Here is a 55,440-nt window from a genome sequence, read left to right as displayed (position 1 = left end):
CGCGATCGAGAAATAGCGCGTGCCGTCGGACAACTCGATCACCTGCTTGAGCAGCCGATCCGGCGTGTCGAAGGTCGAGTGCACGTTCCACAAGGGACATGTGCCGCCGAATTTCGAGAACGGAAACGTGCCGGAGGAGAAGCGCTTGGAGACGTTGCCGGCATTGTCGACGCGCAAGAGGAAGAACGGAATGCCGCGCGCGTTCGGCCGCTGCAGCGTGGTGAGGCGATGGCAGACCTGCTCGAAGCCGGAGTTGAAGCGCTGCGCCAGCACATGGATGTCATAGTTCAGCGCTTCGGCCGCAGCGAGGAAGGCGGGATAGGGCATCATCACGGCTGCCGCAAAGTAATTGCCGAGCGTGATCCGGAATAGCCGCCGCGGCGCATCGTCGAGCGGCCCGGCGCGGCCGATGATGGTCTCCAGGGCTTGTGCGCATTCGCCAAGCCCGAGCTGGAAGGCGAGCTGGAAGGCGCGGCCGGGCGGATCGACCAGCTCGGAGATCAGGAGCTGGCGGCGGTGACGGTCGAAGCGCCTCAGCGTCTCGCGCATCACGTCGACAGGCATGATGCGGGTCTGGACCGAATGCTTCTCGCGCAACCGCGCAACGAGGGCCGCATAGAGCCCTTCAGCCGGCACGTTCAGTTCGTCGCGCAGGGCTTCCGCGGCCTGTTCGAGTTCCGGAAAATAGTTCCTGTTGGCCTCGATCAGCTCGCGCACCCGCTCGACCGGATTGGCCTCATAGCGCGTGCCGACGTCTCGGTCGGCCATCTGGGCGGCGGCCAGCGTCTCGCCCTGCCGCGCCTCGGTATAGGCCGCGTAGAGCCGCTGCAGCGCATGGGTGACGCCGGGGCAGAGCTCGGCGAGGTCGCGCAGCTCCTGCTTGGGGACGTCGATCTGGCGGAACAAGGGATCGGAGAAGATCTCGTTGAGCTCGGCGAAGAACCGGTCCTCGTCGGCCGTGGCAAGATCGCGCAGATCGAGATCGTAGGTCTCGGCCAGCCGCAGCAGGATCTGCGCGGTCACCGGGCGCTGGTTCCGCTCGATCAGGTTGACATAGCTCGGCGAGATCCCGAGCCCCTCGGCGATCTGGGTTTGCGACAGCCCCAATTGCTGCCGGATCCGCCGGAAGCGCGGGCCGACGAACAGCTTTTTCCCGGTCTCGGCGGGCATTTTCAGGCCTCCAGATGCATCAAGGTCAGTCCTTCTGACCTATAATTTACAAAATTTACAAAATAACATCTATTACATGTTCTTATGTTACATGACATCACCATTCAAATACAAGGCCTCTATACGAACTTCCCTTTCTCGCGTTTATCTCGTGACACGCATTTCGCAATGCACTGTCAAAAATGTCGATGACACGGCCTCGCTTTGTCATCCGTCGAAAGGGATCAGGCACATGAACTACCAGCCCCGTGGCATCAACACCCTCCAGGGCCCGGCCTCGTATCAGAGCGAGATCGATGCGGCCCAGGCGCTCCTCAAGACCCAGCCGACCTGGAACGGGGTGACGGCCGAGGCGGTCGCGCGCATGCGCCTGCAGAACCGTTTCAAGACGGGGCTCGACATCGCCCGCTACACCGCGGCGCTGATGCGCGCCGACATGGCCGCCTATGACAACGATCCGACCAAGTACACCCAGTCGCTGGGGTGCTGGCACGGCTTCATCGCGCAGCAGAAGCTGATCTCGGTCAAGAAGCACTTCGGCGGCAAGACCGATCGCACTTATCTGTACCTCTCGGGCTGGATGATCGCGGCGCTGCGCTCCGAGTTCGGTCCGCTGCCCGACCAGTCGATGCACGAGAAGACCGCGGTGCCGGCGCTGATCGAGGAGCTTTACACCTTCCTGCGTCAGGCGGACTCCCGCGAGCTGAACGACATCTTCCGTCTCCTCGACAAGGCGCGCAAGGAAGGCGACAAGGCCCGCGAGAAGGAGCTGATCGCGAAGATCGACAACTTCCAGACTCACGTGGTGCCGGTCATCGCCGACATCGACGCCGGCTTCGGCAATGCCGAGGCGACCTATCTGCTCGCCAAGAAGATGATCGAAGCGGGCGCCTGCGCGCTCCAGATCGAGAACCAGGTCTCGGACGAGAAGCAGTGCGGTCACCAGGACGGCAAGGTCACCGTGCCGCACGAGGTGTTCATTGCCAAGATCCGCGCCTGCCGCCACGCCTTCCTCGAGCTCGGCGTCGAAGACGGCGTCATCGTCACCCGTACCGACTCGCTCGGCGCCGGCCTGACGCAGCAGATCGCTGTCAGCCACAAGCCGGGCGACATCGGCGACCAGTACAACAGCTTCCTCGACTGCGAGGAAGTGACGGCGGAGAACGCCCGCAACGGCGACGTCATCATCAACCGTAACGGCAAGATGATGCGTCCGAAGCGGCTGCCTTCGAACCTCTACCAGTTCCGTCCCGGTACGGGCGAAGACCGCTGCGTGCTCGACAGCATCACCTCGCTCCAGAACGGTGCCGACCTGCTCTGGATCGAGACCGAGAAGCCGCATATCGAGCAGATCGCCGGGATGGTCGACCGCATCCGCAAGGTCGTTCCGAACGCGAAGCTCGCCTACAACAACTCGCCGTCGTTCAACTGGACCATCAACTTCCGTCAGCAGGTCTATGATGCGTGGAAGGAGGCCGGCAAGGATGTCTCGAAGTACAGCCGTGCCGAGCTGATGAAGCCGGAATATGACGAGACTCCGCTGGCGCAGGAAGCCGACGAGCGCATCCGGACCTTCCAGGCGGATTCGGCCAAGCGTGCCGGCATCTTCCACCACCTGATCACGCTGCCGACCTATCACACGGCCGCGCTGTCCACCGACAATCTTGCACGCGAGTATTTCGGCGAGCAGGGCATGCTCGGCTACGTCAAGAACGTGCAGCGCCAGGAGATCCGTCAGGGCATCGCCTGCGCCAAGCACCAGAACATGGCCGGCTCCGACATCGGCGACGACCACAAGGAGTACTTCGCAGGCGAAGCGGCCCTGAAGGCGGGCGGCGCTCACAACACCATGAACCAGTTCGGCTAACGAATCCCGACTTCGAGAGGAGACTGACAATGACCAAAGGCAGCAATTTCTGGGTGATCGGCGGCGAGTTCGGCTCGATGAACTTCCACAAGCTCGTCGAAGGCTCGGCCCAGGTCAAAGGTCCGTTCAAGACCCGCAAGGAAGCCGAGGACTGCTGGCGCGAGGTGTCGGAAGAGAGCCGCCACAAGGCCGGCGTCCGCTTCTCCATCGTGGAAGAGCCGTCGCGCGTTTCGGCCTGACGGTCCCGCTGCCGACCTCAAATCAAGAAGACGTCCAAGGACGGATGGTCCCATCCAGGCTCTGCCTGGGTGGGATCGTCTGTTTTTGGCACAGGTCAGTCCCCTGTGGGCGCCGTAAGTCTCTGGAATGATGGGCCCTTTGCGGGGGTGATGGTTGCTGATAGGTTAACGGGAGAGTTGAGGACAGGGACGGCAATGTCAGAGCCCGAGACCAGCGGTACCAATCCCAGCCAGCCGCGCCCGGTGCGGCTGCGCGATGCGCTGTTGCGCGCTCGGATCGAGGCGGCCGACCGGACCGGCGTGGTCGTCGATCTCAGGGATGCCGAGGTGGCGCGGCTCGAGATCCTCAACGACGCGCTCGATCCGCTGTTCGCCCAGGTGCCCGACAGGATCGACCTGTTCGACCGCGGCATCAGCCAGGGTGACACGCCCAGGCTCTGGATCGACGTCGTCGCCCACATCATGATGGGGCGCGACAAGCGGCAGTACCGCTTCGTCCAGGATACCCGCTTCGGCCGCATCGTGCTCGCCGAATCGCACGACACCGCTGTCATCGTCGACGCCGTGACCGACTACGTCGCCCGCCGCATCATCGAGCGCGAGCACGCGATGGTGGTGCCATCGGAGCCGAAGCAGGAGGCCGCCGCGCCGCCGCGCCGTTCGCGCCTCTGGCCGTTCGTGTTCGGCTTCATCCTCGGGGCCGCCGCGCTGTTCGGTGTTGCGGTGCTCGCGGCGTTGCGCAGCTGGTGAGGCCGCTTTCGTCGGTGCGCGAACTACACCACCCGCGTGCGCTTGATCTCCCGGATCTGCAAGCCATGATCGATGCTCCGGACGATCTGCTCGCAGCGCCAGCCTTCATTGGCTTTCTCGATTTCGAACAGATTGTAGGCCGCCGCCGGGTAGCGTCCGTGCGCGAGCGCGGAGGCCGATGGCACGCCGATCGCGGGAATGTCGCCATTGGGGCCTTCCAGCCACATCGTCGAATGGATGTGGTCGTGTCCGTGCAGGATCAGCTCGACACCCCTGCGTTTCAGCAGCGCCAGCAGCGCCGCCGAATCCGTCAGCCGCTTCAGGCGCGCGTCGGATTTCAGCGGATGATGCACCAGCAGCACGCGAAAGACGTCTTCGCTCGCGAGCTGGTCGAGTACTTGTTCGAGCGCGTTGAGCTGGTGACGCCCGAGGGTGCCCGTTGCCATCAACGGCGCCGTCGGTACCGCGCTGGACAGGCTGATCAGCGCGGCCGGTCCGCGCCGCCGAACGGCTGGAAAGCCGATGCGGCCGTCGTCATCAGCGATATAGGGCGCAAAGGTCTCGCCGAAGCGCTGAAACGTCGCGCGCACATAGGCGTCGTGATTGCCGGGAATCGTGGTGACGCGGTCGGGCGGACCGACGCCGTCGAGCCAGGTGCGCGCCGGTGCGAACTCCGCCTCCATCGCCAGATTGACCAGATCGCCCGTCACCGCGATGTGGTCGGGCGCCTGCTCATGCAGGTCGGCGACCAGCGCGTCGAGCACCTCGCGGCGCTGGTATTTGTGGCGGTTGCGCGTCCAGTTGATGTAGCCGAGGGCGCGCTTGCCGGCGAGCTCGATCAGCCGTGGCTTCGGCAGCGGCGGCAGATGCGGGTCAGACAGATGGGCGAGCGTGAAGGGTGCCAGGAAAGATGTCATCGCGCGCGATTGCCTCGCTATTCCCTCGCTGTAATGGCAAGGTCGCGCCCGTCGCGCAAGGGAAGCCTGGGCTGATGGGAGAGCGTCTGAACCGGATCCGACGGAGATTCGAGCCGTTCTTGCGGCGCGTCTTCCACGCCTATTTCCTGGTGGTTCGCGGCATGACGCTCGGCGTCCGCGCCGTGGTGCTCGATGCCGACAACAAGGTGTTCCTGGTCAAGCACAGCTACGTCACCGGCTGGTATCTGCCCGGCGGCGGTGTCGACCACGGCGAGACCATGGAACAGGCGATGCGCCGCGAGCTCAAGGAGGAGGGCGACATCGACCTGATCGGAGAGGCCATGCTGCACGGCATCTTCCTGAACAGCCATGTCTCCCGCCGCGACCATGTCGCGGTCTATGTCGTCAGGCATTTCCGGCAGGATCGCCTGCCCGCGCCCAATCGCGAGATCGTCGAATGCGGGTTCTTCGATACCGCCGCGCTGCCGGAGGGAGTGACGCCCGGCACGCGGCTGCGGATTGCGGAAGTGCTCGACGGCAAGCCCCTGATGGCGACATGGCGCTGAGGGCCGGCTATGCTAGTACGGGTCCGCACGGGCGCCACGGAAACCTGATGAAAGCTGTAAAACTCGTCTTTGGCCTGATCTGCCTCGCGATCCTCGCCAGCAACATTTGGGCAATGTCGCGCTGGAGCGAGGCGCGCGGGGTCTATGACGACATCTGCTATCTGAGGCAGGCACATCTGTTTCAGCGCTTCGGCGCCGGCGGGCTCGACACCAATGCGCTCAGGGACGACGATCGCTATTTCGAAGGCAAGATGAAGGAGATCGCGTTTTCCGAGTGGAAGGATCCGGCCCAGTGGCCCTGCCATAATCCGATGCAGGGCGGCAAGCTCGTGCTGCAATATCCGCCGGGTACCGGTTTCCTGCTGGCGCTGTTTCCGGAAGGCCACCAGGTTGTGCCGCTCTACATTGCCGCGAGCCTGATCGTGTGCGGGCTTGCGCTATCGGGCATTGTTCTGGCGCGGACGCCGTGGTCGGTCGTTGGCGCTGGCGTGTTCGGCGCGCTTGCCGTCTATCTCATGGTCAACCCGGCCAAGGCGAGCTATTCGGTCGCGCCGACCATGGCCGTGTGCGCCGTTGCCGGCTTCCTGACCGCGGTGTGGCTGAGCAGAGACAAACGCAGCGTTCTGATGATCGCGCTGATCGGCCTCCTGCTCGGCGCGTCCGTGAATTTCAGATTGCCGAACGCGCTGCTCGCGGCCGGCTACTTCCTGTTCCTCGGCATTCCGTTCCTGTGGACGCGATCGCTCGCGACATTCGTGCAGGGCCTTGCCTTCGGTGCCGGTGTGCTCGTCGGCATGGTGCCCACCCTGGCCGCGCAGGCCATCAACGCCGGCAGCGCGCTGGCGACCACCTATGGCAGCGCCGATGTGGTAGGGCCGACCTTCGATCTCGCGGTCTTCGGTCAGTATCTGCGCGACATGCAGTTCGTGCTGATCCTGCTGGCGGTTGGTGCGACGGCTTGGCTGCTAGGGGCCCGCGAGAGGCATAAGCGGCTGGCCGCGCTCGTCGTTGCCGGCAACCTCGCCTTCAATCTCGGCTTCTTCATGACTCATCCGATCTTCACGCCGTACTATGTCGTGCCCATCACGATGCTATCGCTGTGGACGCTGTCGTTCGCCGGTCTGCTTCAGCCGGCCGCGACGCGCGAGGCTGCATCGGTTGGCTGTGAGCCGGCCAGCCTGGAGGCGCTGCCGCGATGACATCGGCTCAACCCCGCATCGCCGTGCTGGTGCCGTGCTACAACGAGGAGGCGGCGGTCGCGACCGTCGTGGCCAATTTCCGCGCCGCGCTGCCCAGGGCGGAGATCTATGTCTATGACAACAATTCGCGCGACCGCACCGCGAGCGTCGCGCGCGAGGCGGGCGCGATCGTGCGCAGCGAGCGGCGGCAGGGCAAGGGCCACGTCGTGCGCCGCATGTTCGCCGACGTCGAGGCCGACATCTATGTGCTGGTTGATGGCGATGCCACCTACGACGCGCCAAGCGCCCCAGGCATGATCGACAAGCTGCTCGACGAGCATCTCGACATGGTGGTCGGGCTTCGCATCGACCAGTCCGAGGCCGCCTATCGCCTCGGCCATCGCACCGGCAACCGCATGCTGACCGGCTTCCTGGCCTCGACGTTCGGCCATGCCTTCAAGGATATCCTGTCCGGCTACCGCGTGTTCTCGCGCCGCTTCGTCAAGTCCTTCCCGGTGCTGTCGGACGGCTTCGAGATCGAGACTGAGCTCGCGGTCTACGCGCTGGAGCTGTCGCTGCCTGTGGCTGAGGTCGAGACGCCTTATTACGCGCGGCCGGAAGGCTCGTTCTCGAAGCTCAACACCTGGCGCGACGGCTTTCGCATTCTCGGCACCATGCTGAAGCTGTACCGCTCCGAGCGGCCGCTTCGTTTCTTCACCGTGATCGGGATCCTGCTGGCTTTGGCCGCGATCATCCTTGCGATCCCGATCGTGATCACCTTCATCGAGACCGGGCTGGTGCCGCGCCTGCCGACCGCCGTGCTGTCGATGGGCCTGGTGATCATGGCGCTGCTGTCGGTCTCCTCGGGTCTCGTGCTCGATACCGTGACGCGAGGGCGGCGGGAGATGAAGATGCTGGCCTATCTGTCCCAGCCGGCGCTGAAAAGGGACTGAACTCGACGGCTCCGGTAGACGACCGAACGTCCAGATGCTACTCGGCTTCTTCTTTTGACGCGTTTTCTTAACGCGAACCGGGATCCACTTCGCTCGAAAACGCTTTGGCAACATGAACGATCTCTCCATTACCATCCGCCCCGAAGCTCCAGGCGATGCCCAGGCGATCGAGCGGCTGCACGAGCGCACGTTCGGCCCCGGCCGTTTCGTGCTCAGCGCCTATCGCATCCGCGAGCATGTCGATCACCTGCTCGACGTCTCCTTTACCGCCCGCATCGGCACGCTGTTGGTCGGCTCCGTCAGGCAATTGCCGATCATGATCGGGGAGACGCCGGCGTTGCTGCTCGGGCCGCTCACGGTCGAGCCGCCATTCCGCAGCCGCGGCATCGGCCGCATGCTGATGGAGCGGGCCTTGAAGGATGCCAAGGACAAGGGCCATCGTCTCGTGCTGCTGGTCGGCGACGAGCCCTATTACAGCCGGGTCGGCTTCAAGCCGGTCGCGAAGGGCCGTGTCACCATGCCGGGCCCGGTCGATGCCGCGCGCGTCCTGGTGTTCGAACTCGTCGATGGCGCCTTTGAGGGCGTCGCGGGCGCCGTGGCTCCGGACTGGAGCAAGGCGCGGGGGTAAGGACGAGAGTCGATCCTCAATCGGGAATATTCCAAGCCGATGGACGATCGCCACTGGCGGGACTTTGCCCGTCGTGGCCGGGCAAGTCGGAAGCCCGCTTCAACTCGTCCACCATACGAAGGCATTCAAATGCCCTTCAGCCGCCGCCAACTTCTCGCGATCACCTCTCTTGCTGCCGTGACCGGAATTGCAGCCTCCTCCCGCGGAGCAGGTGCACCGATCAAGGCGGTCGCGTTCGACGGCTTTCCGATTTTCGATCCGCGTCCGATCTTCGCTCTGGCCGAGAACCTGTTTCCCGGACGCGGCGCCGAGCTGTCAAATGTCTGGCGAAGGACGCAGTTCGAGTACACATGGCTCCGCACCATGACAGGACACTATCGTGACTTTCCCGGCGTGATCGACGATGCCCTGGTGTTCGCCTGCAAGTCGCTCGATCTCGAACTCACCGGGGTCAAGCGAAGCGCGCTCGTCGACAGCTATCTCAAGATGCCGCTCTGGCCCGACGTCTTGCCCGCTTTGTCCATGCTGAAGGAGAGCGGTTTGCGGTTGGCGCTGCTGAGCAATTTCTCGCCCGCCATGTTCGATGGCAATATCGGGGGGACAGAGCTTGAGGGCACGTTCGAATTTCAGCTCAGCACGGATGCGGTTCGCGCCTACAAGCCTGATCCGCGAGCCTATCAGATGGGCGTCGACGCCTTCGGCCTGAAACGCGAGGAGATTCTGTTCGCCGCCTTCGCCGGCTGGGACGCCGCCGGCGCAAAACTGTTCGGATATCCCACGTTCTGGGTCAATCGGCAGACGCTGCCGCGCGAGCAACTGGACGCCGTTCCTGATGGTGAGGGGCAGGGCATGGCGGACCTGCTACGCTTTCTCGCGAACTAGCTCGTCGTCGCCAGCGCCTCACGATATCTGGTCGCTTTGCCGGTCGCGTGAGGCCGCGTCAGACGCAGCGGGAGGTGCGACGATGCAGGTAAGGAGGCGGCGAAGGGATGGCCGGTCGGGGCCCGCAGGCCCCGACGCACGCACGCCGCGCCACTAGAACCGTTGCGACATGCCGACATAAAACCCGCGGCGCGGCCCGAATTGCGGGGCGAACACGCCGATGCCGGAGCCGTCGCGGATCTGGTAGATCGTGTCGAACACGTTGACGACGTCGAACCGCACCGTCGTCGGCTTGTTCGGCGCGACGATGTTGAAGTCGTGCGACAGGCCGAGATTGACTTGCGTATAGCCGGGCAGGTGATCGGTATTGGCAAAGCCCGAGCGCAGGCCGCTGCCATAGACCATCGACACGCTGTAGCGCGTGCCCTCCCAGAGATAGGACGCGCCGGCCGATCCCGACAGCATCTGTGCGTGGTCGGTGTAGATGTAATGGCCGTCGATATAAGCGAGCTCGTCCGCACCGAACAGATACTGGTTCGAGACCACGTTGGTTGCGATCTGCTTGGCCCAGGCGAGGTTGGCATAGGCGCTGAAATTGCCGCTTTTGTAGGTCGCCTTCAGCTCGACGCCGACATTCTCGCCGCGATCGTAGTTGAAGCCGCTCAGCACATAGGCCGCGCCGAACTGGCCGTCGTCGAGCAAATCGCGCGCTTTCTTGTAATAGGCGTCGGCGCCGACCTCGAGACCGGGGATCGCGTAGATCTTCTGCGTCACGCCGACGTCGAACACGTGCGAGCGCTCCGGCAGCACCGGACTGTTTTGCCCGACCTCCGGCGTCTGCGTGTTGGCAGGCGCGCCGGGCGGCGTCACCAGCGCGAGATTGACGGGCGACGCGATCACCTGCGAGGGCGGGGTGAAGTTGCGCGCATAGCCGGCATGGAAGGTGGTGCCGTCGAATGGCTTCCAGGTCAGGCTGACGCGGGGGCTGAGCTGGTTGGCATCGACAAATTGAACCATCTGGTCGAAGCGCAAGCCGGCATTCAGGGTCAGATTGTTGGTGATCTTCCATTCGTCCTGGACGTAGGTCCCGATCAGCCAGCCCGTCTTGGCGTTGGAATCGAACACCGAGAACGGCGCGTCGATCGTGCCCGCGGTCGGGTCCGTGGGATCGGCCAGCGGCAGCACCGTGGTCCCGCTGTTGACCAGCGTGCGCTCCGCGCTGACCGACAGGCCGAAGCGCAGCGTGTGTGCATAGCCGATACGCCAGGATGTGTCCTGCTGGATGCCGTTGACCACGCTCTGGCGATAGACGTCGGAGGACACGCCGTTGAAGACGAGATCGCCGATCGGATCGGGGTAGAAATGCAGCAGGCTGGTGCGGTTGAAAAACGACGTCTGCGTGTCGAATTCGCCATTGGAGGTCTGATAGGAGACGACATTGAACTGGTTGAACTCGTTCTGGTGCTCGTTCAGCCGCGACGAGTCGAAATTGGAGACGCCGAACGCGGTGTTCGCAGGCGTCTGACCGGGATTGTTCGGAATCTGGAACGTCGCATTCGACACGCCGCTCATGAAGGTGAGGCGGCTCTGGGGATCGATCATCGTCGACAAGTAAAGAAATCCCTTCTCCTGGTTGGTGCGGTCGTGGATCGCATTGACCGAGGGGGTCGGGTTCTCGATGCCGAGATTGTTCTGCAGGAAGCGGCCCGACAGGAAATACTGCGTCTGGCCGACGGTGCCGCCATATTCCACATTGGTCGAGATGGTGCCGTTACTGCCGCCATAGACGCCGACCACGCCTGTGTTGTTGAAGGCATCGGCCTTGGTCGTGATGTCGAGCACGCCGGCGGTGCGCTGGCCGTATTGCGCGGGCAGCGCACCGGTGAGCAGGCTAAGGCTGCCGATGATGCCGGTGTCGAGAATCTGCCCGAACGCACCGACGCCGTCGGGAAGCATCACGCCGTTGATGCGATATTGCAGATTGGCGTGCTCGTTGCGGACATGCAGGTCGCCGCTCGCCGCCGAATCCTGGGTGACGCCGGGGAATTGCAGCAGCACCTTGTCGAGCGAGGCGTTGCTGCCCTGCGGCAGCGCCTCGATCGCCTGGTGCGTGAGCGTGTGGGTGGTTGCCCCGCCGGGCGGAAGGATGCTTTGCCGCGCGCTATCCAGCCGTTGGCTCTGGCCCTCGACGGCGGCCGGCGCCTCGCTCTGCGGCCGCGCCTGTGACGTTGAACGCCGCCTGTCGATTGCGACGCGAACTTTTGGCCGGCGCGGCGCCTGCGTCTGCTTGGGGGCATCGACCTCGACGCTGGGTAGCGTCGTCACGGGGGCCGTCGTCTGCGCCAAGGCGCCGCCGGAATGGAACAGCGTGAGTGCGGCGAGGCTCGAGCCCGCCAATATTGCTCTTGAAGACACCATTGTCCTGATTTTCCGATCACGCGCCGGCGCGCTCATTCGGAGCACTTGCGGGCGGCACGCGCCGTCGACACGCGACGGATCAACTTCGATAGCCCAGCGGGATCGGCTCACATGCGCGGCCGAAGCGCGAAGGCAGCTCAATTGATGGAATCAGGAGACGGGAGGGGCGCGCGGTTGGAACGCGGTGCCGGCCGATTCCAGATGAAGGAATTCGACGTCGGTGGTGCGTTGGAGCAGTTCGACCACCTGCGGCAGCAGGAGCAGGGGCGGCGTCGCGAACACGACCGTGCCGGCCATCGCGACCAACGCGCAGATCGCGCAGACGTCGTCGCCCGGCTGCTCGCGGTCGGGGCTGGTCGGGGACTGCTTCTGGACCGCCGCGCGGTCAGTCGAAGGGATGCTCTTGGCAGTCCCCTTGGCGCTGTCGGAAAGCTGCGACTGCGCCAGCGGCGCGGCCTGCGCGAACCAGTGGCTGTGGCCGAAGGTCAGCGCTAACTGCACCAGCATCGCGAATAGTGCGAGCCGGGCGCCGTGCCTGATATTCGACCGGAACCACTTCATCTGAGAACGCCACCCCACATCGCGAAGCACCAAGCTGATGTCGCGACGTTATATTGTAACATCGCCTGATCGATTGGCGGATGTCAACGGTTGGAGGGGTTCACGGCAGCAGGCAGTCGATCCGATGTGTCGTTCAGGCAACTAGGTCTGTCGGATCGAGTTCAGCTAGCGCGACGATGGAGGTGCGTTCCCCACAAGGGGGGAGGGAACGGAGAGAGCAATGCTGCTCGTCGAACAAGGACGCGGCTTCAAATCACTCCGCTCTACCGCCCCTCGCGCACCCAGGTCGCGGCGAACGCGCCAAGCAGCAAGAGCAGCCCGATCAGGCCGGCGAAGATCGGCAGCACGCCGACGCCCTTGACGACGCTGGCGTCGCGCATCCGCACGCCCATCCAGCCGTCACCGGCAAACACGCCGGTCGAGCGCACCGGGACGATGCGCGGCAGCTCGACGCTGCCGCCATCGGCGATCCGCACCGAACTGCCGCCGGTCGCCTGCGTCAGCGGCTTCAAGGTCTCGGTGGTGGAGGTAACTTCCGAAAACTCCTTCGGATTGGTCGGGCCGACATTGATCAGCGCCTTCAGCGTGCCGTCGGTCGCCTGCCACAGGCCGAGCTCGTTTGCGGGCAGGCTGGCGCGCCACTCGCCGGGATCGCCGGGAGAAAGCGTCAGGTCATGGGAGATGCCGGAGGGCGAGGTCACGCTCACCGGCTGCACGTTGTCGGCCATGGTCTGGCGCACCACGACGAGGTCCTTGCCCTGCACCTGCAGGCGCAGCGCTTCTTCATCGAGGTCCGGCTGCTTCATCAGCCAGTGCGACATCCGCCTGAGCAGATCGAGATGCGGCCCGCCGCCCTCATAGCCGCGCGCCCACAGCCAGATGTGGTCGGACAGCAAAAGCGCGACGCGACCCTCGCCGAAGCGTGACAGGAACAACAGCGGCTTGCCGTCCGCGCCCGTCATCACGGGCGGGTTGACCGAGTTGCGGGTGTCGACCGTGCGGAAGAAGCGGCTCCAGTGCGGCGGCTCGAACGCGGCGCCCTCCAGCCCGCGCGTCACGGGGTGGCGTTTGCCGATGTCGGAGAGATGCGCATAGAATGGTTTCTCGGTGACGCCGACCGGCTCGGCCGGCAGCACCGTGTCGAGCGGCGTCCGCCAGATGCTGGTGGTCGAGGCATAATCGGGACCGGCCGACACCAGCACCGCGCCGCCCGCGCGCACATAGCGCGCGATGTTGTCGAAATAGGCGATCGGCAGCACGCCCTGGCGGGCGTAGCGATCGAAGATGATCAGCTGGAATTCGTTGATGTGCTGCTGGAACAGCTCGCGGGTCGGAAACGCGATCAGCGACAGTTCGTTGATCGGCGTGCCGTCCTGCTTCTCCGGCGGACGCAGAATGGTGAAATGCACGAGGTCGACGCTGGCGTCGGACTTCAAGAGGTTGCGCCAGGTGCGCTCGCCGGAATGCGGCTCGCCCGAGACCAGCAGCACGCGCAGCTTGTCGCGCACGCCGTCGATGGCGACGACGGCGCGGTTGTTCACCGGCGTCAATTCTCGCTCGAGCGGCGAGGCCTCGATCTCGACGATGTTCGGGCCGGCATGCTTGATCTCGACATCGACGCTCGCGCTCTGGCCGCTCGCGAGCGTGCGCTCGTTGATGACGTCGCCGTCGCGGCGGACCGTGACCTTGGCGCGCTCGCCGGATACGCCCTGGTCGTCGAGCTTGTAAGAGATGGTCTGGTTCTGGCCGACGATGCCGAAGCGTGGCGCCGCCGTGATCGCGATGCGGCGATCGCGCTCGTCCTTCTGGCCGGTGATCAGCGCCTGCACCGGCGCCTGGAAGCCGAGCGCGGCGGCGTTCGCCGGGATGTCGTGAACGCGGCCGTCGGTGATCAGGAACGCGCCGGCGACGCGGTCGACCGGAACGTCTGACAATGCGGAGGCCAGCGCGCCGAACAGCTTGGTGCCGTCGGTCTCGCCGTCGGCCTGTCCGGCATCGACGACGCGCACCTCGAGCCCTTTGATCTTCTTCAGGCTGTCGACCAGCGCCTCCTGCGCCTTCGCGGCCTCCTGGTTGCGCTTGCCGAAATTCTGGCTCGGGCTCTTGTCGACGACGATTGCGGCAACCGAGGTGAGGGGATCGCGGTCCTCGCGCGTGAACGATGGGTTTGAGAGGGCCAGCAGGAACAGCGCCAGCGCCGCCACGCGCACGGCCGCGCCGCGCGCCCGGGCGACGAACAGGACGAGCGCGATGACGACAATCGCCGCCAGCGCGATCCAGAGGACGATCGTTGGGACCAGCGGTGTGAACGCGATGCCGTAGTTCATATCAATCCTATTGGCCGAGACGTTCGATCAGGGCCGGTGCGTGCACCTGGTCGGCCTTGTAGTTGCCGGTCAGCGTATACATCACGATGTTGACGCCGGCGCGGTAGGCGAATTCGCGCTGGCGCGGCTCGCCGGGCGTGAGCGGCAGCATCGGCTGGCCGTCGGGACGAAGCGCCCAGGCGCCGGCGAGGTCGTTGGAGGTGATGATGATCGGCGAGACGCCGTCGCCGCCGCGCGCGGGACGCTGCGCGCTCTCGTCGTCGTCCTCGCGCGGCAGCGCCTCGACCCAGGTCTGGCCCGAATTGAAGCGGCCGGGGAAGTCGCGCAGCAGATAGAATGTCTTGGTCAGCACGTGCTCGCGCGGCACCGGCTCCAGTTCGGGCACATCGAGCGAGGACAGCAGCTCGCGCAGCGACTGCATGCCCGGCGTCTGCGAGGCGCCGTTGTCGCCGGGCGGCGCTTCGACCGCATCGCGCGTGTCGAAGATCACGGTGCCGCCCTGCTTCATATAGGCGTCGATCTTGTTGATGGCGTCCTGCGGCGGTTTTGGCTGGCCCGGCACGATCGGCCAGTAGATCAGCGGGAAGAAGGCGAGCTCGTCATGCGCGGGATCGACGCCGACGGGGTCGCCGGCCTCGAGCGCGGTGCGCTGTGCCAGGAACAGCGTCAGGCCGGACATACCGGCCTTGACGATGGAATCGACGTCGGCATTGCCGGTCACGACATAGGCGAGGCGGGTCTGCGAGGTCGACTTCATCGCGAACTCGTCCGATGCGCTGTCGGCGCGCAAAGGCGTCGGCGCAAGCACGGCAGCGCCCGCAAGTATGAACCCAAGCAGGATCACGGCCGGCGCGGCGCGTCGGCGCAGCAGCGCGGCGATCCCGCCGCCGAGCAGCGCCACGATGATGGCATCGACCAGGAACAGCGCCAGCGCGGTCGACAGCAGCCAGCCGCGCAGGTCGCGCGGTTCGGCATTGGTGTAGGTGGCGTGCCGGGCGCGCAGGCTTGCGGTGTTGAGGGCGGCGATGCGGTCGGCGTTGGCGAGCGTGTTCACGGCGAGCGGTCCTTCTGCCGGACCGTAGAAGCCGGGCGGATGGTCCGGCGTAGCGCGGTCGCGATAATCAGCCGCCAATGGCTTGGCGGTGGCGGGCGGCGGGGCGAAGGCGCCGAAGCCGTCGAGCATGTGCAGCGGCGCCAGCGTCTCGGCACTCGCCTCGGTGGCGACGCCGGGACCAGGCTTGGACGTGTAGCCGGACATGTCGACGACGCGCCTCAGCATTTCGACGAAGGTGCCGGACATGGGCAGGTCAGACCAGCGTATGTCGGCGCTGACATGGAACAGGCTGACGATGCCCTTGCCGCGATGCTCGCCGGTCACGAGCGGCGTGCCGTCTTCGAGCGAGGCCCAGCTCTTGGTGGCGAGCACCGCATCGGGCTCGGCCAGCACCTGTCGGCTCACGGTGACGTCCTTGGGAACGGCGACGCCGGCAAACGGACCGTCGGCGGCAAAGCTGGCGAGATGCTGCGGCTTCTCCCAGGTCAGGCTGCCGCCGAGGGTGCGACCGCCCTTGCGCAGCTTGACCGGCACGAGATCATCTTCGGCTTGAGCGAGACGGGGCCCTGCAAATCGCACCAGCACGCCGCCCTGGTCGATCCAGGCGTTGAGGCGCTCGCGCAATTCGGGCGCGACGGTGCCGACATCGGCGAGGATGATCATCGGCAGCTTCTGGTCCAGGAACTGCGTGATGCCCTGCTGCGGCGAGCCCTTGTCGGCGAGCCGGACGTCGGCGAACGGCGCCAGCGCGCGCGTCAAATAGAAGGTCGGCGCCAGCAACGGCTGCGCGGTCTCGCTGCTCGCGCCCGAGACGATGCCAATGGCACGTCGCCGCCAGCGCTTGTCGAGCAGCTGCACCGCGCCGGCCGACCGCTCGCCCGATATCTCGAGCCTGGAAATGTCGTTGCGCAGCTCGACCGGCAGGTCGAACGCGGCTTCGACCTCCTTGTCCTGCGGTCCGAAGGTGAAGCGCGCCTCGCCGATCGGCGAGGCCTTCTGGTCCAGCGCCCGCACGGTGCCGGCGAGAATGCCGCTGTCGGTGCGCAGCACCTTCACCGTCATCTTCGCCGCCGCATTCTCTGCCGCGACCAGGGCCAGCGGGGAGGAGGTGCCGCCTTCATACAGCGTCAGGCTGCGATCCCCTAGGGTCTTGCCGAGCCCGGCCACGAATTCTTCGCCGCGGCCGGTGTCGACGCCGTCGGACAGCCAGGCGATCTCGCAGTCGCCGGTCGCTTTGAGGAAACGGTCGATCGCGGTGAGGGTTTCGACGCGGTCGATCGAATAGGGCTTTGGCACGATCTGCCGCAGCGCCACGCGCGCGGCGCCGGCCGGCATCAGCGTGATGTCGCGGTTCGGCTCGGACAGCGGCACCAGCGCAATGGCGCGGCGGTCGTTGTCGGCGTTCGCGATCAACTCGTCGGCGGCCCTGATCCTGATGTCCCAGTTCGATGCGGCGCTCCAGCCATCGTCGAGCATGATCATCAGCGGCGCCCTGCTGGCGGCAAGGCCGGTTTGCGGATTCCAGATCGGGCCGGCGGCGGCGAAGATCACCAGGGCTGCGGCGAGCAGACGCAGCGCCGTCAGCCACCACGGCGTCCGCGATGGTGTCTCTTCGCGCGGCGCGATGTCGAACAAGAGGCGCGTCGGCGGAAACTCGATGCGGCGCGGCCGCGGCGGCATCACGCGGAGCAGCCACCACAGCACCGGCAGGCTGATGAGGCCAATCAGAAGCAGCGGTTCGGTGAAGGCGAGCGGCAATCCCATCATGCGGCCGGCCCTGCCTTGATCGCGGTGGTGCGCGCGCCCGACTTGCTCACCTGCATGCCGGCATGCAGGAACAGCAACAGTTCAGCGGCCGAGCGGTCGGTCGCATGGGTCGTGAACAGCCAGTCGAGCTTGTTGGTTTCTGCGCGGATCTGGTCGCGATGCAGCGCAAGGCGTGTGGTGTAGTCCTGCGCCCAGCTTTCGGCGCGGCCGGCGGTGATCACGCCGAAACCTTCCGGCTCGACGAATTCGACGCGGCCGGAATAGGGGAACGATTCCTCGGCAGGATCGACGATCTGCACCAGGGTGCCATGCGCGCCGGAGCCGGACAGGCCGGCGAGCATCGCCTGGATCTCCGCAATCGGCGACCAGAAATCCGACAGCACGATCGTTTCGGCCAGCGCCGCAGGCACGAAGGACGGCGGCAGGCTCAGCCTGATGGCATCGTCGTGCAGCATCGCCTGCGCCATCTTGTCGATGACGTTGCGGCTTGCGGTCGGCGCCATCAGGCCGGGAATGCCGACGCGTTCGCCGCCGGCAACCAGCAGTTCGGCCAGCGCGAAGGCGACGATCAGCGTGCGCTCCAGCTTGGATTCGCGCGCGGTCTTCGAGGCGAACGCCATCGAGGGCGAGCGGTCGGGCCAGATCCAGACCGTGTGCGAGGCTTCCCATTCGAGCTCGCGGACATAGAGATGGTCGTCGCGCGCCGATCTGCGCCAGTCGACATTCTGCGACGGCTCGCCCGACACGAAGCGGCGGTACTGCCAGAAATTCTCGCCGGAACCGGCGCGGCGCCTGCCGTGCAGACCATGGATGACGTTGGCGGCGATGCGGCGGGCCTCGAGCACAAGGCGCGGCAAGGAAGCGGCGAGCGTGCGGCTTTCGCCATCGGCACGTCGGATCGCGATGATCTCCTTCGCCGTGTGCCCGTTCTCTGCTGCCATCAACCGATCCGCGTCTTCAATTGCTTGATCACGTCAGGGATCGTCCGGCCTTCGGCGCGTGCCTGGAACGTCAGGGCCATGCGGTGCTTCAGCACGGGCTCGGCGAGGTCGAGCACGTCGTCGATCGAGGGCGCGAGCCGTCCGTCGATCAGCGCGCGGGCGCGCACGGCGAGCATCAGCGACTGGCTGGCGCGCGGGCCGGGGCCCCAGGCAATGAACTTGCCGGCCTCGCCGCTGTCAGGACCCGGACGGGCCGAACGCACCAGCGAGAGGATCGCCTCGACCACGGAATCGCCGACCGGCAGGCGGCGCACCAACCGCTGCGCCGATATCAGCGCATCCGACGTCATCGATCCCTTCGCCAGCGTCTCCTCGGCGCCGGTGGTCTCAAACAGGATGCGGCGCTCGGCCTCGCGATCGGGATAGTCGACGTCGATCTCCATCAGGAAGCGGTCGAGCTGGGCTTCCGGCAGCGGGTAGGTGCCTTCCTGCTCCAGCGGGTTTTGCGTCGCAAGCACGTGGAACGGCTTCGGCAGATCGTGGCGCGCGCCGGCGACGGTAATGTGCTGCTCCTGCATTGCCTGCAGCAGTGCCGATTGCGTGCGCGGGCTCGCGCGGTTGATTTCGTCGGCCATCAACAGCTGGGCGAACACCGGGCCGGAGATGAAGCGGAACGAGCGCTTGCCCGCGGTGCTCTCGTCCAGCACTTCGGCGCCGAGAATGTCCGAGGGCATCAGATCGGGCGTGAACTGGATGCGCTTGGCATCGAGACCGAGCGTGACGCCGAGCGTCTCGACCAGCTTTGTCTTGGCAAGGCCGGGCACGCCGATCAGAAGCGCGTGGCCGCCGGAGAGGATGGTGACCAGCGTGTTCTCGATCACGCGATCCTGCCCGAAGATCACCGACCCGATCGCATCCTTCGCCGCGCGAATCTGAGCTGATACCTGCTCGGCCGAACGGACGACGCCGTCTTCGAGTTTCTCGACACTTTCCGCCATCCGCTCGCTCCTTAAGCCTGCCACGTCAAGCCTGCCACGCGGCTGTCCTGCGTCGCCAGATTATCGCATCAACCTGCGTCATGGGCCCTATGCTAGACTTGCAGGAAGGCCATGTATTCGTTGAATTAACCTATCCCCACCTTATCGGCTTCGGGTTATGTAGGGCATCACGAAGTGGAGACCTCCACACCGGTCGAATCCGGGGTGGAACCGTAGAGTTACGTACGACGTAGACTTCCAAGTCAGACCTGCACCAATCGTGCCAAAGACAGAGTCAGGGCAAACCATGGCGAACCAAGGGCAGAGCGCCGACCGCGGTCTTGAGGGGCTGACAGCCGCCGCCAAAAGTGCTGCCGGTGCCGAAGGCGCCAAAAAGGGCCTGCCTCCGGTGCATCTGTGGAATCCGCCGTTCTGCGGCGATCTCGATATCCGAATCGCTGCCGATGGTACTTGGTTCTACATGGGCACGCCAATCGGCCGTCACGCGCTGGTGCGCCTGTTCTCGACCATCCTCAAGCGCGAGGGCGACAAGCATTTCCTCGTCACGCCCGTGGAGAAGGTCGGCATCCGCGTCGATGATGCGCCGTTCATGGCGGTTGAGATGCTGACGAGCGGCGAGGACAACCATCGCGTGCTGAGCTTCCGCACCAATGTCGACGACTGGGTCACCTGCGACGCTGCGCACCGGCTCCGCTTCGCGCAGGCGGCGGATGGCGGGCTGACGCCCTACCTGCACGTTCGCGCCGACCTCTGGGCCAAGGTCACCCGCGCGCTCTATTACGATCTGGTTGACATGGGCGAGGAGCGGATGGTCGATGGCCAGCCGATGTTCGGCGTCGAATCATCAGGCGAGTTCTTCGCCATGGCCGACGCGGAGCAGGTGAGGGCCGCGCTTTGAACAAGCCTATTGCGAAGACCGAGCAAGTCGCGTTCCGCGCCGCGGATTTCTACGCTCGCTCGAAGGCGCGGCTCAGCTTCGACGTGCCGCCCGGACTTTTTGATCCCAATATCATCCCCGCCTCCGGCGATCCCGGCACCGACAAGATGCTGGAGATCGTCGCGCGCGAGCAGCCGGTACGGCCCGCGGCGGTCCTGATCGCGGTGGTCGACCATCCCGAGCCGACCATCCTGCTGACGCAGCGCTCGGCGCATCTGAGCGACCATGCCGGTCAGATCGCCTTTCCCGGCGGCAAGATCGACGCGACCGATTCCTCACCGCTCGACGCCGCGCTGCGCGAGGCCGAGGAGGAGGTCGGGCTCAGCAGGGATTTCGTCGAGCCGATCGGCTATCTCGACCTCTATGGCACCGCGTTCGGCTTCCGCATCCTGCCGACGGTTGCTCGTGTCAGGCCGGGCTTTCAGCTCAGCATCAATCATTCCGAGGTTGATGACGCATTCGAAGTGCCGCTATCCTTCCTGATGAATCCGCTGAACCACCAGGTCCACAGCAAGGAATTCCGCGGCATGGAGCGGTTTTACTATGCGATGCCGTTTGCGGAGCGCTACATCTGGGGCGCCACGGCCGGAATGCTGCGTGTGCTGTATGAGCGGATCTATTCGTCATGATCCGGCCGGTTCTGACCGAGATCGGAATCTTTCTCATCCCCTTTGCCGTCTATGCGTTGTTCCTGGCCGCCACGCGGTCCGGCCTGTTCGTGCAATCGTCCTGGCCGGTGACCATCGTCGCGCGCCTGGCGTTGGTGGCGCTGGTGCTGGTGATCGCAGGCCTGATCGGCCTTGCGCATTTCTCCGGCGCCGCGCCGAACTCGACCTACATTCCCGCCCATATCGAGAACGGCAAGCTCGTGCCGGGCAGGGAAAGCTGAATGGAAAGATAAGGGCCGGACGATGAGCGCGGAGCCGATACTCGCGGATGCGCCCTGGCTGACGGCAGGCGGCACGGCGCGCGTTCTGCGCCTGCTCAACGCGGATGGCGAGGAGGCGCGCGTGGTTGGCGGCACTGTCCGCAACGCGCTGCTCGGCCTGCCGCCGGGCGACATGGATATCGCGACCACGGCGCTGCCGGAAGAAGTGGTCCGGCGGGCGAAAGGCGCCGGCATCAAGAGCGTGCCGACCGGCATCGAGCACGGCACCATCACGCTGGTCATCGACGGCGCACCTTACGAGGTCACGACGCTGCGCGAGGACACCGAGACCTTCGGCCGCAAGGCCAAGGTTGCGTTCGGCCGCGACTGGGTCAAGGACGCCGAGCGGCGCGACTTCACCATGAACGGCCTGTCGGTCGATGCCAGCGGTGTCGTCTACGATTACGTCGGCGGCATCGCCGACGCCAAAGCGCGGCGCGTGCGCTTCATCGGCGCGCCCGACCAGCGCATCGCCGAGGATTACTTGCGCATCCTGCGCTTCTTCCGCATCCATGCCGCCTTCGGCGTCGGCGAGCCCGACCGCGACGGCGCGCTCGCCTGCATCCGCGGGCGCGCCGGCCTTGCCACGCTCTCGGCCGAGCGCGTGCGCATCGAGATGCTGAAATTGCTGGTCGCGCCAAGCGCTTCCAGCGCCGCGCTGGCCATGGTCGATGCCGGCCTGCTGCAGGCGATGATCGGCGGCGTCGCCTATGCCGGCCCGTTGACGGCGATGATTGCGATCGAGCGCGCGCTCGGCCTGCCCGCAAGCGCGACGCGACGCCTCGCCGCGCTGGCGGTGGCCGTGACCGAGGACGCCAGGCGTGTCGCGACGCGCCTGCGGCTCTCCAATGCGGAGGCCAAGGCGCTGGATTCGATGGGCCATCGCTGGTGGCGCTTCGCCGCCATGGACGAGGCGCGTGCACGGCGGCTGCTCTACCGGCTGGGCCCCGGGCGCTATCACGATCGCGTGTTGCTGGCCTGGGCGCGCAGCGGCGTCGATGCGAATTCGTCGCGCTGGCGCGAGCTCGCCGAATTGCCGCAGCGCTGGACCGCGCCGAAATTCCCGCTGAAGGCCGCCGACTTCATCGCACGCGGCATGACTGAGGGACCTGCGCTCGGACATGTGTTGACGCTCGCCGAGGACGCTTGGCTTGCGGCGGATTTTCCACTAGATGAAGCCGCACTCGCCACCATCGCCGATCAAGCCACAGCACGCGCCACTCGCGAGAAGAATTGACCATCGTCTCAGGCTTCGCCGACATCTCGCTTCTCCAGCTCCTGCTGGTCGCAATGATGGCGTTGTTTGCTTCGATCATCGGTGGTCTCGCCGGCTACGGCACCGGCGCCCTGATGCCGCTGGTGCTGGTGCCCCTGGTCGGCGCCGAGCCTGTGGTGCCGATCATCGCGATCTCGGCGCTCTTCACCAATTCCAGCCGGGCAATGGCCTATCTCCGCTACGCCGACCGCCGCCGCGCGTTGATCGTGCTGGCCTGCGCGGCGCTGACCACCGCGCTCGGCGCCTACGGCTACACCCGCCTCACCAATGCCGGCGCCGCGATCGTGATCGGCGCCATGCTGATGCTGAGCGTGCCGCTGCGCCGCGTGCTGCGGAGGCGCCAGGTCAAGATCGGCGACACGGGATTAGCGGCGGGCTCGGTCGGTTACGGCGTGCTGGTCGGCGGCACCTCGGGCTCGGGCGTCATCCTGCTCTCGCTCTTGATGGCCGCGGGCCTCGAAGGCGCCGCGGTGATCGCGACCGACGCGATGATCTCGCTCGGAACTGGATTGATCAAGATCTCGGTGTTCGGCCTTGCCGGCGCCGTGACCGCCCAGGTGCTCGCCTTCGCGCTCCTGATCGGCGGCATCGCCATTCCCGGCGCGTTCCTCGCAAAGGCCTTCGTCGAGCGGATGCCGGTGCACATCCACACCGCGATCCTCGACCTCGCGGTGATCACCGGCGGGCTGGTGATGATCTCGGCCGCGGTGAGGCAGTTGATCGCTTAGGCGGGCCGTCTCAGCGCGCAGGCGTATCGGGCCTGGCGTTCAGCGGCGCCCCACCGACCGAGATCGGACCCGACGGGGTCGCGACGCGCGGCGGCTTCTTTGGCTTGGGGACGACGCGTGCAGCTGGAGCTGGCGCGACAGAGGGCACCGAAGCTGGCGGCGCCGAGGCAGTCGGCCCGGGCGACGGAGACGCTGCGAGCGGTGGCTGCGGGACCGGGCTCTTCAGCGCGTCGATTTTCGAACTGAGGCTGGCGAGCTGATTCACCACCGCCTTCATCTGCTCCTGCTGATCGGCGACGGCCTTTTCGACCGCGGCGAGGTCGTCAGCCGTCTTTTGCTGGGTGGCAAGCAGGTCCGTCATGACCGCTTTGTCATTGCCGGTGGTCTCGGCGTCCCCGGCCTCGCGGCTCGCGGACTGAATCAACAATCCCGGATTCAGCCAGACATAACAGGCGCCTGCGCCTGCGAGCGCAAAGACGACGGCCACGACGAGCGCAAGCGGCCACCGGCGACGCGGCGCGGGAAGGTAAGGCGGTGGCTCCACGACGGGCCAGGTGGGGGGCGATTCGGAATTCATCCGAATTTCCTAGTCAGCCTTTTCGCTCAACGCAATTGCTGCATCGGCAATCGGCATCCATCCCCGTCGCGGCGCTGCAGAGAGGCCGGTCGCGGCAGTCCCCGCGGCTCAGCCTCTCACGCGCAGCAGTGCAGCCCTGGCACTTCGGGTCGCTCGTATTTGGCGACCCGAAGCATGTTGCCGGCGGATACCGGTCATGCCTTAAGCGGCGGTCGCCAGCACGCGCAGGCGATGTCCGTCAGGATCGAGCGCAACGAAGGTGTGTCCGAACGGCATGGCGGTCGGAGGCTGCGCAATCTGCGCCCCGCGCGTCATCCACGTTTCGTAGGTCGCGCGCACCGCTTCCGCGTTTGCGACCGCCCATGAGATCTCGCTGCTGCCCGCTTGCGACGTGGAAGGAGGCAGCACGGCATCCCGCTGCCACAGGCCCAGCATGACGCCGTTCCCGAGCGGAAGAACCACGAATTTGGGCGATGATTGCGCCACGGGGCACCCCAGCAGGGTCTGATAGAAAGCGGAGCTCGCTTGTGCATCCTCGACATAGAGCACCACGAGATTGAAATCGGCCATTTGCATCTCCTGTTCGGCTTGGCGATATCAGGCCTACAGGACGGTGCTGCCAGTTTCTGTCAGCATGGTCAGGGTCGGGTGATGCATTCCCGCTGCTGCCACGCTGTCGGGTGTGCAGCCTCGCGCCAAGCTCTCGAGCCTGGGTCCTGTTCGCTACGTCGCTCGAAGATGTTGTCGCGCTAGCGCCGCGAGCGCTTGAGCTCGGCGACTTTGAACTGGTTGCCGGCGGACAGGCTGCTGCAAAGCCAGTAGGCCCTGTTTCGGTACTCGCCCAGGAACACCTTGGTCTCGACGCAATCGACGTAGCTTTTGTGGGTGATGGTATCTCGGCAGGTTGGCGAAAACGGCGCATTGGTTTGTCCGCCGCCCGATTCGCTACATCCAATCCAGGGATCCTTGCCGCTGGGGAAGCTGGATGCACAGCCGCCGTTGCAACTGCTGGCGACTTTCTCCAGCCGCGCAATCCGCCCCAGGGGTGAATCCGGCGACGGCGTTGGCGTTCGAGCGGTTGCCGGACGAGCGTTTGCCGATCGTGTGCGACCGGTCGATGACGTCCTGTGAGATGTCTCGGTGCTGACCACCGGCTTCGGCCGTGTCGCCTGCTTCGGCGCTTCGACCGTGATGGAGGGAAGCGGGGCGGCAGCGCCTGTTGCGGTCTGCGACGCCGCCGGGCTGCACAGCAGGATGGTTGACAGCAAAGCAAAGGCTGAAGGCACGACAGACTTTGACGACTGTCTCATGACATGTCCTTTCAAGGACGGGGCGTTCCGTCCCAATGCTCACCGGCGATCAATCATTAACCGAACGTTTTGGGTCCGGCTACTGAGGGTTGAGGATATTTTCCCCGATGGCCGGTCCGGATTTTTGCCGCAACGGACGTCCGAGCTGAGACTAAACTTGAATCCGGGAGACCAGGGCGGCCAACTCGCTTTGTCGATGGGCGCCGGTCTTGGCGAAGATCGCCTTGATCTGATTGCGGACCGTCTCCCGCGAGACTTGCAGTTCGCCGGCGACTTCCTCGGGGGAGAGGCCGGTTGCGATCATCGAGGCCACTCGGGCCTCCGCGGCAGTCAACGCGAACGCTTCGGCTAACATCTCCAGGGACGGGCGCGGTTCCGTCTCGAGGTCCCGGAATGTCAGGACGGCATGCGCGCCGAGAAACGGCGTAGTTGCCGCGCCGTGAACGGGCAGCACTTTTATCAGGATCGGCTTCTTGCTCTCTCGCCTCGCCACGATGATGTTTCCCACCCGTCCTCTCGAACGCGCTTTGATTTCGCCATCCGCAGGGCGTTGCCCCAGCATGAGTTCGAGCGCCTGGCTTGCTTTCCCGTCCCGCATGTAAAGTCGGTTGTGACGGACCCGGAAATCGGCGTCGAACATGTCCGTTGCCGCCCGATTCATCTCGATGACGAGCCCGGCGCGGGACATCGACAGGGCCGGCCGATTGATCAGCTCGAACGCGTTGAGAGATCCCAGCAGGACCTGCCTTCCCACGGCCTGCGACAGCGTTGCGACGTCGGTCAGACATTCCGACAGCGAGGCGACGATACGCATCTCGTCATCCTCGAACATTCCCTCCCGGATGCTGCGCTGGAGCGCAAGGGCCCAGAGCGCCGATCCGGATCGAAACGAGATGGCGGACCACCACCTCATGCCAAAACTCGCGGCATGCGCGTAGAGGGGATCGCTCAGCATGCTCCTTTCGGATGAGAAAAGATCCTGATCGCGGATGGCCTGTCGGCCGGCAAGCAGCAAAGGCACGCCTTTGGCGGCTCGAATGTCTCCGACGTGCAGATTGTTCTTGAAGTAGGCTTTAAAAAACGCCTGAACGGATGGAGTCACGGGCACGTCTGGCGTGCGAATATCACTCTGCAGGAGCGCGGCCCCCGTCGTTGCCGCTGCAGCGCAGATTGCCTCCATGAGGGAAGGCCACTGACCGGGATCCAGAACTGCCTCGCCAAGCCGGGATTTCGCCCTTTCCAGCCGCTCGATGTCCAGCCGCATTCCAATCGTCCAACCACCAATTCCAGATAGCCGGCTTATCTCATGGATTTTGACTGGACTCGTCAATGCCCGCTGCTGGCGTCGGAGGCGTCAATCTCCGACAGATGGCGGTCGGACCCAGCTCCGACCCTGCCAGGCAAGCGGCCGTCCAACGCGCCGGAGTCCAGCACCGCGAGTTGGCGCGGATGCGACTTAAGTCACCTATTCGTCGTCCTCGTCGTCTTCCTCCTCGTCTTCCTCTTCATCTTCCTCGTCCTCTTCCACCTGAATGAGGGTGGCGAGCGGCAGCGTCTCGCGGAAGAGATCGCCTTCCATGCCCATCCAGATGCAGAGCACGTCTTCGCCCTTGACCTCCGCGACGGTCAGCGGCTGGCCGCCCGATTTGAGCATGACGATGTCGCCGGGTTTCAAATCCATGGATTGTCCTTTCGGGTTGATTGGTCCGCAGCCGAGGCTAGCGACTTGTCATGACACGCCGAACACGGAGCCCAGGCGAGGCGAGGGGCACTTGCGCCGGCTCATCCGTTACAAGCTACACGCCGGCGGCCATTCCGAAGCGTCCGAGTCCGGGCAGCTTGAGCGCTGGACGTCGAAAATCGACCCCGAGGACGGCGCCGAAGAAGTTGACCTCCAGTCCCTCGATCCAGCCGACCTTGAGGCCGACAAATCCGGCAAGGGACGCGTAGACGCCCGTGCCTGACGGCGACACGCCGAACCATTTGCCCGTGTAGGGGAAGTCCTTGCCGATCGCCGTCGGGGGAAGGACGGCGCGCAGCTCGGGGACGGAATCGAGTGCGGCCTGCACGAAGGTGTTCGAGTTGGGGCCCGGCCAGGCGCTGTAATCTCCATAGGCGCGGAACTTGTAGGTTTCGATCACGTGCCGGATCTTGGGGATGAGCGCCTCGGCTCGCTCGCCCTCGAGCGCCACGATCGTTTCGGGCCCCGCGCCAAACCACCGCCCGTCCGGAGCGAAGCCGTTGGTGCGGATCGGGTCGCCCCACGCCGTGTAGTCGTATCGCGTGTAGGCCGACGCATTCTTCTCTTTGACGACGATCCAGCTGTGAACGGCGAAGATGCCGCGCCATCTGACCGTGCGTGCCGCAAACACCCGGATCATGGCGTCCGGATGCGCCGCCGCGGGCTGCAGCAGGCCGGCGCTGGAGCGGTCGGCCGTCTGCCAATTGCCGCGATCATCGGCCAGCCACCAATATCTCGCGGCTGATGCGGCGAGCGGTGCGAAGACGAGGAACAGAAAGACGAGCAAGGGCTTCTTCAAGGGAGCGGTACGGCGGGATGTTCGACGAACATATAGGTGGCGTGAATGCCGCCGCCATAGCCGCCTCGAAGGCCGTTGGTTCCGTACGAGATCGTCGCCCACGCGAGCCGGTTGTTCCGTTGGCCGCACCAGGATTGGAGGACGCATGGACATGAAAGAGGCCTCGGCGATGACGGAAGCCTCCGGGCTGACGAATGATGACGGCAAGGTGGAGCAGGCTCCCGCTCGCAAGCCGGTCTCCGGCGATACCGCGCTGCGCTTGGCGGACCAGTTGCGCGAGCTGACGGTCAAGGCGCCCTTGAGGTCGCTCCTTGTCGCGTTTCTCCTCGGACGTTGGATCGCGCGTCGCCGCTAGTCCCAAAACGTCCGTGCAGCTGTTTCAGAGGTGGTGTTCGGCAATGATCTGGCCGCTGCCTGACGATGGGAAGTAGGGGCACAGCAGCTCGGTTTCCCCCTTGTAGCCGTCCCATCCCAGCAGCCCGAACATCATGTGCGTGTCCGCCATCAAGGCTTCGCCGTTGCACTTGGTCGAATACTCCGGAAGCATGCGGACGAATTCGGCATAGCGCCGCTCCTTCCAGAGGTCGAGAACGCGCAGGTCCATCTGCCGGTTGAATTCGCTGCCGACCTGCTCCCATTGGCCGTCGCCGACCTGCTCGTTGGATACGAGCTTGTGCGACATCGAGCCGGACGCGAGCACGGCGACCTTGCGCTTCGACGCCGCGATCGCCCTGGCACAGGCGGCCCCGAATTTGCGGTTCTCCTCGACGGTGGCGAAGATCGGCGCGGCGACGGAGAGGACGCGGGCCCAGCCGCGTTCGTTCATGTAGTGCATTGGGACGATGGTGCCGTATTCGAGCGGCAAGGTCTCGACCTTGTGGGCCAGCACCTGAAGGCCGTCCTTGGCGGCCTCTGCCGCGATGGCATCGCCAAGCTCGGGATCGCCCGGATAGTCGTACGCCATGTTCTGGATCATGTGCGGAGCTTCGTGGCTGGTGTAGACCCCGCGATGACGCGCATTGGCGTTCATGTGACAGCCGAAGTTCGAGATCCAGTGCGTGTCGAACACCAGGAATGTGTCGGCGCCTCGCTCGCGTGCCCGCCTGCCAATCTCGCGCAGGGCCGCAATCGCGGCGGCGCGCTTGCCCTTCAGGGGACCTTCCCGTTCGGAAATCATGATCGATGGGACGTGCGCGATCTTGGCGGCCAGCACGATCTCTCCCACGGGGGTCTCCTTGTCCCTGATTTATCTTTGTTGCGATCGTAGTGATCGCGATCCCGGCGATAATTGATTCAGGTCAAACCGGCGCGCCGGCTACGGCATCGCTCGCTGGGACGTGTACTCGTAAATGCGCCAATGTCAGCTTTCGGTGTCGGGCAGAAATCCCATGCTTGACCGGAGCATGACTGCTTGCGGCCGATCGCTTCCGTTGGCACGTCGCGCCGAGATGTCGGCAGTTCGGGGGTAAACCCGGAAGTGCCCGACTGCCGGTCAAATCGGCGCTTTTGACCCTGAGCGGACAGGACACATGTGAAAGACCGTTGTGGCGGTTAGAGAACTCGGCACTTGTGCAAGAAAAGCCCAGCGTCGGCTTTGGCCTTCTTCAAGGCCTTGCCCAAGGCGTCACTCAAAAAGAATGCATGGCCAACTTGTGGGTCGATCCAGACGTCGGGCCCTGAGCAGGCACTTTTCAGGACGGCGATGTCGCCATCCTTCGTTGCCGCCTTCGGAACCCACCCCTTTTCGCCGGGCCTGATGTAACGCTCGCGCAATGACGTCGACTCCGAAACAGCGAGTGACGATTTTCTATTGCCGAAATTGATACAAAACCATTCGCCCCCCACTGGCGTTTGCCGGTCATTCCTGAGCACTTTGACCGGATAAAGGGCTCCATATCCAAGGTTGAATTGGCGCAAAACATCCGCTGTTGCCTTGGACACTGCCCAGAACGATCCGGCGAAGAAGATGTCGGGAAGCTTATAATCTGACTCTCTGGCGTCCGGAGCACCGTATATTTCAGCAGGGAAGCATTCAGCGTTCAAAGCTTCTCCAGCGACATTCCGATCGCCCCATGCAATAGCGTCCTGCCTGTGACTCGACTGGCTGAGCGCATGTCTAAGTCGACGCAGATGGGTCCCGCTTCCGAGAGCTAAGCTGATCCAGACCGTTTCACTCGTCATGCTCTTTCCTGTTTTGCAATCCGCTCGGAAGGTCAACTCCCGGTAGAGTAGCGAAAGATCAGCCGGACCGCTATTGGCCCGTGGCTGACCTGAGCCCTGAGCGCGGCGATGTCGGCTCCCGGAAGATGACCCGACCAAGCGCATGCTGGCTTCCGAGGGCAGCCTTTGACCCAAACCGGAAGTTTGTCAGTTCGGTCACATCCATGTGCTATGGACGTCCATTGCGCACCGATAACCCTGCTATGTCGTGGTGTGAGATGAAAAAGGCCTTAGCCGCTGTTGTTGCCCTGGTTGCGTTGCTTATGGCAGCGATGCCAATCATGCGAGACCGAGGCCTTCGCGCTTATCACGAGGAAAACTATGAAGTCGCGCTAGGTTATTGGCGAGCTTTGGCGATCATTGGGGATGCTAAATCACAACGGCTGCTGGGCCTTCTGTATGAGCGGGGCCAAGGCGTGCCGAGGGACATCAATCGAGCAACGGAATGGTACCGCGCAGCTGCTCAAAAAGGCGATGCTGAAGGCCAAGCATTTCTTGGCATCATGTATGCGAGGGGGCAAGGCATAGCCCAATCTGACGAAGAGGCCGTGATTTGGTTTCAAAAGGCTGCATCTCAAGACTTGGCTAGGGCATACGGGCTCCTCGGAGATATGTATTCCAAAGGGCGTGGTGTCCAAAAGGATGATAAAAAAGCAAGAGACTTGTTTATCAGAGCTGCGGAGCTGGATGGTAAAGCTGCCGAACAGGGTGATATCGATGCAGAAACGTCGCTTGCATTCGCATACTCGGCAGGGCTGGGTGTCCCAAGAGACGAACAGCGTGCTTTCGAACTATTCAGCGATGCCGCAGAGAAGGGAAATCGGATCGCGCAACGCAACGTCAGTTACATGTTGGCTAAGGGAATTGGCGTGACGCAGGACACCAAGCTTGCGATCGAGTGGTACCGAAAAGCATGCCAATCGGGCTGTGACCGCATCACGAACGAAGACATCCAACTCGGGTACGCGACCCGAAATTAGAGCGATGGGATGTCAGCTATTGGCCCGTGGCTGACCTCAGCCCAGAGCGCGGCGATGTCCGCTTTCGAGAGATGACCCGACCAAGGGCGTGCTGGCTGCCGAGGGCAGCCTTTGGACCCAATTCGGACATTCGATACCTTGGACCTCCGGATGATTACGGTGACAGTGCATTCAATTCACGACCAAGGTGAGAATTACGGTGACAGTGCACTCAATCACGGTGGCGCCACGTGATAATGCGTCGAGTTTAGTGCACTGTCACCGTAACACCGTAACACAAGTTGCGGCCGTCTCGGAGCCCTCAACTTGGGTCATGCTGCTTTTCGGCTTCGGAGGGCTTGGCTTCATTGTCTATCGGCGTAAACCGAAGCTGGCGGCAATGGCCCGACTGAGAGCCGCCCCCGGAAATTACGGTCACAGTGCATTCAACTCACGGACAGAGGCCGGCGCGATAATGCTTCGAGTTTAGTGCACTGTCACCATAACTAAGGCTGAAGATAGCGCGCGACGGTTAGCCGCCTCCCGCAACAAGCTTCCAACCATCCGATGTTTGGCTAATCGTCGCCGTCGACTTCTGATCAGCGGACCGCAGTTCGATCTTGTTGTTTCCGCGCCATGCCACAAACTCGAACCCGTCCATGAAGGATTTAGGCACGTAAGTCCATTCCGGAACCGGAGGAAAGACATTGGTGCCATATACCGCAACCTGATTTATGCCGTCCTGCTCGTTGAACGCGGCTACTACGAAGCGCTTACGGTCGGGGGAAAAGTTGGGTACCCCGTCTGCAATGCGGAAAACTTCGCCTGTAAGGCCGTTAACAATAATGCTGTTGAACGATTCATAACGGTGCTCTTTGAGCACGAATAGATGCCGCATAGGTAGGTGGCCGACGAGGGACGTATGAACGCAACTCTCTCCCACGGTTTCGCAGTCATCTGTATCCGTGAAGAGCTTTGTCGATCCGTCGCCCAGTTTCAGGAGCAAGCTCTTGCCATCGCGGTGGGCGATTCCATGAAGCTTTGCTAAGCACTTTGCCTCAATATCGCAAATTGCATCCGACCTGACAGGTTGATGTTGTGCCGCTTGACTTAGTTGTGTTTTGCCAGGGAGCTGCACCGCATGAGCCGACGTTTCATTCGCTTGAGCGATAGGCACGAGCGTCGGCGCTGCTTAGCTCTGCACGTGACGTAACATAACAGTGCTTCGCTGCGCTATATGCCTCAGCCGGGCGAAGTCAGGCAATCTCTGTTCTTGCGCCGCTATCGGGGAGAACCGGACATCGTTCGGCAGCCGCTATTGAGTCCATGCCCTAGGTCAAAGCCGCCGACATCTTGCGCATCACGCGGTCGAGCACTTCGGCCTCCTCTTCGGTGAGCACCGCCAGCAGCGCCGCCTCCCGCTCCAGCGCGTAGGGGACGATCTTGCGATAGAGCGTGCGGCCGGCGGAGGTCAGCGAGACGATCAACTCCCGCCGATCGTCGGGATGCGGTTTGCGGCTCGCGATGCCGCGCGTCTCCAGGCCCTGCACCGCGCGGCTCACCTGCATCTTGTCGAGCGTCGTGAGCGGACCGATCTCCTTGGTCGCGATCTCCTGACGCGCGCCGAGAATCGCGAGCACGCGCCATTCCTGCCGCGTCAGGGAAAAACGCTCTGAATAGACCTCGGCGACCGCGAGCGACACCTGCTCGGCGAGGCGCGCCAGCCGATACGGAAAATATTGCTGCAGGACGAGCTCGGCGGCCGCCTGCGCTGCGGGCCGGCCCGCCGTTTCGCCGCGCCGCGCCGCGTCCGAACGTCCCATCACCATGTCCACCCGCCTGTCGAAGGCTGCAAAATTTCCCGCCCGATTGATCCATATCAAATCCAGCAGATAGTAACATCTGTTACGAACTTGGCAACATATCCAGGGAGCGACCGCCATGAAAATCGAGAAGATCCATCACGTCGCCTATCGCTGCGTCGATGCCAAGGCGACGGTCGAGTTCTACAAGAAGGTCATGAACATGGATCTGCTCGGCGCCATCGCCGAGGACAGGGTGCCTTCGACCAAGGCGCCGGATCCCTACATGCACATCTTCCTCGATGCCGGAAACGGCAACATCCTCGCCTTCTTCGAACTGCCGAACTCGCCGCCGATGGGCCGCGATCCCAACACGCCGGACTGGACCCAGCACATCGCCTTCCAGGTCAAGGACCTCGCCGAGCTCGAGGAAGCCAAGGCGCGGGCCGAGGCAGCCGGCCTCGACGTCGTCGGCGTCACGGACCACACCATCTTCAAGTCGATCTATTTCCGCGATCCCAGCGGCCATCGCCTGGAGATCGCTGCCTGGACTGCCACGCCGGAGCAGATCGACCGCATGAAATCGGTGGCGCATGACATGGTCGAGGAATGGTCGCAGACCAAGCGCCCGCCGCGCCACACCGCCTGGATGCACGAGAAGGAGTTCGCGGACGTCCATTAAAGCGCGATGTGATCAGATGAATCGCCATCGCACTTTAGGTTGTTGTTGAGCATGATCTTTTCGGAGAACCGCTTCGCACTTTTCCGGATCATGCTTTCGTTTCGGTTCAGCAGGACAGCGAACATGACGAACCATATCTATCCGAAGTTCGGTTATCTGCGCTCGAAGGAGCAGGCCGACGGCGTCGTGAAACGGCATCCGATCGTGGTGATCGGCGCGGGTCCCATCGGCCTCACCGCGGCGCTCGACTTCGCGGCGCGCGGCCAGCCGGTCGTCGTGCTTGATGACAACGACACCGTCTCGATCGGCTCGCGCGCGGTCTGCTACGCCAAGCGACCGCTCGAGATCTGGGACCGGCTCGACTGCGCCTCGCCGATGGTTGACCGCGGCGTGAGCTGGAAAGTCGGCAAGGTCTTCTTCCACGACCAGCTGTCCTACCAGTTCGATCTGTTGCCCGAATCCGATCACCAATGGCCGGCCATGATCAATTTGCAGCAATATCATCTGGAGGAGATCCTGGTCGCCAAATGCAGGGCCAATCCGCTGATCGACCTGCGCTGGAAGCACCGCCTGATCAGCCTGAAGCAGCCCGCCGACCATGCGACCCTCGCGGTGGAGACGCCCGACGGCATTTTCACCATGGAGGCGGAGTGGGTGATCGCCTGCGACGGCGCCAACTCCGATACGCGCAAGATGGTCGGCGCCGAGTTCACGGGACAGTTCTTCCAGGACCGCTTCCTGATCGCCGACGTCGCCATGAAAGCGGATTTTCCGACTGAACGCTGGTTCTGGTTCGATCCGCCGTTCCATCCCGGCCAATCCGTGCTGCTGCATCGGCAGGCGGACAACATTTGGCGTATCGACTTCCAGCTCGGCTGGGAGGCCGATCCCGATGCGGAAAGACAGCCGGAGCGGGTGATCCCGCGCATTCGGGCGATGCTCGGCGAGGACGCGCAATTTTCGCTCGAATGGGTCTCGATCTATCAGTTCGCCTGCCGGCGCATCGACAATTTCCGCCAGGGACGCGTGCTGTTTGCCGGCGATGCCGCCCATCAGGTCTCGCCGTTCGGCGCGCGCGGGGCCAATACCGGCGTCCAGGACATCGACAATCTCGCCTGGAAGCTCGCGATGGTGCTGCGTGGCGAGGCGCCGGAAGCCTTGCTCGACAGCTATCACGAAGAGCGCGCCTATGCGGCCGACGACAACATCCTGAACTCGACCCGCGCCACCGACTTCATCACGCCGAAGACCAAGGTGAGCCGCTATTTCCGGGACGCCGTGCTGGAGCTGGCCCAGCATCACGGCTTCGCCCGTCCTCTTGTCAACAGCGGTCGCCTGTCGGTGCCGACGCCTTATGCGACCTCGGCGCTCAATACGCCCGACGAGGACTTCGCCATCGGCGAGATGCGGCCCGGCACCAATGCGGCCGATGCGCCGATTTCCGTTGCCGGCAAGCCGTCCTGGTTCCTCCATTGCCTCGGCGACGGGTTCACGGTGGTGACCTTCGGCAAGGCCACCGACAAGACAGGGATCGCGATCGGTCCGCTCGCGGCCAAGATCATTCGTGTCGGGCGCGACATCGAGGATCCCTCGGGTTTGCTCGCCGCGCGCTACGGCGCATCCCCCGGCACCACCTATCTGTTCCGGCCCGACCAATATGTCGCCGCCCGCTGGAGCGGATTCGACGAGACCAAGATCATCGAGGCAATGTTGCGCGCCACCGGCCAGGACAGCGCCCGACATCCCGCCGGCCAGAAGGAGCTTGCGGCATGATGCTCAATCTCGCACCGAACATCGCTGATCCCGACGACTTCTACGCCGAGCTGGTCAACAGCCAGCGCAACCTCGATGAGGAGCAGGCGCTGCGCATGAACGCTCGGCTGATCCTGCTGCTCGCCAATCACATCGGTGACCGGACGGTGCTCACCGAGGCCATCGCCCGCGCTCGCGCCGCCGGCTAAACATTCAGGGGCCTCGCCTGAAGCTCCGGCCGAGCTGCGCATCCCGACGATGGCATCATGCACCTGTTTTGCCCGACGGGTCAACGGATTTTCGTAAAATCCGCAGTCGCGCCCGCGTTTTGCGGCAAGCCGTTGATTCTGCAACGGCCGCCTACTGTGCATGGGGTTGTTTTCGAATCTAGCCCGGCACGAGCTCGGTCAGCGAGCGGATGATGCGGTCGGGCTTGACGGTCGAGCCCTCGGGCAGGCCCTCGCCATGGGCGTCGAGCCAGATCGCGTAGATGCCGAGGCGCTGCGGGGTGACGACTTCCCATTCCAGATTGTCGCCGATCATCCAGGTCTCCGCAGCGGTGACGCCGAGCGCCTCCATCGCGTGCAGATAGGCGCGCTCCTCCGGCTTGCCGAAACCGTGCTCGCCCTCGATCTGGATATGGTCGAAGCGATGCGTCAGCTCGAAACGCTCGACCTTGGCGCGCTGCATGTCGGCGGCGCCGTTGGTGACCAGCGCGAGCTTGACGCCGTGCGCCTTGAACGCGTCGATCGCATCATGGGCGCCGGGGAAGACGAAGATCGCTTCCTCGCGATATCTGGTGAAGCGGTCGGCGAGGCGATCGGCGAGATCGTCGGGGAGGGCGCGATGGCCTTGGGCCGCGAGCGCGGCAAAGCCGCCGCGCACCGTCAGCCGCCGCGCCTCGCCGAGCTTCATTCGCCATGCGGCTTCCGCGTTGGCCCAGAAGTTTCGCGCGTAAGCCAGCACGGCGGTGGCGACCTGCGCCGGCGGCAGCGGCGCGAGCTCCTCGGCAAATTCCTCTGCGATCGTGTTCCAGGCGATCTCGGGCCGGCCATAGGCCGACAGGATGGTGTCGTCCATGTCGATCAGCATGGCGCGGGGGAGAGGTTTCACGATGGGCCTGACGATGCTGTTTGTCGTTGTCATGGCCATTTCACCTCCGGCGGCAGCGACGACAGGATCGAATCCACATTGCCGCCGGTCTTGAGTCCGAAGATGGTGCCGCGGTCGTAGAGCAGGTTGAACTCGACATAGCGGCCCCGGCGGATCAACTGCTCCTCGCGGTCTTCACCGGTCCAGCTCGTCGCGTAATTGCGCCTGACAAGTTCGGGGTAGATCTTGAGGAAGGCGCGGCCGACGTCCTGGGTGAAGGCGAGGTCGGCCTCCCAATCGCCGCTGTCGTGCCAGTCGTAGAAGATGCCGCCGACACCGCGCGCCTCCTTGCGGTGCGGGAGGTAAAAATACTCGTCGCACCACTTCTTGTACTTGTCGTAATCGGCAACGCCGTTCGGTCCGCTGCAGGCTTCCTTCATCGCGGCGTGGAAGGCGAGCGTGTCCGCATCCTCCTGCGTGCGCCGGCGGTCGAGCACCGGCGTCAGATCAGCGCCGCCGCCGAACCAGGCCTTGGTGGTGACGACGAAGCGCGTGTTCATGTGCACGGCCGGCACGTGCGGATTGCGCAGATGCGCGATCAGCGAAATGCCCGAGGCCCAGAAGCGCGGGTCCTCGGCGGCACCGGGAATTTGCGCGCGAAACTCGGGTGCGAATTCGCCATGCACCGTCGAACAATGCACGCCGACCTTCTCGAACAGACGGCCGTGCATCATCGACATCACGCCGCCGCCGCCGGCCGCGCCGCTGTGATCGGTGCGCTGCCAGGGCGTGCGTTTGAAGCGGCCGGCCTCGCCGGGATAGAGGCCTTGCGGTGCGTCGTCCTCGAGCCGCTCGAAGCTAGCGCAGATGTCGTCGCGCAAGCTCTCGAACCAGGCGCGGGCGCGGGCCTTGCGGTCTTCGATCAGTGTCGGGTCCAGCATGGATGTCATGTCGTCACCCCTGGGGACCGTAATAGGTGCAGCTCTCGTTGCAACTGTCACGGTGAACGCTGACGCGGGTCAGCTTGCCGATATGCGCCAGCCGCTCCCAGACGAAGCGCGACAGGTTCTCCAGCGTCGGCGTGCCCAGCGCCTCGATCCTGTTGAGGAACTTGTGGTCGAGCGCGAGCCGCACCTCCTCGATGGCGCGCTGGAGGAGGCCGAGATCGACCACCATGCCGGTCGTGGGGTCGGGCGTGCCACGCAGCGTGACTTCGGCGCGGAAGGAGTGGCCGTGGATCTCTTCGCTTGCCGCACCGAAGGTCGTGCCCTTCAGCGTATGCGCCGCCTCGAAGCGGAACGATTTCGTCAATTCCCACATCTGTCCGTTCAGTCCTATCTGATGCCGAGCGATTTATGCGTCTGCACGCTCAGCCGCCATTGCGGATGGCGCAGGCAATAGTCGATCGCGCGTGCGGTGTTCTCGATGACCTCGGGCCCGTCCATCGGCTGCAGCGAGAAGCGCTCGAAGGCGAGGCCCTCGAAAGCCTCCGGCGCGGCGAGGGCCTGCGGATAGACCAGCTTCAATTCGTGGCCTCGCTTGAGCACGAGCTCGCTGCCGCCCTTGGGGCTGACGCAGATCCAGTCGAGCCCTTCGGGCGCTGCAACCGTGCCGTTGGTCTCGACGCCGATCTCGAAGCCTCTCGCATGGAGCGCATCGACCAGGGCGGCATCGACCTGGAGCAGCGGCTCGCCGCCGGTCATCACCACATAGCGGTTGGAGGCCGGTCCGGTCCATTGCGCGGCGATGGTGTCGGCGAGTTCCACTGATGTTGCGTAGCGGCCGCCGAGCGTGCCGTCGGTGCCGACGAAATCCGTGTCGCAGAACTGGCAAGTCGCGGAAGCGCGGTCCGCCTCGCGGCCGCTCCAGAGGTTGCAGCCGGCAAAACGGCAGAACACCGACGCGCGCCCGGCATGGGCGCCTTCGCCTTGCAGGGTCAGGAAGATTTCCTTGACCGCGTAGCTCAACTGACTCTCCTCAAGCTTTCTTCGGGTTCCGGACCTGCCGGAGCGCTTCGCCCGCGGCCATGGCCGCGCTCATGGCGACATTGAGCGACCGCAACCCTTCGGCGATCGGAATCACCAGCCGTGCATCGGCGGCCTCGACCACCGCGTCGGTGACGCCGGCGCTCTCGCGCCCGAATAGCAGGATGTCCGACGTCTGGTAATTGAAATCGCGGTAGTCGGTGGCGCCTTTGGTGGTGAACAGCAGCAGGCGATAGCCCTGGCCTCTGCGCCATTCCTCGAATTTCGACCAGGAATCGTGCCTGACGATGCTGACATGGTCGAGGTAATCCATTCCCGCCCGGCGGAAATGCCGGTCGGAGACCGGGAAGCCGGCCGGTTCGATGATATGGGCAGCGATCCCGAAACAGGCACACAGGCGCAGAATCGTGCCGGTGTTCTGGGGGATGTCGGGTTGGAAAAGAGCGATCTGCATGGCCGTGACGGGGTCGGGTGAGGGCCGGAAATGTCTCAATAAAACATCGCTGGCCGCGGAATTCGTGCATTGCACGCTCCCGCGCCGTTAGCGGGCTTGCGCTCGCCCTGCAAGGGTGCCAATAGAACGATTCTGGACTGCTGTTTTCGCCTTGTTTTGGCGCCGACAAGCCAAGTTCTGCCGCCGCGGGGGGCCGCGGGCGCCGGCAGCGCTGTTCCGGGGACCTTGGGGGCTCCCGGAGCGGTTCCACCGGCAGCATAAGAAGAAAGGGTTGGAATCGTGACGACAGCGTCTTCGGCGGACCATCCGACACGCCGTGATTTCTTATTCGTTGCAACGGGGGCGGCTGCAGCAGTAGGGGGCGCGGCTGCGCTCTGGCCCTTCGTTTCCCAGATGAATCCGGACGCCTCGACCATCGCCGCCGGTGCGCCGATCGAGGTCGATCTGAGCCCGGTTGCCGAGGGGCAGGACATCAAGGTGTTCTGGCGCGGCAAGCCGATCTATATCAGCCACCGCACCAAGAAGCAGATCGACGAGGCGCGCGCCGTCAACGTGGCGAGCCTGCCTGATCCGCAGACCGACGAGGCCCGGGTCAAGTCCGGTCACGAGCAGTGGCTGGTCGTGATCGGCATCTGCACCCATCTCGGCTGCATCCCGATCGCCCATGAGGGCAATTACGACGGGTTCTTCTGCCCCTGCCATGGTTCGCAATACGATTCGTCCGGCCGCATCCGCCAGGGGCCCGCGCCCGCGAACCTGCCGGTGCCGCCGTACCAGTTCGTTTCCGACACCAAAATCCAGATCGGCTGAGCTTCGGACCCGCGTCCGAAGCTTCGCGCCGTCTCGTCGTTTTATTTCCTCAGGATCGCATCATGAGCGGACCATCCGACTACCAGCCGAGTCATCCGGCCCTGCAATGGATCGAGCGGCGTCTGCCGATCATTGGTCTCATCCATTCCTCCTTCGTCGTCTATCCCACCCCGCGCAACCTGAACTATTGGTGGACCTTCGGCGCCATCCTCTCCTTCATGCTGGGGATGCAGATCCTGACCGGCGTGATCCTGGCGATGCACTACACGCCGCATGCCGATCTCGCCTTCAAGTCGGTCGAACTGATCGTCCGTGACGTGAACTACGGCTGGCTGCTGCGCAACATGCATGCCTGCGGCGCGTCGATGTTCTTCTTCGCGGTCTATGTCCACATGCTGCGCGGCCTCTATTACGGCTCCTACAAGGAGCCGCGCGAGGTGCTCTGGATCCTCGGCGTCATCATCTATCTCCTGATGATGGCGACGGGCTTCATGGGTTATGTGCTGCCCTGGGGCCAGATGAGCTTCTGGGGTGCCACCGTCATCACCAACCTGTTCTCGGCCGTTCCCTATTTCGGCGAGAGCATCGTGACGCTGCTATGGGGCGGCTATTCGGTCGGCAATCCGACGCTGAACCGCTTCTTCTCGCTGCACTATCTGCTGCCGTTCCTGATCGCGGGCGTCGTCGTGCTGCACGTCTGGGCGCTGCACGTCGCCGGCCAGAACAATCCTGACGGCGTCGAGCCGAAGACGGAAAAGGACACGGTGCCGTTCACGCCGCATGCGACCATCAAGGACGGCTTCGGCGTCGCCTGCTTCCTGCTGCTCTACGCCTGGTTCATCTTCTACATGCCGAACTATCTCGGCGATGCCGACAACTACATTCCGGCGAACCCGGGCGTGACGCCGCCGCACATCGTGCCGGAATGGTATTACCTGCCGTTCTACGCGATCCTGCGCTCGATCCCGAACAAGCTCGCGGGCGTCATCGGCATGTTCTCGGCGATCATCGTGCTTGTCTTCCTGCCCTGGCTCGACAGCGCAAAGACGAGGTCGTCGAAGTACCGTCCGCTGGCCAAGCAGTTCTTCTGGATCTTTGTCGTGGTCTGCATCCTGCTCGGCTATCTCGGTGCACAGCCGCCGGAAGGCATCTACGTCGTCGCCGGCCGCGTGCTGACGGTCTGCTACTTCGCCTACTTCCTGATCGTGCTGCCGCTGCTCGCTCGCATCGAGAAGCCGAGGCCGGTGCCGAACTCGATCTCGGAGGCGATCCTCGCCAAGAGCGGCAAGGCCGTGGCCTCGATCGCAGTCGCGCTCGTCGCGGCGGGCGCGCTGTTGGTCGGCACCTTGCAGGATGCCCGCGCGGAGGAAGGTGGCACCAAGCCGCCGGGCAACAGCTGGTCCTTCGCGGGCCCTTTCGGCAAGTATGATCGCGGTGCGCTCCAGCGCGGCCTGAAGGTCTACAAGGAAGTCTGCTCCAACTGCCATGGCCTGTCCTATGTCGCCTTCCGTAACCTCGCGGAGGCCGGCGGTCCCGGCTATTCGACGGCGCAGGCGGCGGCGTTTGCCTCCGAATACAAGATCAAGGACGGCCCGAACGATGCCGGCGACATGTTCGAGCGCCCGGGCCGGCCGGCCGACTACTTCCCCTCGCCATTCCCGAACGAGCAGGCGGCTCGTGCGGCGAACGGCGGCGCGGCGCCGCCCGACCTGTCGCTGATCACCAAGGCGCGTTCCTATGGCCGCGGCTTCCCGATGTTCATCATCGACTTCTTCAGCCAGTATCAGGAGCAGGGCCCGGACTATGTCTCGGCGGTGCTGCAAGGCTTTGAGGACAAGGTGCCGGAGGGCGTCTCCATCCCGGAGGGCTCGTACTACAACAAGTACTTCCCGGGCCACGCCATCAAGATGCCGAAGCCGCTCAGCGACGGCCAGGTCACCTATGATGACGGCTCGCCGGCCACGGTTGCGCAATACGCCAAGGACGTCACCACGTTCCTGATGTGGACCGCCGAACCGCACATGGAAGCGCGCAAGCGCCTCGGCCTCCAGGTCTTCGTGTTCCTGATCATCTTCGCGTTCCTGATGTACTTCACCAAGAAGAAGGTCTGGGCCGACTCGCACTGAACGGCTTGACGCGAAACGAGAATGAAGAAGCCCCCGAGAGGGGGCTTTTTTTGTTGGACACGCGCGTGTGTTGTCGGGTGCGATTGCGTATCGCCCGCTCAGCGGCCAAAATGGCGTCAACCTCTCCCCAGAAACGCGTCGGAGGACACCATGGGAACCAGCATCACTTTCAAGCGTCCGGACGGCAAGGACGCCTCGGGCTATCTCGCCAACGCCGCGCGCGGCAATGCGCCGGGCGTCGTCGTGATCCAGGAATGGTGGGGCCTGTCGGATCAGATCAGGGGCCTGTGCGACCGCTTCGCGCTCGCTGGCTTCGATGCGCTCGCGCCCGATCTCTACAAGGGCAAGGTGGTGCCGTATCACGACACGGACGCGGCCGGCAAAGAGATGAACTCGCTCGATTTCATGGACGCCACCACGCAGACGGTGCGCGGCGCCTCGCAATATCTGTCGCGCAACGGCGCCAAGGTCGGGCTCACAGGCTTCTGCCTCGGCGGCGCCGTAACCATCATCGGCGCGGTGTATGTGCCGGAGCTCGCCGCCGGCGTCGTATTCTACGGCATCCCGCCCGAGCAGGCCGCCAAGCCCGCCGACGTCAAGATTCCGCTCCAGGCCCATTTCGCCAACAAGGACGATTGGTGCACCCCGGAGCTGGTCAACGGCTTCGAGAAGGCCATGAAGGACGCCGGCAAGTCGCTGGAGCTGTTCCGCTATGACGCCGAACACGCCTTCGTCAACGAGCAGCGCCAGGCCGTGCACGACCGGGAGGCCGCCGAGCTCGCCTGGGGCCGGGCGACGGAGTTTTTCAAGAAACATTTGGGGTAGGGAACGGGTCGTTTTCGGCCCGCAACCGATATATATTCCCTGCATGACAAAGGTCTTGGAAGATGTGATCGAGAAGGTACGAAGGCTGCCCGAAGATCGGCAGGCCTACGTCGCCGAAGTGCTTGAACAGATCGTCGCCAACGATGGCGATCTGTTCGCGGTGCCTGAAGAACATCGCGCAGCTGTGCTTGAAGGGCTTGAGCAGGCTGAACGAGGCGAGTTCGCGACCGATCAGGAAATGGCGGCGCTCTGGAAGAAGTGCGGGCTGTGAAACTCCGGTACACCCGGCGTGCCCGCACAGATATTGACGGCCTTCACGAATATCTTGCCGAACACGACAAGCGTGCTGCTGCCGCGGTCGTCCGACGTATTCGGTCCGTTGGGCAGTTGCTTGCGAAGTATCCACGTCTCGGGCGTGCGACTGATATGGCCGCTGTTCGAGTGTTTCCGATCGTCCCGTTTCCGTATCTGATTTACTAACGCATCGGTGATGGTGCAGTGGAGGTTCTCCATGTGCGTCACGGAAGGCGGGATGTGCCGAAACCGGGCGAGCTGGGATGATCCGGACCTCGATCGTGCTACTGCTCAGCCGCGCTCACCCTTGACGCCGCCCCCGCGCCATGGTGAGTATCCGCCCCATGAGCACCGCAGCCCGCCCATCCCGTCGTTGGTGGCGCACCTCCTGAGAGGTGGCCGGTGCGATTTATTCTCCCAAAATCGTCTGAGGTCGCCTGCACAGCGCGGCGGCCTGATCGTTTGTCCTGTGTGGCGTTTCCTCGGCAAGTTTCGTAAGAGGACGACATGAACAGGACAGTCTTTGCTCTCCCGCCTAGAAGCGAGTACGTTACCCGCGGTGGCCTTGCGATCACGCGTGTGGCCGAACAATTTACCGGCGGCGCCTCCAGGCTGGACGATCTCGTCAGCCTGCTCGACCGACGCCGCGGCGTGGTGCTGTCCTCAGGCACGACCGTGCCGGGCCGCTACGAGAGCTTCGACCTCGGCTTCTCCGATCCGCCGCTCAAGCTCGAAACCGTTGGCGTCAATTTCAAGCTGGAAGCGCTCAACGAACGCGGTCAGGTGCTGATCGCCTTCCTCGCTGACGTCCTGCGCGAGCCTTGCGTGGTGATCTCCGAAAAGACCACCACGCGCCTTGCCGGACACATCATCCGGGGCGATGCGCCCGTCGAGGAAGACCAGCGCACGCGGCGCGCCAGTGTGATGTCGTTGGTGCGCGATCTCGTCGCCGCCTTCTCGGCGAGTGACGACGGGCTGCTCGGCCTGTTCGGCGCCTTCGCCTATGACCTCGTGTTCCAGATCGAGGATCTCGTGCAGAAGCGTGCGCGCGAGCAGGACCAGCGCGACATCGTGCTCTACGTCCCCGATCGCCTGCTCGCCTATGACCGCGCGACCGGGCGCGGTGTGGTGCTCGCTTACGATTTTGCGTGGAAGGGCCAATCGACCGAGGGCCTGCCGCGCGAGACAGCCGAGAGCCCGTATGTGAAGACGGGTCGCCAGGGCTTTGCCGATCATGCGCCGGGCGAGTATCAGGCCACCGTCGAAACCGCGCGCGCGGCCTTCGCCCGCGGTGATCTGTTTGAAGCCGTGCCGGGCCAGCTCTTCGCCGAGCCTTGCGAGCGCTCGCCGGCCGAAGTGTTCCAGCGTCTCTGTGTCATCAACCCATCGCCTTACGGCGCGCTGATGAATCTCGGCGAGGGCGAATTCCTCGTCTCGGCGTCGCCGGAAATGTTCGTGCGCTCCGACGGACGCCGCGTCGAGACCTGTCCGATCTCGGGCACGATCGCGCGCGGCAGCGATGCGATCGGCGATGCCGAGCAGATCCGCCAGCTCCTGAACTCGGAAAAGGACGAGTTCGAGCTCAACATGTGCACCGACGTCGATCGCAACGACAAGGCGCGCGTCTGCGTTCCCGGCACGATCAAGGTGCTGGCGCGCCGGCAGATCGAGACCTATTCCAAGCTGTTCCACACCGTCGACCACGTCGAAGGCATGCTGCGCCCGGGCTTCGATGCGCTCGATGCTTTCCTCACCCATGCCTGGGCCGTCACCGTGACAGGCGCGCCGAAGCTCTGGGCGATGCAGTTCGTCGAGGACCACGAGCGGTCGCCGCGGCGCTGGTATGCCGGTGCGATCGGTGCGGTGAATTTCGACGGCAGCATCAACACCGGTCTCACTATTCGCACTATCAGGATGAAGGATGGTCTCGCCGAGGTGCGCGTCGGGGCGACCTGCCTGTTCGATTCCGATCCGGCCGCGGAAGATCGCGAGTGTCAGGTCAAGGCCGCGGCGTTGTTCCAGGCGCTGCGCGGCGATCCGCCGAAGCCGCTGTCGAGCTTCGCGCCTGATGCGACCGGGTCGGGCAAGCGGGTGCTGCTGATCGATCACGACGACAGCTTTGTGCACATGCTCGCCGATTATTTCCGTCAGGTCGGCGCCAGCGTCACCGTGGTCCGCTATGTGCATGCACTCGACATGCTCAAGCAGAGGAGGTGGGACTTGCTCGTGCTGTCGCCCGGCCCCGGCCGCCCCGAGGATTTCGGGATCAAGAAGACGATCGATGCGGCGCTGGAGAGCAAGCTGCCGGTGTTCGGCGTCTGCCTTGGCGTGCAGGCGATCGGCGAATATTTCGGCGGCGAGCTCGGCCAGCTCACCCATCCCGCCCACGGCCGGCCCTCGCGGGTGCAGGTGCGCGGTGGGCGCCTGATGCGGAATTTGCCGAACGAGATCGTCATCGGCCGCTATCACTCGCTCTTCGTCGAGCGCGACAGCATGCCGGAGGTGTTGAGCGTCACCGCCAGCACCGAGGACGGCGTCGCCATGGCCTTGGAGCACAAGACCCTGCCGGTCGCCGGCGTGCAATTCCATCCGGAATCGCTGATGTCACTCGGCGGCGAGGTGGGACTACGTATTGTCGAGAATGCGTTCCGGCTGGAGGCGCCGGTCAATTGAGAGGCACCAATGACCTTTGACCACGATCTGAAGGCGAGCGTCCGTACGATCGTCGACTATCCCAAGCCGGGGATCATGTTCCGCGACATCACGACCTTGCTCGCGGACGCGCGGGCGTTTCGTCGTGCGGTCGACGAACTCGTCAATCCCTGGGCCGGCAACAAGATCGACAAGGTTGCCGGCATGGAAGCGCGCGGCTTCATCATCGGCGGCGCGGTGGCGCATCAGCTCTCGGCCGGCTTCGTGCCAATCCGGAAAAAAGGCAAGCTGCCGCACACCACCGTGCGCATCGCCTATTCGCTCGAATACGGCATCGACGAGATGGAGATGCATGTCGACGCCATCGCTCCCGGCGAGCGCGTCATCCTGGTCGACGATCTCATCGCCACCGGCGGCACCGCCGAGGGCGCAGTGAAGCTGCTGCGCCAGATCGGCGCCAACGTCGTCGCCGCCTGCTTCATCATCGACCTGCCCGAGCTCGGAGGTGCCGCCAAGCTGCGCGCCATGGACGTGCCGGTGCGCACGCTGATGACGTTCGAGGGGCATTGAGGCGTGGTGGCGATCCTCAGATCGCCTCGGCCTTCAACTCGGCCCGCCAGTACGCCAAGCGCTCCGTCAGCAGCGCGTTCCTGACATAGGCGCTCTCCTCATCCTCCAGCCGCTCGCATTCGCCAAATGTCAGGCCGGCCTCGCCATGCCTGTTCCAGGCCGCCTGGAGGTTGCGGCAGGGGTGGCCGCCCTGGCGCAGTGTGAACCAGATGCGGTTTTGGATGGTCTTAAGGTTCGGCGCCTGGCCGACCCAGGCCTCGCCCGTTACAGCACAGCGGACGACGTAGATGCCCGCAATGGACTTCCGTTCCTTGTAGGCGGCGATGGCTGCTTTCCGGTCAATGCTCACGGCAGGCGCCTTGCTGAGGATGCTGTTGTGCCGCCCTGATAGCGGTACGGCCGCCCGCCGTCAATATTACCCCGATAAAATAATCAGGACCGTTGCAAGATCAGGCTCAGCTCGAGCTCGCGGAAGGCGAGGTAATTGCGCCGGGTCCACTGGTGCAGCTCGGTCGAGGAATCCTTCTCCTGGCGCAAATAGCCGGTGAACGAGAAGCTGAGCCGGTCGATATAGGTCTTGAGGAAGCCGGGCAGCGCAGGCAGGCGGAACAGCCGGCCGCCTGCCATCGCCGGCGGCAACTCGCCGCGGATGACGAATTCGTTGTCGACGGTGATCAGGTTCATCCGTGGGATCTGCTGGCGCAGCATCTCATGGGCGCGGGCCGAGACGCGGTCGGTGTCGGCCATGAACAGGATCTGTGGCGCGACATGCCGGCGCGCCGCTTCCTTGAGCAGGCCGATCTCGTCGGTCATCTTGAAGAACTCATCGAAGGCGTGGAAGCCGAGGTCGATCACCTTGGCGAGCCCGTCATCGATGATGACGCGGTCCATCAGTTGCATCTTGCCGTAGGTGTCGATCACGTCGGCGGTCTCGGTGACCTTCGGCAGGTAATCGAGCAGCGACGGCTCCTTCAGATTGACGTCGAAGGCCGCGACGTTGCCATTCTTGAGCAGCAGAAATTCGGTCAACAGCCGCGCCAGCAGCGTCTTGCCGACCTGCGGGCGTGGCGAGCAGATGATGTAGAGCGGCGTCGCGGGCATCGACAGCTATATCAGGCCAAGTCACAGCCCAATCCAGCCGTATCAGCCCGGCCTCCGCAACTATTTTTCGCTGTTGCGGGTGACTGGTTTCGACCCGACGATGTCGGTCAGGCGGATGCGATCGAATTCGCTCCAGACGTTGGCCAGCCAGTGCCTGACATAGCCGCGCAGCACGAAGGAGTAGTTGGCGGCTTCGTCGTGGATGCCTTTGTTGGCGACGAATTTCAGGAACGGGACCGAGGAGACCTCGACCTGCTCATAGGCCATTTCATTGAGCTTCGGGATGGTCAGCTCCGTCGCATCCTTGATGCGATGGAAGTAGGAATTATAGGTCGCCTGGTCCCACTGGAAGAACTGGGTGTCGTTGATGAAGTTCTTCACCAGGAAATATTTTGCGCCGCCCATGAAGCCGGCGGTCTCGGCGATCTCCTCGAGCGAGGCGATCGAAGGTCCGAGGATGTGGAACACGGCGAAGGTGATCTGCCCGGCCTTGGCGGCGTCGAGGAAGCCGATGTCGCGGAGCGAGGCCAGCGCCGGCGAGAGCAGGCCGGCGCGGACGTCGATCACTGTCACCGACGGACTGACAGCGTTGAGCGTGTCGAAAATCTTCATCTGATCGGCCGTCGTCGTCATGTCGACGATTTCGGTGATCTCGGGGTGGAAGCGCTTCAGCGTTCCCCGCGGCGATTCCGTGTCGAACGCGCGCGTCGGCACGTTGTTGGCGGAAAAATAATCGAGCAGGGTGCGCGACACCGTGGTCTTGCCGACCCCGCCCTTGTCCGCGCCCACCACTACCACTGCCGGCTTTGCCATTGCTGTCCCCTAACGCGCCCCCGATCGCGAGGTCGCAATCGGCCGGGCCCCAAATCGATGTCCCAAAGGACGTCCCGAGTCTGCTGTTGGGCGCGAACATGGCAGAAACAAGGGAGAATTCAATTCCGCAGGTCTCGCTCGGCGCAATTCCTGAGGTTTTTCCCGAACGTCGTGAAACCGGCCCAAGATGAGCCAGCTTGTACGCTCAGTGGCGGCCCCAGGGACCCATGGGATTGCCTATGGGATCGCCTAGCGGACCCAGCGGATTGCCTGCGGCGGTTCCGGCGGGGCTCGGCGCGGGCACGGGAGGCGGACCCGGCGGGTTGCCTGCATCGTTCCACGGGCCGTGCGGGACCGGAGGAGGGGCATTCTGCGGGTCGGCCTGTGCCTCGGGCTCGTCCGTTTCGGACTGCTCCGTCTCCTCATGGGGCGGCGGCAGCGGACCGGGATCGTGACCGCCGGCAAACTTGACCAGCGCGTCGACACGGGACTGCACCGAGGGGTGGGTCGCGAACAGATCGGCGAAGCCTTCGCGCGGATTATCGACGCAGAGCTCCATCACCGCCGAGGTCGCACCCGGCAGTTCGCCGCGGCCCTCGATCTTGCGCAGCGCCGAGATCATGGCGTCGGGGTTTTTCGTCAGCTCGACCGAGCCGGCATCGGCGAGAAATTCGCGCGAGCGCGACAATGCGAGCTTCACCACCTGCGACATCAGCCAGGCCACCACGATCAGCACGACCGCGATGATGATCACGATCACTGCCCCGCCGCCCGAGTTCTTGCTGTCGCTCGATGACGAGGACGATCGCGACGACGAGGACGAGCCGGACGACCACGATCCGCCACCCGAACTCCAGCTGAAATTCGTGAACAGGCGGAAGAACAACTCGCCGAAGAAGCCGACCACGCCGGCGATGATGACGGCGACCACCATGAGCTGGACGTCGCCGTTCTTGATGTGGGTCAGCTCGTGGCCCAGCACCGCCTCGATCTCCTGATCGTTCAGGGCATTCAGGAGGCCCGTGGTGACGGTGACCGAATATTGCCGCGGATTGAGCCCGGTCGCGAAGGCGTTCAGCGCCGGGCTCTCCATGATCTTCAGCTTCGGCATGGTGATGCCGCGCGAGATGCAGAGATTTTCGAGCAGATTGTAGAGCCGGAGCTCCTCCTGCCGGGTCACGTCGTGGCCGCCGGTCACCGCGTCGATCATCGACTGGTGGAAGAAATAGGCGATGACGACCCAGGCAGCCGTCACGATCGTCGCCACGGGCGCGGCGACGATCAAATCGTGGAAGCCGCGGTTCAGGTAGTAGGCGACGGTCTCGTTGCCGTTGATGACGACCTCGGCGACCAGGGCGCCGGCATAGACCAGCACGTAGACCAACGCGAACAGGCCGCCGAGCAGCAGCATCGAACGAAACTTGTTCGAGGCGATGTGCGTGTAGAGACCATACGCGGCCATGACGCGTTGCCCTGCCAGCCCGTCAACTCAGATCAGAACTTCACCTGAGGCGCAGCCTCGACTTCGGTGCGGCTGGCGCCGAGATCGAAGAAGTCCTTCCTGGTGAAGCCGAACATGCCCGCGAACAAAGCGGCGGGCATCTGCTGGATTCCGGTGTTGTATTCCTGGACCGCGTTGTTGAAGAAGCGGCGGCTCGCCGCGATCTTGTTTTCGAGGTCGGAGAGCTCGCTCGCAAGCTGCTGGAAATTGGCGTTGGCCTTGAGGTCCGGATAGGCCTCCGACAGCGCGATCAGCCGGCCGAGCGCGCCGGAGAGCTGGTTCTCGGCGGCAGACACCTGCGCCGGGCCCTGCGCCGACATCGCCGAATTGCGCGCCTTGATGACGTCGTCGAGCGTGCCGCGCTCATGCGAGGCGTAGCCCTTCACCGTCTCGACCAGATTCGGGATCAAATCATGTCGCTGCTTGAGCTGCACGTCGACGTCGGCAAAGGCCTGGCTGACGCGCTGGCCCAGCGCCACCAGCCGGTTGTAGGCGCTGAAGGCGAACAGCACGAGGACGACGATGACGCCGAGAACGATCCAGCCGGTCGACATGGAAAACTCCTGAAGGGGAATTGGAGCACGCAGCCTAAACTAAAATGGAGCCAGGCGAGAGCCCCGCGCGGAGCGAAGGTAAGACTTGGTCGGATCGGGAGCCATCCGAGTTCAAGGGAAAAGCAGGGATCGAGGTTAACTTTCGGCAATAACGGCATCGCCCCAGCGCCAGCGCCGGGCGCTTGCATAAGCTCCCTTGTCGCGCCGCGGGACTTTTGCGAGTTCGACGTTCTCCTCGGTGCAAAGCTTGGCCGTGATCTCGGCCTTGCCGACATCGGGCGGTGCCAGCACGCGCGCGGCACGGATTGCGGGCGGTGCGCGGGTCAGCGCGACGTAGATGAAACGTTCGTCCTCGAACGGCACCTCGGCGCCCTTGATCTGGCGGTGCGCTTGCGAGCGCGGCAGGCGCTGGTTGAAGTGACACCAATCGGGTGCCACGAGCGGGCAGGGCTTTTCGTGGGGGCAGGGAGCGGCGACGAAGGCGCCTAGCCCGATCAGCTGCTGGCGCAGTGCGAGGATGCGGTCGTAACCGGCCGGCGTGCCGGGCTCGATCACGACCAGCGCGTGGCGCGCTTTGGCCCACATCGTCTCCGCGAGCTTGCGTTGATCGGCCTCGCTGAGCTCGCCGATGATGTAGCTCGCCACGACGAGGTCAGCTTGCGAGACCTCGGCGAGGTTGGTGGCGGCATCGCCGGGCAGGTAGCGGCAGTCGGACAGGCGTGTGCTGTCGCGTGCCAGTTCGAGCGCGAGACGGCTCAAGGTGGCGTTGGTATCGAGCAGGGTGAAATCCTGCAGCGAGGAGAACGCTTCCGCGGCGGCCCAGCTCGCGGTGCCCGGGCCCGCGCCGACGTCGAGCAATGTCTCCGGCGCGAAGCTTGGTGCGATCTCTGCCAGCGCGCTGAGGCTTGCGACGACCGCCGCATAGGTCGCCGGCATGCGCGCCAGCGCATAGGCGAGTGCATCGGCTTCCGACTTGATCGTGCCTGAACCGCCGCCGGCGCGATAGGTCGTCGAGATTCTTTGCGAGCGCTGCGCGGCGTCGGTGCGGGAGAATCCCTGCAGCCTGGCGTCGAGCGCGGCCTTCAGTTCGGCGGGGAGCGTGGGTGAGATCATGTTGGCCTACCATCACTCCGCCGTCTCCCTGCGCGAGGACGGAATGACGGCAGAGATATCACGCCACGTTCTGGTCGAGGATCTCCACCGCCTCGGACAGGCTCACCGACACCAGTTGCGACACGCCGCGCTCGGCCATGGTGACGCCGAACAGACGGTTCATGCGCGCCATCGTGATCGGATTGTGCGTGATGATGATGAAGCGCGTGTCGGTCGAGCCGGTCATTTCGTGCAGCAGGTTGCAGTACCGTTCGACGTTGTGGTCGTCGAGCGGCGCGTCGACTTCGTCCAGCACGCAGATCGGCGAGGGGTTGGTCAGGAACACTGCGAAGATCAGCGCCATCGCGGTCAGGGCCTGCTCGCCGCCCGAGAGCAGCGACAACGTCTGCGGCTTCTTGCCCGGCGGCTTGGCAATGATTTCCAGGCCGGCTTCCAGCGGATCGTCACTCTCGATCAGGTGCAGCGCCGCCTCGCCGCCGCCGAACAGCTCGACGAACAGGCGCTTGAAGTGGTTGTTGACGACCTCGAACGAGGTCAGCAAGCGCTCGCGCGCTTCCTTGTTGAGGCTCTGGATGCCCTGGCGCAGCCGCTTGATGGCCTCGACCAGGTCGTCGCGCTCGGTGACGAGGCCCGTGTGCTGGGTCTCGACCTCGCGCAGCTCTTCCTCGGCGCGCAAATTCACGGCGCCGAGGCGCTCGCGGTCGCGGCGCATCTTTTCGAGGTCTTCCTCGATATCGTGCAGCGGCGGCAGCTCCGCACCGGGCTCGATCTCGGCCAGACCCGCGACGGCCTGCGGCTCGACTTCGAGCATGTCGCGGATCTCGCGCTCGATGTCTTCGAGCCGGCGCCGTGCGCCTTCCATGCGTTCCTCGGCACGCGCGGTGGCCTCGCGCGCGCTGGAGAGCGCTTCGAGCGTCAGCTTGGCGACGCGATCGGTTTCGGCCATCGCGGTCTCCGCGGTCGCGAGCGCGTCGGCGGCCATGCGGCGGTCGTTCTCGGCGTATTCGATCTCGGTGATCAGCGCGCTGCGCTTCTCGGCGAACACGGCCGGCGCGTTTTCAAGCTCGCTGCGCTCGATCGTGAGCTCGGCGATACGGGCCTCGATGGTGTCAATGTGGGAGGCCGCGCTTTCCTTGCGGTTCGCCCACTCGGTGCGCTCGGCCAGGATCGCCTGGACGCGTCGGTCGGCGAGCTCGGCTTCGCGCGCCAGGGCCTGCGCCTCGGCGCGGACCTGGGCGGCGATGCGGCGATGGTTTTCGATGTCGCTGCGGACGGCGGCGAGGCGGGTCTCGGTGTCCTCGCTCGACGGCAGCTCGCTGATGCCGGCCTCGGCGTATTCGTAGGCGGCCTCGGCCTCGGCGCGGTCGGCGGCGAGGCGGCTGTGCGCTTCCGACAGCGTCGCCTTGCGCGCGGCGTGGCGGCTGATCTCGCGCTCGGCGGCGGCGTGGCGCTCGCGCGCGACGTTTAGCTCGCGCTGCGCGGCACGCATGGCTTCGCGGCTGGCGCCCTCGGTGCTGGCCGCCATCTGCAATTCGGACTCGGCATTCTCCAGCGCCTGGCGCTTGATCTGCGCATCGATGCGGGCCTGCTCCAGCTCGTTCTCGATGTCGACGAGACGGGCGCGTTCGGCGAGGCGCCGTGCGGCGCCGGTCGGGGCGTGCGCGGCGGCAACAAAGCCGTCCCAGCGCCAGACGTCGCCCTCGGGCGAGACCAGCCGCTGGCCGGTCTTGAGCTGGGCGACCAGCTCGGCCCCGCGCTCGCGCGGCACCACGCCAATCTGCGCCAGGCGGCGCGTCAGCTCGGCCGGGGCCTGAACGTGGCTCGCAAGCGGGGTGACGCCTTCGGGCAGCTCCGGATCACCTTCGGCGTGGCCGACATTGGTCCAGCGCATCGGCGCGGAAGGGTCGATCGGCGCATCGAGATCGTCGCCGAGCGCGGCGCCGATCGCCTTTTCAAAGCCCTTGTCGACGGTGATGCCGTCGATGATCGGCGGCCACAGATTCTTGGTCTCGCCGTTGACGATCTTGGAGATCGTGCGTGCTTCGGTATCGAGCCGCTGCACGCGCTTGTCGGCTTCGACCAGCGGCGAGCGCGAGGATTCCAGCGTCTGTCGCGCGGCAACATGCGCGGCTTCGCTCGCCTGCGCTGCGGCTTCGGATGCCGCCAGCGTCTGCTCGGCGGTCTCGACCGCGGCGGTCAGCTCGTCCAGATCGCCGAAGCCGCCGGTCTCAGTGGCCAGCTTCTGCTCTTCCGCCGTGACATTCGCGATCTCCTGGTCGAGACGGGCGAGCTTGTCGCGGTGGGTACGGACGTTGGCTTCGAGTTGGTTGCGCTTGGCGGTGAGGTCGGCGAGCGCGGTGGTCAGCTCGGCGAATTGCTGCTCGGTCTCGGTCAGCACCGCCTCGGCCTCGGCGACGCGCTCGTCGACGCCGGAGCGCTTCTCGACGCGCGACTTGATCTCTTCCTTCAGCTCGGCATCTTCGGTGTCGAGCCGCTGCAGCGCGACGTCGGCGTCCATGGTCTGCTGCTGGGCGCGTGAGATGTCGCCCTCGAACTGGGCGAGGCGGCGCTCGAGTTCGGCGACGCGCTCCTTGGCGCGCTCTTCCTCGCGGTCGAGTTGCTCGCGGGCATTGGTCAAGCGCTGCAGCCCGGCGGCGGCGCGCGCTTCGGCATCGCGCAGCGCAGGCATTTCGGCGGCGCGGATCGCCTGGATGCGGGCCGCTTCAGCCTGGTGCTGGGTGCGCTCGGCCATCTCGCGCACCGCAAGGTCGTGGGTCTGGCCGGATTCGTTGACGTCGGCATGGGCGCCGATCCAGCGCAGGTGGAACAGCGTCGCTTCGGCCTTGCGGACCTTGGCCGCGACCTCGCGGTAGCGCACGGCCTGGCGGGCCTGCTTCTTCAGGCCTTCCATTTGCCCTGCGAGCTGGCCGATCACGTCCTCGACGCGGGTGAGGTTGGTCTCGGCCGCCTTCAGCCGCAGCTCGGCCTCATGGCGGCGGGCGTGCAGGCCGGCAACGCCGGCGGCATCTTCCAGCACGCGGCGGCGCTGCTCGGGCTTGGCCTGGATGATCTCGCCGATCTTGCCCTGGTGGACGAGCGCGGGCGAGCGCGCGCCGGTGGCGGCATCCGCGAACAGGATCTGCACGTCGCGGGCGCGCACGTCGCGGCCGTTGATGCGGTAGACCGAGCCGGCCTCGCGCTCGATGCGGCGGGAGATTTCCAGCAGCTGGCTGTCGTTCATCGCCGCAGGCGCGGTGCGATCGGCATTGTCGATCGTCATCGTCACTTCGGCGTGGTTGCGCGCGGGACGGTTGCCGGAGCCGGCGAAGATCACGGCGTCCATGTCGGCGGCGCGCAAGCTCTTGTACGAGGTCTCGCCCATCGCCCAGCGCAGCGCCTCGACAAGGTTCGACTTGCCGCAACCGTTGGGCCCGACCACGCCGGTGAGGCCGGGCTCGATGACGAAGTCCGTCGGCTCAACGAAGGACTTGAAGCCGTGTAGGCGCAGGCGGGTGATTTTCATAAGCACGCATCTCTGTTGGCAGGCGCGAATCCCCCTGCCGTGACAATACCATGGAAGGCAATGTCGCTGTCTGGGCGAGTCGCGCGGGGCGCCTCATGCGGCGGACAATGGCCGCGGTAGCCTGCGAGGGCAACCAGCGAAAGCCGCTTTTCCCAAGGGATTTATGCCGGGAAAGATACGGCTTTCGAGATGCGAATCAGGATCTTGACGAGCGAATCAGCTCTTCAGCAGCGGATTGATCTTCTTGGCGAACTCCTCGAACGAGGCCTCGCCCTTGATCTTCTCGCCGTTGATGAAGAAGGTCGGCGTCGAATCCACCTTCAGAACGTCGCTGGCGTATTTCTGGTCGGCGGCGATCTTGTCGAGCAGCGCCTGATCCTTCAGGCAGGCTTCCACCTGCTGCTGGGTGAGGCCGGCCTGCTTGCCGATCCGGGTCAGCGTCTCCGTGGTGTTCTTCACCACCCAGTCGTTCTGCTGGCGGAACAGCATGTCGGTGACGGCGAAGTATTTCGGTGCGTCGTCCTTGGCGATGCAGCGCGACAGCATCGAGCCGGCGGCGGCCTTGATGTCGAGCGGGAACTCGCGGAAGACGTAGCGGATCTTGCCGGTGTCGATGTATTCCGACTTGATCTTGGGGAACACCTGCTCGTTAAAGGCCGCGCAGTGCGGGCAGGTCATCGAGGCGAATTCGGTGATGGTCACAGCAGCGTCCTTTGGGCCGAGTGCCATGTCGGGCAGCGACACCGGCTTGGCCACATCGGCGACGGACTGGGCCATGGCCTCGGAGATCAACCGCAGCGGGGAGAGCCCGGCGAGCGCGGCAAGCCCGGTCAGCGACAGCATCGTGGTGAAGGCGCGGCGGGTAATGATCAAGATCGGCTCCCGAATTGACGTGGTCTCGCCCCGAGGCTCAGATCAAGGTTCCCGGGCGGCCTGTCGCTAGCTTGAAACGTAGTTCGAGGCAATGGCGAGCGACAGGGACGGGTCCAGATTGGCGGCGAAATGAGGCTCAATTTCGCTTGATGGCGGCTCCGAGCCGCGCCAGCGCCGACTTCAATTCGTCATCTTCGATGTCGCCCAGGCTTTCCGCCACCTTGGCC

At 64.6% G+C, this 55,440-nt stretch carries 57 protein-coding genes and 1 pseudogene (1 of these 58 only partly in view); 26 read left to right on the top strand and 32 right to left on the bottom strand.

The window, feature by feature from the left end:
* On the bottom strand, positions 1-1,170 hold the 5' portion of the coding sequence (locus tag G8O24_RS28135; RefSeq protein WP_188105030.1) for a helix-turn-helix domain-containing protein. Its footprint begins 276 nt before the window's first position; only the first 1,170 of its 1,446 coding nucleotides appear in the window; its start codon is at positions 1,168-1,170; the stop codon falls past the left edge of the window.
* Between the two features lie 232 nt (positions 1,171-1,402).
* On the opposite strand from G8O24_RS28135, the gene G8O24_RS28130 reads away from it, so the two are divergent.
* From G8O24_RS28130 to G8O24_RS28120, 3 genes are all read left to right on the top strand, one after another.
* A complete protein-coding gene (locus G8O24_RS28130) occupies positions 1,403-3,037 on the top strand; it encodes an isocitrate lyase (protein WP_188105028.1) in 1,635 nt (544 codons plus the stop codon).
* A gap of 29 nt (positions 3,038-3,066) precedes the next feature.
* Complete coding sequence (locus G8O24_RS28125) at positions 3,067-3,276, top strand: DUF4170 domain-containing protein (protein WP_008560963.1); 210 nt, start codon at positions 3,067-3,069, stop codon at positions 3,274-3,276.
* Between the two features lie 195 nt (positions 3,277-3,471).
* Complete coding sequence (locus tag G8O24_RS28120) at positions 3,472-4,026, top strand: hypothetical protein (protein ID WP_188105027.1); 555 nt, start codon at positions 3,472-3,474, stop codon at positions 4,024-4,026.
* Positions 4,027-4,049: 23 nt separating this feature from the next.
* Here the strand turns inward: G8O24_RS28120 and G8O24_RS28115 are convergent, their stop codons facing one another.
* Entirely contained in the window at positions 4,050-4,931 is an 882-nt protein-coding gene (locus tag G8O24_RS28115) for a metallophosphoesterase family protein (protein WP_188105069.1), read from the bottom strand.
* 86 nt (positions 4,932-5,017) lie between these two features.
* Between G8O24_RS28115 and G8O24_RS28110 the strand changes: the two genes are divergently transcribed.
* From G8O24_RS28110 to G8O24_RS28090, 5 genes are all read left to right on the top strand, one after another.
* Positions 5,018-5,509 carry an NUDIX domain-containing protein gene (locus G8O24_RS28110; protein ID WP_188105025.1) on the top strand — a complete coding sequence of 164 codons (492 nt, stop codon included), beginning with the start codon at positions 5,018-5,020 and terminating at the stop codon, positions 5,507-5,509.
* A gap of 47 nt (positions 5,510-5,556) precedes the next feature.
* Positions 5,557-6,708, top strand: a complete 1,152-nt coding sequence (locus tag G8O24_RS28105) for a hypothetical protein (RefSeq protein WP_188105023.1) — start codon at positions 5,557-5,559, stop codon at positions 6,706-6,708.
* A complete protein-coding gene (locus G8O24_RS28100) occupies positions 6,705-7,640 on the top strand; it encodes a glycosyltransferase family 2 protein (RefSeq protein ID WP_188105022.1) in 936 nt (311 codons plus the stop codon). The genes G8O24_RS28105 and G8O24_RS28100 overlap by 4 nt, the downstream gene beginning before the upstream one ends.
* Positions 7,641-7,752: 112 nt before the next feature.
* Positions 7,753-8,268, top strand: a complete 516-nt coding sequence (locus G8O24_RS28095) for a GNAT family N-acetyltransferase (RefSeq protein ID WP_188105020.1) — start codon at positions 7,753-7,755, stop codon at positions 8,266-8,268.
* A gap of 129 nt (positions 8,269-8,397) precedes the next feature.
* Positions 8,398-9,150, top strand: a complete 753-nt coding sequence (locus G8O24_RS28090) for a haloacid dehalogenase type II (protein WP_188105019.1) — start codon at positions 8,398-8,400, stop codon at positions 9,148-9,150.
* A gap of 153 nt (positions 9,151-9,303) precedes the next feature.
* On the opposite strand, the gene G8O24_RS28085 is transcribed toward G8O24_RS28090, so the two are convergent.
* From G8O24_RS28085 to G8O24_RS28060, 6 genes are all read right to left on the bottom strand, one after another.
* Positions 9,304-11,568: a TonB-dependent receptor gene (locus G8O24_RS28085; RefSeq protein ID WP_188105017.1), complete on the bottom strand. Its 2,265-nt coding sequence runs from the start codon at positions 11,566-11,568 to the stop codon at positions 9,304-9,306.
* Positions 11,569-11,718: 150 nt separating this feature from the next.
* Positions 11,719-12,129 (bottom strand): DUF2946 domain-containing protein, encoded by a 411-nt coding sequence (locus tag G8O24_RS28080; RefSeq protein WP_188105015.1) that lies wholly within the window; start codon positions 12,127-12,129, stop codon positions 11,719-11,721.
* Between the two features lie 263 nt (positions 12,130-12,392).
* Positions 12,393-14,456 (bottom strand): hypothetical protein, encoded by a 2,064-nt coding sequence (locus G8O24_RS28075; protein ID WP_188105014.1) that lies wholly within the window; start codon positions 14,454-14,456, stop codon positions 12,393-12,395.
* Between the two features lie 7 nt (positions 14,457-14,463).
* A complete protein-coding gene (locus tag G8O24_RS28070; protein WP_188105013.1) occupies positions 14,464-17,277 on the bottom strand; it encodes a DUF4159 domain-containing protein in 2,814 nt (937 codons plus the stop codon).
* Positions 17,274-18,218 (bottom strand): DUF58 domain-containing protein, encoded by a 945-nt coding sequence (locus tag G8O24_RS28065; RefSeq protein WP_188105011.1) that lies wholly within the window; start codon positions 18,216-18,218, stop codon positions 17,274-17,276. The genes G8O24_RS28070 and G8O24_RS28065 overlap by 4 nt, the downstream gene beginning before the upstream one ends.
* Entirely contained in the window at positions 18,218-19,216 is a 999-nt protein-coding gene (locus G8O24_RS28060) for an AAA family ATPase (RefSeq protein WP_188105009.1), read from the bottom strand. The genes G8O24_RS28065 and G8O24_RS28060 overlap by 1 nt, the downstream gene beginning before the upstream one ends.
* A 286-nt stretch (positions 19,217-19,502) precedes the next feature.
* On the opposite strand from G8O24_RS28060, the gene G8O24_RS28055 reads away from it, so the two are divergent.
* The 5 genes from G8O24_RS28055 to G8O24_RS28035 are packed head-to-tail and all read left to right on the top strand — an operon-like array spanning position 19,503 to position 23,085.
* On the top strand, positions 19,503-20,114 hold the full coding sequence (locus G8O24_RS28055) for a DUF1285 domain-containing protein (RefSeq protein WP_188105008.1): 612 nt from the start codon (positions 19,503-19,505) through the stop codon (positions 20,112-20,114).
* Positions 20,111-20,782 carry a CoA pyrophosphatase gene (locus G8O24_RS28050; protein WP_188105006.1) on the top strand — a complete coding sequence of 224 codons (672 nt, stop codon included), beginning with the start codon at positions 20,111-20,113 and terminating at the stop codon, positions 20,780-20,782. Before G8O24_RS28055 ends, G8O24_RS28050 begins: the two co-directional genes overlap by 4 nt.
* Positions 20,779-21,042 carry a DUF6111 family protein gene (locus G8O24_RS28045; RefSeq protein WP_188105005.1) on the top strand — a complete coding sequence of 88 codons (264 nt, stop codon included), beginning with the start codon at positions 20,779-20,781 and terminating at the stop codon, positions 21,040-21,042. The genes G8O24_RS28050 and G8O24_RS28045 overlap by 4 nt, the downstream gene beginning before the upstream one ends.
* Before the next feature lie 22 nt (positions 21,043-21,064).
* Entirely contained in the window at positions 21,065-22,318 is a 1,254-nt protein-coding gene (locus G8O24_RS28040) for a CCA tRNA nucleotidyltransferase (protein WP_188105003.1), read from the top strand.
* Positions 22,315-23,085 (top strand): sulfite exporter TauE/SafE family protein, encoded by a 771-nt coding sequence (locus G8O24_RS28035; RefSeq protein WP_188105001.1) that lies wholly within the window; start codon positions 22,315-22,317, stop codon positions 23,083-23,085. Before G8O24_RS28040 ends, G8O24_RS28035 begins: the two co-directional genes overlap by 4 nt.
* 10 nt (positions 23,086-23,095) lie before the next feature.
* On the opposite strand, the gene G8O24_RS28030 is transcribed toward G8O24_RS28035, so the two are convergent.
* From G8O24_RS28030 to G8O24_RS28005, 6 genes are all read right to left on the bottom strand, one after another.
* The gene (locus G8O24_RS28030; protein ID WP_188105000.1) at positions 23,096-23,662 is read right to left on the bottom strand and encodes a hypothetical protein; all 567 of its coding nucleotides are present in this window, start codon (positions 23,660-23,662) and stop codon (positions 23,096-23,098) included.
* Between the two features lie 201 nt (positions 23,663-23,863).
* On the bottom strand, positions 23,864-24,232 hold the full coding sequence (locus G8O24_RS28025) for a VOC family protein (RefSeq protein WP_188104999.1): 369 nt from the start codon (positions 24,230-24,232) through the stop codon (positions 23,864-23,866).
* 179 nt (positions 24,233-24,411) lie between these two features.
* Positions 24,412-24,948: a hypothetical protein gene (locus G8O24_RS28020; RefSeq protein ID WP_311972326.1), complete on the bottom strand. Its 537-nt coding sequence runs from the start codon at positions 24,946-24,948 to the stop codon at positions 24,412-24,414.
* 175 nt (positions 24,949-25,123) lie between these two features.
* Positions 25,124-26,236 carry a helix-turn-helix transcriptional regulator gene (locus G8O24_RS28015; RefSeq protein ID WP_188104997.1) on the bottom strand — a complete coding sequence of 371 codons (1,113 nt, stop codon included), beginning with the start codon at positions 26,234-26,236 and terminating at the stop codon, positions 25,124-25,126.
* A gap of 201 nt (positions 26,237-26,437) precedes the next feature.
* Positions 26,438-26,653: a YodC family protein gene (locus tag G8O24_RS28010; protein WP_188104995.1), complete on the bottom strand. Its 216-nt coding sequence runs from the start codon at positions 26,651-26,653 to the stop codon at positions 26,438-26,440.
* A 115-nt stretch (positions 26,654-26,768) separates the two neighbouring features.
* The gene (locus G8O24_RS28005; RefSeq protein WP_188104993.1) at positions 26,769-27,500 is read right to left on the bottom strand and encodes a DUF3750 domain-containing protein; all 732 of its coding nucleotides are present in this window, start codon (positions 27,498-27,500) and stop codon (positions 26,769-26,771) included.
* Between the two features lie 157 nt (positions 27,501-27,657).
* Here G8O24_RS28005 and G8O24_RS28000 point away from each other — a divergent pair, with 157 nt between their 5' ends.
* On the top strand, positions 27,658-27,867 hold the full coding sequence (locus tag G8O24_RS28000) for a hypothetical protein (RefSeq protein WP_188104991.1): 210 nt from the start codon (positions 27,658-27,660) through the stop codon (positions 27,865-27,867).
* A gap of 24 nt (positions 27,868-27,891) precedes the next feature.
* Here the strand turns inward: G8O24_RS28000 and hpaD are convergent, their stop codons facing one another.
* On the bottom strand, positions 27,892-28,737 hold the full coding sequence (gene hpaD, locus G8O24_RS27995; RefSeq protein WP_188104989.1) for a 3,4-dihydroxyphenylacetate 2,3-dioxygenase: 846 nt from the start codon (positions 28,735-28,737) through the stop codon (positions 27,892-27,894).
* Positions 28,738-29,063: 326 nt separating this feature from the next.
* On the bottom strand, positions 29,064-29,693 hold the full coding sequence (locus G8O24_RS27990; protein WP_188104987.1) for a hypothetical protein: 630 nt from the start codon (positions 29,691-29,693) through the stop codon (positions 29,064-29,066).
* A gap of 257 nt (positions 29,694-29,950) precedes the next feature.
* Here G8O24_RS27990 and G8O24_RS27985 point away from each other — a divergent pair, with 257 nt between their 5' ends.
* Both G8O24_RS27985 and G8O24_RS45680 read left to right on the top strand, forming a co-directional pair.
* Complete coding sequence (locus tag G8O24_RS27985) at positions 29,951-30,712, top strand: tetratricopeptide repeat protein (protein ID WP_188104985.1); 762 nt, start codon at positions 29,951-29,953, stop codon at positions 30,710-30,712.
* Between the two features lie 187 nt (positions 30,713-30,899).
* Complete coding sequence (locus tag G8O24_RS45680; RefSeq protein ID WP_368736618.1) at positions 30,900-31,181, top strand: PEP-CTERM sorting domain-containing protein; 282 nt, start codon at positions 30,900-30,902, stop codon at positions 31,179-31,181.
* A 42-nt stretch (positions 31,182-31,223) separates the two neighbouring features.
* Here the strand turns inward: G8O24_RS45680 and G8O24_RS27975 are convergent, their stop codons facing one another.
* Complete coding sequence (locus G8O24_RS27975; protein ID WP_188104981.1) at positions 31,224-31,868, bottom strand: hypothetical protein; 645 nt, start codon at positions 31,866-31,868, stop codon at positions 31,224-31,226.
* A 154-nt stretch (positions 31,869-32,022) separates the two neighbouring features.
* Positions 32,023-32,514: a MarR family winged helix-turn-helix transcriptional regulator gene (locus G8O24_RS27970; protein WP_188104980.1), complete on the bottom strand. Its 492-nt coding sequence runs from the start codon at positions 32,512-32,514 to the stop codon at positions 32,023-32,025.
* A gap of 118 nt (positions 32,515-32,632) precedes the next feature.
* Between G8O24_RS27970 and G8O24_RS27965 the strand changes: the two genes are divergently transcribed.
* The 3 genes from G8O24_RS27965 to G8O24_RS27955 all read left to right on the top strand — a co-directional run bounded on the left by G8O24_RS27965 (position 32,633) and on the right by G8O24_RS27955 (position 35,136).
* Positions 32,633-33,175, top strand: a complete 543-nt coding sequence (locus G8O24_RS27965) for a VOC family protein (RefSeq protein WP_188104978.1) — start codon at positions 32,633-32,635, stop codon at positions 33,173-33,175.
* A 123-nt stretch (positions 33,176-33,298) separates the two neighbouring features.
* Entirely contained in the window at positions 33,299-34,948 is a 1,650-nt protein-coding gene (locus tag G8O24_RS27960) for an FAD-dependent oxidoreductase (protein ID WP_188104976.1), read from the top strand.
* A complete protein-coding gene (locus G8O24_RS27955; protein ID WP_188104974.1) occupies positions 34,945-35,136 on the top strand; it encodes a DUF2783 domain-containing protein in 192 nt (63 codons plus the stop codon). The genes G8O24_RS27960 and G8O24_RS27955 overlap by 4 nt, the downstream gene beginning before the upstream one ends.
* 178 nt (positions 35,137-35,314) lie before the next feature.
* On the opposite strand, the gene G8O24_RS27950 is transcribed toward G8O24_RS27955, so the two are convergent.
* The 5 genes from G8O24_RS27950 to G8O24_RS27930 are packed head-to-tail and all read right to left on the bottom strand — an operon-like array spanning position 35,315 to position 38,458.
* The gene (locus G8O24_RS27950; RefSeq protein ID WP_376708107.1) at positions 35,315-36,079 is read right to left on the bottom strand and encodes an HAD family hydrolase; all 765 of its coding nucleotides are present in this window, start codon (positions 36,077-36,079) and stop codon (positions 35,315-35,317) included.
* Entirely contained in the window at positions 36,070-36,969 is a 900-nt protein-coding gene (gene hemF, locus G8O24_RS27945; protein WP_376708108.1) for an oxygen-dependent coproporphyrinogen oxidase, read from the bottom strand. The genes G8O24_RS27950 and hemF overlap by 10 nt, the downstream gene beginning before the upstream one ends.
* A gap of 4 nt (positions 36,970-36,973) precedes the next feature.
* Positions 36,974-37,339, bottom strand: a complete 366-nt coding sequence (locus tag G8O24_RS27940) for a 6-pyruvoyl trahydropterin synthase family protein (RefSeq protein WP_188104971.1) — start codon at positions 37,337-37,339, stop codon at positions 36,974-36,976.
* Between the two features lie 14 nt (positions 37,340-37,353).
* Positions 37,354-37,986, bottom strand: coding sequence for a 7-carboxy-7-deazaguanine synthase (gene queE / locus G8O24_RS27935; RefSeq protein WP_188104969.1), 633 nt, complete (start codon positions 37,984-37,986; stop codon positions 37,354-37,356).
* Between the two features lie 10 nt (positions 37,987-37,996).
* Entirely contained in the window at positions 37,997-38,458 is a 462-nt protein-coding gene (locus tag G8O24_RS27930) for a tRNA (cytidine(34)-2'-O)-methyltransferase (RefSeq protein WP_188104967.1), read from the bottom strand.
* Positions 38,459-38,737: 279 nt separating this feature from the next.
* On the opposite strand from G8O24_RS27930, the gene petA reads away from it, so the two are divergent.
* The 7 genes from petA (at position 38,738) to G8O24_RS27895 (ending at position 45,735) form a co-directional block, all read left to right on the top strand.
* A complete protein-coding gene (gene petA / locus G8O24_RS27925; RefSeq protein ID WP_035965371.1) occupies positions 38,738-39,268 on the top strand; it encodes a ubiquinol-cytochrome c reductase iron-sulfur subunit in 531 nt (176 codons plus the stop codon).
* A 62-nt stretch (positions 39,269-39,330) separates the two neighbouring features.
* Positions 39,331-41,394 carry a cytochrome b/c1 gene (gene fbcH / locus G8O24_RS27920; RefSeq protein WP_188104966.1) on the top strand — a complete coding sequence of 688 codons (2,064 nt, stop codon included), beginning with the start codon at positions 39,331-39,333 and terminating at the stop codon, positions 41,392-41,394.
* Positions 41,395-41,544: 150 nt separating this feature from the next.
* Positions 41,545-42,219, top strand: coding sequence for a dienelactone hydrolase family protein (locus G8O24_RS27915; RefSeq protein ID WP_188104964.1), 675 nt, complete (start codon positions 41,545-41,547; stop codon positions 42,217-42,219).
* Between the two features lie 55 nt (positions 42,220-42,274).
* Positions 42,275-42,490, top strand: a complete 216-nt coding sequence (locus G8O24_RS27910) for a hypothetical protein (protein ID WP_244646026.1) — start codon at positions 42,275-42,277, stop codon at positions 42,488-42,490.
* Positions 42,478-42,699, top strand: a complete 222-nt coding sequence (locus G8O24_RS45675) for a type II toxin-antitoxin system RelE/ParE family toxin (protein WP_368736617.1) — start codon at positions 42,478-42,480, stop codon at positions 42,697-42,699. Before G8O24_RS27910 ends, G8O24_RS45675 begins: the two co-directional genes overlap by 13 nt.
* 321 nt (positions 42,700-43,020) lie before the next feature.
* The gene (locus tag G8O24_RS27900; protein WP_188104959.1) at positions 43,021-45,186 is read left to right on the top strand and encodes an anthranilate synthase component I; all 2,166 of its coding nucleotides are present in this window, start codon (positions 43,021-43,023) and stop codon (positions 45,184-45,186) included.
* A 9-nt stretch (positions 45,187-45,195) separates the two neighbouring features.
* Positions 45,196-45,735 (top strand): adenine phosphoribosyltransferase, encoded by a 540-nt coding sequence (locus tag G8O24_RS27895; RefSeq protein WP_188104957.1) that lies wholly within the window; start codon positions 45,196-45,198, stop codon positions 45,733-45,735.
* Positions 45,736-45,751: 16 nt separating this feature from the next.
* On the opposite strand, the gene G8O24_RS27890 is transcribed toward G8O24_RS27895, so the two are convergent.
* The 9 genes and pseudogenes from G8O24_RS27890 to G8O24_RS44460 all read right to left on the bottom strand — a co-directional run.
* Positions 45,752-46,084 carry a GIY-YIG nuclease family protein gene (locus G8O24_RS27890; RefSeq protein WP_188104955.1) on the bottom strand — a complete coding sequence of 111 codons (333 nt, stop codon included), beginning with the start codon at positions 46,082-46,084 and terminating at the stop codon, positions 45,752-45,754.
* An 83-nt stretch (positions 46,085-46,167) separates the two neighbouring features.
* Positions 46,168-46,836, bottom strand: coding sequence for a hypothetical protein (locus G8O24_RS27885; RefSeq protein ID WP_188104953.1), 669 nt, complete (start codon positions 46,834-46,836; stop codon positions 46,168-46,170).
* 60 nt (positions 46,837-46,896) lie between these two features.
* Complete coding sequence (locus G8O24_RS27880) at positions 46,897-47,649, bottom strand: P-loop NTPase family protein (RefSeq protein WP_057757117.1); 753 nt, start codon at positions 47,647-47,649, stop codon at positions 46,897-46,899.
* A gap of 205 nt (positions 47,650-47,854) precedes the next feature.
* The gene (locus tag G8O24_RS27875; RefSeq protein ID WP_188104951.1) at positions 47,855-49,111 is read right to left on the bottom strand and encodes a M48 family metallopeptidase; all 1,257 of its coding nucleotides are present in this window, start codon (positions 49,109-49,111) and stop codon (positions 47,855-47,857) included.
* Positions 49,112-49,143: 32 nt separating this feature from the next.
* On the bottom strand, positions 49,144-49,704 hold the full coding sequence (locus G8O24_RS27870) for a LemA family protein (protein WP_188104949.1): 561 nt from the start codon (positions 49,702-49,704) through the stop codon (positions 49,144-49,146).
* Between the two features lie 135 nt (positions 49,705-49,839).
* Complete coding sequence (locus G8O24_RS27865) at positions 49,840-50,817, bottom strand: small ribosomal subunit Rsm22 family protein (protein WP_188104947.1); 978 nt, start codon at positions 50,815-50,817, stop codon at positions 49,840-49,842.
* A gap of 58 nt (positions 50,818-50,875) precedes the next feature.
* Complete coding sequence (gene smc, locus G8O24_RS27860) at positions 50,876-54,340, bottom strand: chromosome segregation protein SMC (RefSeq protein ID WP_188104945.1); 3,465 nt, start codon at positions 54,338-54,340, stop codon at positions 50,876-50,878.
* Positions 54,341-54,556: 216 nt separating this feature from the next.
* Entirely contained in the window at positions 54,557-55,213 is a 657-nt protein-coding gene (locus G8O24_RS27855; protein WP_188104943.1) for a DsbA family protein, read from the bottom strand.
* 136 nt (positions 55,214-55,349) lie between these two features.
* Positions 55,350-55,440: pseudogene (locus G8O24_RS44460) on the bottom strand (DUF721 domain-containing protein); the annotation flags it as partial.

The organism is Bradyrhizobium campsiandrae, assembly GCF_014529705.1.
GTDB classification, from domain to species: domain Bacteria; phylum Pseudomonadota; class Alphaproteobacteria; order Rhizobiales; family Xanthobacteraceae; genus Bradyrhizobium; species Bradyrhizobium campsiandrae.
The sequence above is the reverse complement of the archived record's forward strand: the minus strand, read 5'-3'. Positions and strand labels throughout refer to the sequence as shown.

Coding starts and splice junctions, on each gene's coding strand:
- G8O24_RS28085 (WP_188105017.1), bottom strand. CDS start 11,568: ATGGTGTCTTCAAGAGCAATATTGGCGGGCTCGAGCCTCGCCGCACTC.
- G8O24_RS28040 (WP_188105003.1), top strand. CDS start 21,065: ATGAGCGCGGAGCCGATACTCGCGGATGCGCCCTGGCTGACGGCAGGC.
- G8O24_RS28065 (WP_188105011.1), bottom strand. CDS start 18,218: ATGGCAGCAGAGAACGGGCACACGGCGAAGGAGATCATCGCGATCCGA.
- G8O24_RS27870 (WP_188104949.1), bottom strand. CDS start 49,704: ATGTCGACCGGCTGGATCGTTCTCGGCGTCATCGTCGTCCTCGTGCTG.
- G8O24_RS28095 (WP_188105020.1), top strand. CDS start 7,753: ATGAACGATCTCTCCATTACCATCCGCCCCGAAGCTCCAGGCGATGCC.
- G8O24_RS28080 (WP_188105015.1), bottom strand. CDS start 12,129: ATGAAGTGGTTCCGGTCGAATATCAGGCACGGCGCCCGGCTCGCACTA.
- G8O24_RS28045 (WP_188105005.1), top strand. CDS start 20,779: ATGATCCGGCCGGTTCTGACCGAGATCGGAATCTTTCTCATCCCCTTT.
- G8O24_RS28105 (WP_188105023.1), top strand. CDS start 5,557: ATGAAAGCTGTAAAACTCGTCTTTGGCCTGATCTGCCTCGCGATCCTC.
- G8O24_RS27880 (WP_057757117.1), bottom strand. CDS start 47,649: ATGGCAAAGCCGGCAGTGGTAGTGGTGGGCGCGGACAAGGGCGGGGTC.
- G8O24_RS28110 (WP_188105025.1), top strand. CDS start 5,018: ATGGGAGAGCGTCTGAACCGGATCCGACGGAGATTCGAGCCGTTCTTG.
- G8O24_RS28070 (WP_188105013.1), bottom strand. CDS start 17,277: ATGATGGGATTGCCGCTCGCCTTCACCGAACCGCTGCTTCTGATTGGC.
- G8O24_RS27960 (WP_188104976.1), top strand. CDS start 33,299: ATGACGAACCATATCTATCCGAAGTTCGGTTATCTGCGCTCGAAGGAG.
- G8O24_RS27990 (WP_188104987.1), bottom strand. CDS start 29,693: ATGACGAGTGAAACGGTCTGGATCAGCTTAGCTCTCGGAAGCGGGACC.
- G8O24_RS28000 (WP_188104991.1), top strand. CDS start 27,658: ATGGACATGAAAGAGGCCTCGGCGATGACGGAAGCCTCCGGGCTGACG.
- G8O24_RS28100 (WP_188105022.1), top strand. CDS start 6,705: ATGACATCGGCTCAACCCCGCATCGCCGTGCTGGTGCCGTGCTACAAC.
- G8O24_RS27970 (WP_188104980.1), bottom strand. CDS start 32,514: ATGGGACGTTCGGACGCGGCGCGGCGCGGCGAAACGGCGGGCCGGCCC.
- G8O24_RS27900 (WP_188104959.1), top strand. CDS start 43,021: ATGAACAGGACAGTCTTTGCTCTCCCGCCTAGAAGCGAGTACGTTACC.
- G8O24_RS27950 (WP_376708107.1), bottom strand. CDS start 36,079: ATGGCCATGACAACGACAAACAGCATCGTCAGGCCCATCGTGAAACCT.
- fbcH (WP_188104966.1), top strand. CDS start 39,331: ATGAGCGGACCATCCGACTACCAGCCGAGTCATCCGGCCCTGCAATGG.
- G8O24_RS28125 (WP_008560963.1), top strand. CDS start 3,067: ATGACCAAAGGCAGCAATTTCTGGGTGATCGGCGGCGAGTTCGGCTCG.
- G8O24_RS27865 (WP_188104947.1), bottom strand. CDS start 50,817: ATGATCTCACCCACGCTCCCCGCCGAACTGAAGGCCGCGCTCGACGCC.
- G8O24_RS27895 (WP_188104957.1), top strand. CDS start 45,196: ATGACCTTTGACCACGATCTGAAGGCGAGCGTCCGTACGATCGTCGAC.
- G8O24_RS27985 (WP_188104985.1), top strand. CDS start 29,951: ATGAAAAAGGCCTTAGCCGCTGTTGTTGCCCTGGTTGCGTTGCTTATG.
- G8O24_RS27875 (WP_188104951.1), bottom strand. CDS start 49,111: ATGGCCGCGTATGGTCTCTACACGCACATCGCCTCGAACAAGTTTCGT.
- G8O24_RS28090 (WP_188105019.1), top strand. CDS start 8,398: ATGCCCTTCAGCCGCCGCCAACTTCTCGCGATCACCTCTCTTGCTGCC.
- G8O24_RS28010 (WP_188104995.1), bottom strand. CDS start 26,653: ATGGATTTGAAACCCGGCGACATCGTCATGCTCAAATCGGGCGGCCAG.
- smc (WP_188104945.1), bottom strand. CDS start 54,340: ATGAAAATCACCCGCCTGCGCCTACACGGCTTCAAGTCCTTCGTTGAG.
- G8O24_RS28120 (WP_188105027.1), top strand. CDS start 3,472: ATGTCAGAGCCCGAGACCAGCGGTACCAATCCCAGCCAGCCGCGCCCG.
- G8O24_RS27965 (WP_188104978.1), top strand. CDS start 32,633: ATGAAAATCGAGAAGATCCATCACGTCGCCTATCGCTGCGTCGATGCC.
- G8O24_RS27885 (WP_188104953.1), bottom strand. CDS start 46,836: ATGCCCGCGACGCCGCTCTACATCATCTGCTCGCCACGCCCGCAGGTC.
- G8O24_RS28030 (WP_188105000.1), bottom strand. CDS start 23,662: ATGAATTCCGAATCGCCCCCCACCTGGCCCGTCGTGGAGCCACCGCCT.
- G8O24_RS27955 (WP_188104974.1), top strand. CDS start 34,945: ATGATGCTCAATCTCGCACCGAACATCGCTGATCCCGACGACTTCTAC.
- G8O24_RS28025 (WP_188104999.1), bottom strand. CDS start 24,232: ATGGCCGATTTCAATCTCGTGGTGCTCTATGTCGAGGATGCACAAGCG.
- G8O24_RS27940 (WP_188104971.1), bottom strand. CDS start 37,339: ATGTGGGAATTGACGAAATCGTTCCGCTTCGAGGCGGCGCATACGCTG.
- G8O24_RS27915 (WP_188104964.1), top strand. CDS start 41,545: ATGGGAACCAGCATCACTTTCAAGCGTCCGGACGGCAAGGACGCCTCG.
- G8O24_RS28075 (WP_188105014.1), bottom strand. CDS start 14,456: ATGAACTACGGCATCGCGTTCACACCGCTGGTCCCAACGATCGTCCTC.
- G8O24_RS28130 (WP_188105028.1), top strand. CDS start 1,403: ATGAACTACCAGCCCCGTGGCATCAACACCCTCCAGGGCCCGGCCTCG.
- hemF (WP_376708108.1), bottom strand. CDS start 36,969: ATGACATCCATGCTGGACCCGACACTGATCGAAGACCGCAAGGCCCGC.
- G8O24_RS28055 (WP_188105008.1), top strand. CDS start 19,503: ATGGCGAACCAAGGGCAGAGCGCCGACCGCGGTCTTGAGGGGCTGACA.
- G8O24_RS28060 (WP_188105009.1), bottom strand. CDS start 19,216: ATGGCGGAAAGTGTCGAGAAACTCGAAGACGGCGTCGTCCGTTCGGCC.
- G8O24_RS27930 (WP_188104967.1), bottom strand. CDS start 38,458: ATGCAGATCGCTCTTTTCCAACCCGACATCCCCCAGAACACCGGCACG.
- G8O24_RS28015 (WP_188104997.1), bottom strand. CDS start 26,236: ATGCGGCTGGACATCGAGCGGCTGGAAAGGGCGAAATCCCGGCTTGGC.